General features: G+C 69.7%; 35 protein-coding genes and 6 pseudogenes. 22 read left to right on the top strand and 19 right to left on the bottom strand.

Translation table 11 applies throughout. The features are described from left to right. Nucleotides 1–186: 186 nt before the first annotated feature. Nucleotides 187–1,866, top strand: coding sequence for a glycosyl hydrolase family 28-related protein (locus StrepF001_RS41060; RefSeq protein WP_129803172.1), 1,680 nt, complete (start codon nt 187–189; stop codon nt 1,864–1,866). Continuing rightward, nucleotides 1,863–3,128, top strand: coding sequence for an alginate lyase family protein (locus StrepF001_RS41055; protein ID WP_129803171.1), 1,266 nt, complete (start codon nt 1,863–1,865; stop codon nt 3,126–3,128). The genes StrepF001_RS41060 and StrepF001_RS41055 overlap by 4 nt, the downstream gene beginning before the upstream one ends. A gap of 41 nt (nt 3,129–3,169) precedes the next feature. On the opposite strand, the gene StrepF001_RS41050 is transcribed toward StrepF001_RS41055, so the two are convergent. From StrepF001_RS41050 to StrepF001_RS41030, 4 genes and pseudogenes are all read right to left on the bottom strand, one after another. After that, nucleotides 3,170–4,396 carry a glycoside hydrolase family 88 protein gene (locus tag StrepF001_RS41050; protein ID WP_129803170.1) on the bottom strand — a complete coding sequence of 409 codons (1,227 nt, stop codon included), beginning with the start codon at nt 4,394–4,396 and terminating at the stop codon, nt 3,170–3,172. Between the two features lie 146 nt (nt 4,397–4,542). Further along, nucleotides 4,543–6,459: a glycoside hydrolase family 97 protein gene (locus StrepF001_RS41045; protein WP_206307116.1), complete on the bottom strand. Its 1,917-nt coding sequence runs from the start codon at nt 6,457–6,459 to the stop codon at nt 4,543–4,545. A gap of 146 nt (nt 6,460–6,605) precedes the next feature. Beyond that, nucleotides 6,606–8,942, bottom strand: a complete 2,337-nt coding sequence (locus tag StrepF001_RS41035) for a Tat pathway signal sequence domain protein (RefSeq protein ID WP_129803168.1) — start codon at nt 8,940–8,942, stop codon at nt 6,606–6,608. 472 nt (nt 8,943–9,414) lie between these two features. Further along, nucleotides 9,415–9,693 (bottom strand): annotated as a pseudogene (locus StrepF001_RS41030) (transposase); the annotation flags it as partial. A gap of 5 nt (nt 9,694–9,698) precedes the next feature. Here StrepF001_RS41030 and StrepF001_RS46035 point away from each other — a divergent pair. Then, nucleotides 9,699–9,923, top strand: coding sequence for a hypothetical protein (locus StrepF001_RS46035; protein ID WP_165396537.1), 225 nt, complete (start codon nt 9,699–9,701; stop codon nt 9,921–9,923). A gap of 13 nt (nt 9,924–9,936) precedes the next feature. On the opposite strand, the gene StrepF001_RS41025 is transcribed toward StrepF001_RS46035, so the two are convergent. Beyond that, nucleotides 9,937–10,944: an NADP-dependent oxidoreductase gene (locus StrepF001_RS41025; RefSeq protein ID WP_206307119.1), complete on the bottom strand. Its 1,008-nt coding sequence runs from the start codon at nt 10,942–10,944 to the stop codon at nt 9,937–9,939. 111 nt (nt 10,945–11,055) lie between these two features. Between StrepF001_RS41025 and StrepF001_RS41020 the strand changes: the two genes are divergently transcribed. Together StrepF001_RS41020 and StrepF001_RS41015 are read left to right on the top strand one after the other, a co-directional pair. After that, complete coding sequence (locus StrepF001_RS41020) at nt 11,056–11,649, top strand: TetR/AcrR family transcriptional regulator (protein WP_129803167.1); 594 nt, start codon at nt 11,056–11,058, stop codon at nt 11,647–11,649. A 211-nt stretch (nt 11,650–11,860) separates the two neighbouring features. Continuing rightward, nucleotides 11,861–12,049 carry a hypothetical protein gene (locus StrepF001_RS41015; RefSeq protein ID WP_129803166.1) on the top strand — a complete coding sequence of 63 codons (189 nt, stop codon included), beginning with the start codon at nt 11,861–11,863 and terminating at the stop codon, nt 12,047–12,049. Here the strand turns inward: StrepF001_RS41015 and StrepF001_RS41010 are convergent. Then, a pseudogene (locus StrepF001_RS41010) lies at nt 12,043–12,531 on the bottom strand (transposase). The gene StrepF001_RS41015 and the pseudogene StrepF001_RS41010 sit on opposite strands and share 7 nt — an antisense overlap. Before the next feature lie 229 nt (nt 12,532–12,760). On the opposite strand from StrepF001_RS41010, the gene StrepF001_RS41005 reads away from it, so the two are divergent. Next, nucleotides 12,761–15,292 carry an alkaline phosphatase D family protein gene (locus StrepF001_RS41005; RefSeq protein ID WP_165396541.1) on the top strand — a complete coding sequence of 844 codons (2,532 nt, stop codon included), beginning with the start codon at nt 12,761–12,763 and terminating at the stop codon, nt 15,290–15,292. 541 nt (nt 15,293–15,833) lie between these two features. Then, on the top strand, nt 15,834–17,486 hold the full coding sequence (locus StrepF001_RS41000) for a TlrC/CarA/OleB/SrmB family ABC-F type ribosomal protection protein (protein WP_129803164.1): 1,653 nt from the start codon (nt 15,834–15,836) through the stop codon (nt 17,484–17,486). A 176-nt stretch (nt 17,487–17,662) separates the two neighbouring features. On the opposite strand, the gene StrepF001_RS40995 is transcribed toward StrepF001_RS41000, so the two are convergent. Beyond that, on the bottom strand, nt 17,663–18,442 hold the full coding sequence (locus tag StrepF001_RS40995) for a beta-lactamase family protein (RefSeq protein ID WP_240797935.1): 780 nt from the start codon (nt 18,440–18,442) through the stop codon (nt 17,663–17,665). A 54-nt stretch (nt 18,443–18,496) separates the two neighbouring features. Here StrepF001_RS40995 and StrepF001_RS40990 point away from each other — a divergent pair. From StrepF001_RS40990 to StrepF001_RS40980, 3 genes and pseudogenes are all read left to right on the top strand, one after another. Further along, nucleotides 18,497–19,039: pseudogene (locus tag StrepF001_RS40990) on the top strand (TetR/AcrR family transcriptional regulator C-terminal domain-containing protein); the annotation flags it as partial. A gap of 98 nt (nt 19,040–19,137) precedes the next feature. Beyond that, nucleotides 19,138–19,674 carry a VOC family protein gene (locus StrepF001_RS40985; protein WP_129803163.1) on the top strand — a complete coding sequence of 179 codons (537 nt, stop codon included), beginning with the start codon at nt 19,138–19,140 and terminating at the stop codon, nt 19,672–19,674. Then, nucleotides 19,667–20,470: a MerR family transcriptional regulator gene (locus StrepF001_RS40980; protein WP_129803176.1), complete on the top strand. Its 804-nt coding sequence runs from the start codon at nt 19,667–19,669 to the stop codon at nt 20,468–20,470. Before StrepF001_RS40985 ends, StrepF001_RS40980 begins: the two co-directional genes overlap by 8 nt. A gap of 184 nt (nt 20,471–20,654) precedes the next feature. Here StrepF001_RS40980 and StrepF001_RS40975 read toward each other — a convergent pair whose 3' ends face one another. From StrepF001_RS40975 to StrepF001_RS40960, 3 genes are all read right to left on the bottom strand, one after another. After that, nucleotides 20,655–21,500: an alpha/beta fold hydrolase gene (locus StrepF001_RS40975; protein ID WP_165396540.1), complete on the bottom strand. Its 846-nt coding sequence runs from the start codon at nt 21,498–21,500 to the stop codon at nt 20,655–20,657. Nucleotides 21,501–22,402: 902 nt separating this feature from the next. Continuing rightward, nucleotides 22,403–22,879: a DUF4265 domain-containing protein gene (locus StrepF001_RS40965; RefSeq protein ID WP_346657013.1), complete on the bottom strand. Its 477-nt coding sequence runs from the start codon at nt 22,877–22,879 to the stop codon at nt 22,403–22,405. 296 nt (nt 22,880–23,175) lie between these two features. Continuing rightward, the gene (locus StrepF001_RS40960; protein WP_129803160.1) at nt 23,176–24,444 is read right to left on the bottom strand and encodes a protein kinase; all 1,269 of its coding nucleotides are present in this window, start codon (nt 24,442–24,444) and stop codon (nt 23,176–23,178) included. Between the two features lie 348 nt (nt 24,445–24,792). Here StrepF001_RS40960 and StrepF001_RS40955 point away from each other — a divergent pair, with 348 nt between their 5' ends. The 6 genes from StrepF001_RS40955 to StrepF001_RS40930 all read left to right on the top strand — a co-directional run bounded on the left by StrepF001_RS40955 (nt 24,793) and on the right by StrepF001_RS40930 (nt 31,194). After that, the gene (locus StrepF001_RS40955) at nt 24,793–25,179 is read left to right on the top strand and encodes a helicase associated domain-containing protein (RefSeq protein WP_240797934.1); all 387 of its coding nucleotides are present in this window, start codon (nt 24,793–24,795) and stop codon (nt 25,177–25,179) included. A gap of 11 nt (nt 25,180–25,190) precedes the next feature. Then, the gene (locus StrepF001_RS40950; protein WP_129803158.1) at nt 25,191–25,367 is read left to right on the top strand and encodes a sugar ABC transporter permease; all 177 of its coding nucleotides are present in this window, start codon (nt 25,191–25,193) and stop codon (nt 25,365–25,367) included. 14 nt (nt 25,368–25,381) lie between these two features. Then, nucleotides 25,382–26,182: a carbohydrate ABC transporter permease gene (locus tag StrepF001_RS40945; RefSeq protein WP_129803175.1), complete on the top strand. Its 801-nt coding sequence runs from the start codon at nt 25,382–25,384 to the stop codon at nt 26,180–26,182. Between the two features lie 5 nt (nt 26,183–26,187). Then, the gene (locus StrepF001_RS40940; RefSeq protein ID WP_240797933.1) at nt 26,188–27,507 is read left to right on the top strand and encodes a Gfo/Idh/MocA family oxidoreductase; all 1,320 of its coding nucleotides are present in this window, start codon (nt 26,188–26,190) and stop codon (nt 27,505–27,507) included. Nucleotides 27,508–27,588: 81 nt separating this feature from the next. Beyond that, complete coding sequence (locus StrepF001_RS40935; RefSeq protein ID WP_165396539.1) at nt 27,589–30,381, top strand: discoidin domain-containing protein; 2,793 nt, start codon at nt 27,589–27,591, stop codon at nt 30,379–30,381. A 48-nt stretch (nt 30,382–30,429) separates the two neighbouring features. Then, nucleotides 30,430–31,194, top strand: a complete 765-nt coding sequence (locus StrepF001_RS40930) for a heparin lyase I family protein (RefSeq protein WP_129803156.1) — start codon at nt 30,430–30,432, stop codon at nt 31,192–31,194. A gap of 97 nt (nt 31,195–31,291) precedes the next feature. Here StrepF001_RS40930 and StrepF001_RS49065 read toward each other — a convergent pair. From StrepF001_RS49065 to StrepF001_RS40915, 3 genes and pseudogenes are all read right to left on the bottom strand, one after another. Continuing rightward, a pseudogene (locus tag StrepF001_RS49065) lies at nt 31,292–31,396 on the bottom strand (SpoIIE family protein phosphatase); the annotation flags it as partial. A 258-nt stretch (nt 31,397–31,654) separates the two neighbouring features. Beyond that, on the bottom strand, nt 31,655–32,533 hold the full coding sequence (locus StrepF001_RS40920) for a YegS/Rv2252/BmrU family lipid kinase (RefSeq protein ID WP_129803155.1): 879 nt from the start codon (nt 32,531–32,533) through the stop codon (nt 31,655–31,657). Between the two features lie 57 nt (nt 32,534–32,590). Then, nucleotides 32,591–34,198 carry an FAD-binding oxidoreductase gene (locus StrepF001_RS40915; RefSeq protein WP_129803154.1) on the bottom strand — a complete coding sequence of 536 codons (1,608 nt, stop codon included), beginning with the start codon at nt 34,196–34,198 and terminating at the stop codon, nt 32,591–32,593. A 114-nt stretch (nt 34,199–34,312) separates the two neighbouring features. Between StrepF001_RS40915 and StrepF001_RS40910 the strand changes: the two genes are divergently transcribed. The 5 genes and pseudogenes from StrepF001_RS40910 to StrepF001_RS49060 form a co-directional block, all read left to right on the top strand. Continuing rightward, nucleotides 34,313–34,912, top strand: a complete 600-nt coding sequence (locus tag StrepF001_RS40910; protein WP_129803153.1) for a TetR/AcrR family transcriptional regulator — start codon at nt 34,313–34,315, stop codon at nt 34,910–34,912. Next, nucleotides 34,909–36,507 carry a glycerol-3-phosphate dehydrogenase/oxidase gene (locus tag StrepF001_RS40905; protein WP_129803152.1) on the top strand — a complete coding sequence of 533 codons (1,599 nt, stop codon included), beginning with the start codon at nt 34,909–34,911 and terminating at the stop codon, nt 36,505–36,507. The genes StrepF001_RS40910 and StrepF001_RS40905 overlap by 4 nt, the downstream gene beginning before the upstream one ends. Nucleotides 36,508–37,219: 712 nt before the next feature. Beyond that, nucleotides 37,220–38,353 (top strand): AI-2E family transporter, encoded by a 1,134-nt coding sequence (locus tag StrepF001_RS40900; RefSeq protein WP_129803151.1) that lies wholly within the window; start codon nt 37,220–37,222, stop codon nt 38,351–38,353. Between the two features lie 380 nt (nt 38,354–38,733). Beyond that, nucleotides 38,734–41,532 (top strand): sugar-binding domain-containing protein, encoded by a 2,799-nt coding sequence (locus tag StrepF001_RS40895; RefSeq protein ID WP_129803150.1) that lies wholly within the window; start codon nt 38,734–38,736, stop codon nt 41,530–41,532. A 104-nt stretch (nt 41,533–41,636) separates the two neighbouring features. Then, a pseudogene (locus tag StrepF001_RS49060) lies at nt 41,637–41,848 on the top strand (IS701 family transposase); the annotation flags it as partial. Nucleotides 41,849–41,947: 99 nt separating this feature from the next. Here the strand turns inward: StrepF001_RS49060 and StrepF001_RS40885 are convergent. The 5 genes from StrepF001_RS40885 to StrepF001_RS46030 all read right to left on the bottom strand — a co-directional run bounded on the left by StrepF001_RS40885 (nt 41,948) and on the right by StrepF001_RS46030 (nt 46,449). Beyond that, complete coding sequence (locus tag StrepF001_RS40885; protein ID WP_129803149.1) at nt 41,948–42,817, bottom strand: carbohydrate ABC transporter permease; 870 nt, start codon at nt 42,815–42,817, stop codon at nt 41,948–41,950. Continuing rightward, the gene (locus StrepF001_RS40880) at nt 42,814–43,776 is read right to left on the bottom strand and encodes a sugar ABC transporter permease (RefSeq protein WP_129803148.1); all 963 of its coding nucleotides are present in this window, start codon (nt 43,774–43,776) and stop codon (nt 42,814–42,816) included. The genes StrepF001_RS40885 and StrepF001_RS40880 overlap by 4 nt, the downstream gene beginning before the upstream one ends. Beyond that, complete coding sequence (locus StrepF001_RS40875) at nt 43,770–45,107, bottom strand: ABC transporter substrate-binding protein (RefSeq protein WP_206307115.1); 1,338 nt, start codon at nt 45,105–45,107, stop codon at nt 43,770–43,772. The genes StrepF001_RS40880 and StrepF001_RS40875 overlap by 7 nt, the downstream gene beginning before the upstream one ends. Further along, complete coding sequence (locus tag StrepF001_RS40870; protein ID WP_129803147.1) at nt 45,104–46,084, bottom strand: GNAT family N-acetyltransferase; 981 nt, start codon at nt 46,082–46,084, stop codon at nt 45,104–45,106. Before StrepF001_RS40870 ends, StrepF001_RS40875 begins: the two co-directional genes overlap by 4 nt. A gap of 206 nt (nt 46,085–46,290) precedes the next feature. Beyond that, nucleotides 46,291–46,449, bottom strand: a complete 159-nt coding sequence (locus tag StrepF001_RS46030) for a hypothetical protein (protein ID WP_165396538.1) — start codon at nt 46,447–46,449, stop codon at nt 46,291–46,293. A 226-nt stretch (nt 46,450–46,675) separates the two neighbouring features. Between StrepF001_RS46030 and StrepF001_RS40865 the strand changes: the two genes are divergently transcribed. After that, on the top strand, nt 46,676–47,254 hold the full coding sequence (locus tag StrepF001_RS40865; protein ID WP_129803146.1) for a hypothetical protein: 579 nt from the start codon (nt 46,676–46,678) through the stop codon (nt 47,252–47,254). A gap of 581 nt (nt 47,255–47,835) precedes the next feature. Here the strand turns inward: StrepF001_RS40865 and StrepF001_RS46025 are convergent. Further along, nucleotides 47,836–48,290 (bottom strand): annotated as a pseudogene (locus StrepF001_RS46025) (hypothetical protein); the annotation flags it as partial.

The raw sequence follows: 48,290 nt of genomic DNA, 5'->3' as shown, positions 1-48,290 counted from the left end.
GGCTCGCCAAATGAGATGACGTCTAAAACGCCGCGCAACCTCTTTCCCACTCAAGAGGGTCGTGGCATGCTCACCGCTCGACGCAGATCTGAACGTCGTTCATATCCATGAAAGCAAACATGGGAAGGGCGGACGGGTATGAGAAACGCTCGCACGGGCGCCGCGCAGAACCCGAATGTCAGGGGCATGACCAGACGTGCCCTGCTGGGAAGCGCCGTCGCCGTGGCCGCCGGTGCCGGTACCGCAGCGGCAGCTGACGGGAGTACCGCCTCGGCCGACGTCCCGGTCCTGTGGCGGGAGTTGAGCCGCACTCCCTTCACTCACCCGCAGATCCCGTACATCGGCCGGGCCGGTTGCCACGGCGGGGCGGTGCGCTTCCCCCGCCGTCCCGTCGTCGCCGACGTACGCGACTTCGGCGCCGTGGCGGACGGCACGACCGACTCCGCCCCCGCGATCAACCGTGCCATCGCAGCTGCCGGCACGGGCGGCGGTGGCACGGTCATCATTCCGCCGGGCACGTTCCGCATCGACGACGTGATCCGGATAGGCAGCTCGAACGTGATCCTCAGGGGGGCGGGCAGCGGCCGTACGACGCTGTACGCGACGAAGAACCTCACCGAACTGATCGGCGTGTACGGCTCCCGTTACGGTGGTGACAAGTCGTCCTGGTCGTGGGCGGGCGGTCTGATCTGGCTGGCCCCGGAGGCCCGTTGGGACTCTCTCGTCGCCGCGATCAGGGCGAAGGCGTGGCCCTTCGAGGGCTGGACGGGCAACGGGCGCGACGAGTGGCGGACGCTCACGGCGGTCGCCCCGGCGCGGCAGGGTTCCTGGACGGTGACGGTCACTGACGCGTCGTCGCTGCGCCCCGGCGCCCTGGTCCTGCTCCGGCTCGCCGACGACGCGGACCACACCCTCCTTGAGCACATGTGCGGTGGCGGACCGGGACCGGAGGCCTATTTCTGGGACGACAAGACGAAACTGACGTCGTACGTCCCGTACGAATGGCCCGTCCGCATCGCCCGGGTCCGTGGCCGGCGCGTCACCCTCGAACGCCCGCTCCCGCTCGACGTGCGCCCGGAGTGGAACCCGCAACTGACCACTCACGTACCGGCGTTGACAGACTCAGGGGTCGAGGGCCTGACCCTCGAGGCGGCGGAGGTGCCCCAGCAGCCGCACCTGCTCGACAAGGGCTACAACGGCGTCGTCCTGCAGTGTGCCTACGACTGCTGGGTGGACGACGTGACGGTCCGCCATGTCGACAACGGCTTCGGGCTCGTAGCCGCCTCCGCGTGCACCTTGCGCCGGACGCGGGTCGCCGGCCGCGGCTCCCATCATCCCTACTTCTGCCGCGAGGGCTCGCACGACAACCTCATCGAGGACTTCACGATCGAGGAGCGCACCAGCCCCGCACCGTCGAACACCCAACTGCACGGCATCAATGTCGAGGGACTGTCGTCGTACAACGTCTGGTCGCACGGTGACATGCGGATGGGCACCTTCGACAGCCACCGCGGCCTGCCCTTCGCCAATGTCCGCACCGGCATCACGGTGAACAACAACGGCCGCCACGGTGGTGACGCGAGCGCCGGTCCGTTGTTCGGCGCCCGCTTCACGCATTGGAACATCCGCGTCACCAACGGCCGAGCGGGCCTGGTGAAGATCGACGCGCTGGCGCCGTACTCCGCCACCGTCGGCGTCAACGAGGTCACGGAGTTCGACCAGATCGACGTTCCCGATTTCACGGGCGAGCTGCATACGCGTCTGGAGCTGTACGGCAGCGCGCATGCAGTCCGGCCGCCGAACCTGTACGAGGCCCAGCGGCGGCTCGTCCGCGGGACCACTGACATGAACGGAGTGGATGTATGAGCGCACGATCTCGCCTCTGCATCCTCTTGGCAGCCCTCGTCGCCTTCACCACGGGAGCCTCGGCGCCGGTGGCGGCACAGTCACCGCCCCGCGTCCCGCACACCGCCGTCATGGACGGCGCCCGTCTGCAGCAGACCAAGGTCCGCCTGGATCACGGCGACCCGCAACTCCGCCGAGCCGTCAGGGCGTTGACGGTCCGCGCCGACAGATGGCTGGACCAGGGCCCCTGGACGGTCGTCGACAAGCCCAGGCCCGCTCCCGGCGGCGACATCCACGACTACCTCAGCCAGGCCCCGTACTGGTGGCCCTCCCAGCCCCCGACCTCCGACAACCCGTGGGGCTGCCCGTACGTGCAGCGCGACGGCGAGCGCAACCCCGAGGTCGACACCGGCACCGACCGCCAGGACGTCGAGAGGACCTTCGACTCCGCCTACGACCTCTCCCTCGCCTGGTACTACACCGGCGACAAGCGGTACGCCGAGAAGGCCGGGCAGGTGCTGCGGACCTGGTTCCTCGATCCGGCCACGAGGATGAACCCGAACCTGAACCACGCGCAGTTCATCCCCTGCAAGTACGACGGCCGCGCCATCGGCATCATCGACTTCTCGCAGTCGTACACCAGCGTCCTCGACGCGCTCGCCCTTCTGGCCACCGGCGCTCCGGGGTGGACCGCGACCGACCGCGTCGGCATGACCAAGTGGAACGCCGAATTCCTCGACTGGCTCAAGAACAGCGACTTCGGCAAGCAGGAGGCCGCCGCCACCAACAACCACGGCACCTTCTACGACATGCAGCTCGCCGGCCTGGCCTACGCAACCGGCGACAAGGATCTGGCCCGCCGGACGGTCCTGGACGCCCGGAGCAAGCGCATCGCGCCGCAGATCGCGGCTGACGGCAGCCAGCCCCAGGAGCTGACCCGGACCCGGAGTTGGCACTACTCGACGTTCGACCTGGTGGCTTACACCCGCCTCGCGGCCATCGGCCGGCATGTCGGGGTGAATCTGTGGGCGTACCAAGGTCCGGACGGGCAGAGCCTGTTCAAGGCTGTGGACTACCTGTTGCCCGCCGCGACGGGAGCCGCCGCCTGGCCGCATCCGGAGCTCGAATTCCACCGGTACGCGGCAACCGACGTCGTGCACGCGGCCGCCGATGCGGGAGACAAGCGAGCGCAGAAGGCCGTTCCGTTGCTGCAGGAGCCGCCCGGCGGCGACCTGTGGGCCCTGCGTCCAGCGGCAGAGCAGCTGGACTCCATCGCGGGCTGACCGGCACCTGTCCTGCTCCGAGGGCATCCATGCGCCGGCGGTCAGACCGTCGACAGGTCGATCGCCCGGTCGACGTCCTGCGGCTGCAGCACGCGCAGGATGCCCTCCAGCAGGTAGTAGTCGGCGTACGGGAGGGAGATCTCGATGCCGTCCTCGGCCGGGCGGTTGCGGGTGCAGCGGGCCACGACCGCGTCCGCGCGGGCCGAGTTCTTCGTCAGACAGGTCTCCGACAGTGCGGTGAGCAGGCGTAGCGCCACCTCGCGATAGGTGTTCCTGCCGGTGGCCGCGGACAGATCGAGAAGACCGCACGCCATGATCGCGCCGGCCGACGCGTCCTTGATGTCGTGGGGCTGCTGCGGAGCACGGTAGTCCCACACCGGAACGTGGTCCGGGCGCAGCGCGCCCACCGCGAAGTCCGCGAGTCTGCGCGCGGTGGCCAGGAACTCCGCGTTCCCGGTCCGCCGGTACATCGTGGTGAATCCGTACAGTCCCCACGCCTGTCCACGCGACCAGCACGACGTGGGACTGTAACCCTGCACGGTGTTCGGGCCGATGGGTGCGCCGCTGTCCGGGTCGAAGTCGTACACGTGCGGGGTCGATCCGTCCGGGCGCGGGAACAGCCGCTGCGTGGTCTTGGCGTGCTCCACGGCGATGTCCAGATACTTGGCGTCGCCGGTCTGTCGGCTCGCGAACGCCAGCAGGTCGAGATTCATCATCGTGTCGATGATGACCCGGCCCGCGTTCTTCGGGTCGGTCAGTGCGCCCCACGCCCGGATGAAGTGCCCGCGTGGGTTGTACCGCTGGATCAGGGAGTCGGCCGCCCGTATGGCGCCCGTCCGCCATGCGCTGTCGCCCGTCAGCCGCCAGGCGGTGACCCACGACGGGTAGAAGAGGAATCCGAGGTCGTGCGTGCCGGTGTCGTACTGCCGAGGGGCCAGCTTCTCCGCCGACGCCAGGGCCCCCGTACGGAAGGCCTCGTCCTTGCTGTAGAGCCACGCCATCCACAGCGTTCCCGGCCAGAACCCGCCGACCCAGTCGCCGTTCTGCGAGTAGGTCCACTTCTCGAACTTCGTCCCGACGGGGAAGGCAGTCACGCCCGGCGCGACGGTGCGGACCTTCTCGACCGCGTAGTCGGCCGCCGCGCGGAGCGTGCGCAGTGTGGGTGCCGGTGTCCGGGCCTCGGCCGCGCCCGCGGCTGGTGTCGAGGAAACGCATACCGCTGCGGCGCCGGCCGCCGTAGCCAGGACAGTACGCCGGGAAACAGTCATGCCCGTCCCTCCAACTGGTCGGTCCGAGAAAGGAGTTGACCGAGCGTTGCACAACAGACCCGACGATGTACACCCATGTGAGCATTGTTCATCAACGTGAACAGCAGGCCGGGCGCCCCGGTGGGACGCCCGGCCGGAGATCTCGGTCAGCGGGAGCAGGTGGTGACGCCCGGACGCCAGGGACAGGCGATCCCGGCGAAGCCGCCGTTGTCGACGACGTCGACGCTGAGGGAGTCGCCGCCGCGCAGTACCTGCCGGTCCTGGACCAGCCCGTCGGCGCCGTCCCGGATCGTCTCGACCAGCCATCGCCCGGAGCCGATGGTCAGCGGCACCTCCGCCGTGCGGGCGGTGCCGGCGTACACGCCACCCAGGAACCAGCGGTCGCCGCCGCGCCGGGCGAGCACGGCTTCCTGGCCGGGTCGGCCGGCGAGCAGCCGGGTGTCGTCCCAGGCCGCGGGAACCTGGTCGAAGTAGTCCCGGGCGAGCAGCCGGGCGTCGTACGACTCGGGGGTGCCGGCGAACATCTGCAGGCCCGACTCGTAGGCGACGGTGAGCCCGACCTCGGCCGCGTCGGAGTTGGGACGCAGTCCGACGCGCTGGAAGGCGCCGGGGGTGAAGTCCATGGAGCCGATGACGTTGCGGGTGAAGGGCAGGGTGGTGAGGTGGGCGGCGGTGTTGGTCCGCTTCTCCTCCCCGGCGACGCCCTCCAGGGTCATGACCTGGGGCCAGGTGCGCTGGATGCCCTTGGGGACGGTCGAGCCGTGGAAGTTGACCATGAGGTGGTGGGCGGCCGTCTCCTGGAGGATGGTGTCGTACCACTGGAGCATGGACTGCGCCTCGGAGTCCATGAAGTCGATCTTGACTCCCTTGACGCCCCACCGCTCAAGGGTGGGCAGCCACTGGGCGCGTTCCTCGGGTGTGTCGAGGTCACGCTGGTGGATCCAGACGATGATTCCGACGCCCTTGGCGCGCGCGTACTCGACGAGTTCCGGCATCCAGCTGTTGGTCTGCCAGTTCGGGTCGGTGGTGTCCCACTCGTCGGTCTTGAAGTACCAGCCCGCGTCGACGGCCTCGTAGGGCCAGTGCCGTTCGGCCGCGTAGTCGACGTACGCCTTCTGCGCCGCGAGGCTCTGTCCGGCTTCCCTGCCGCCCGCGAGCCAGGTCCACAACACGGTGCCGGGCCGGATCCAGGAGGTGTCGGCGACCTTCGAGGCGGGGGCGAGGTCGTCGGTGAAGGTGGACCGGGTGACGGTGGCGAGGTCGCCGGTGACCATGGCCCGCCAGGGGGTGGCGAGGGGGCCGTCGGTGGGGACCGTGGTGTCGGCGAGCTTGATGCGGTAGGTGCCGGTGCCCTGATCGTGAGCGAGCCGGGCGCCGGAGTAGGTGCCGGTGAGGTCGGACTCGGCGAGCAGGGTGTACCCGCCGCCGGTGGCGAACAGTGCCTGGTCCGAGTACTCGCCGGTGGGTGCTGTCGCGGCCGTGTACTGGGCGAACCGGCCCTCGTTGTCGGCCCGGTAGGTGGACAGCCACGCGCTCGCGTCCGGCGGCAGGTTGAAGGCGGAGGTCTCACCGAGTACGTCGCCGTACTTGGCGGGCAGGACGTAGCGGTAGGCGATGCCGTCGGCGGAGGCGCGGACCACGAGGTCGAGCCTGGCTCCGGCGGCCGTCGCGAAGGACAGACGGGTTTCGTTCATGAGGACCCGTCGTTCCAGTCGTTTGCCGGACTTGCTCCTGTACCGCTCGTCGACCAGCCGGTCCTTGCGGTGCAGGAAGCGCAAGTCCTGGGAGAGATCGGCCTGTTGGGTGACGATGCCGACCGGCGACGGTTCGATGACCGTCCGGCCGCCGCGGGACACCGACAGGCTCAGCCTGCCGGTGGTGTCGTCCAGGGACACCCGTGCGCGCGGTTCGTGCGCCGCGGCGGCACGCTCGGGGCCGGACACGGCCCAGACCTGTACGCGGGAGCCGGCGTCCTGGTCGGCGCGCGCGGGCACGGTGATGAAGAGTGTGGCCGCCAACCCGGCGCAGAGCGCGGCGACCGCGGTCCTGATCGGAACCGCCATGAGAACCCTCCCGGGGGTGGGGTGTTGAGGTGGGGTGCGGGGGACGTAACAGGGTCTGTACGGGGGCTGTTCGGGCCGTACGGCCGTGCGGGCCCGCTGCCGTGGCGGCGGGCCGGAACCACGGGGTGTGCCACGTGCGACGGTCGTTACGGCAGGCCCCAGGCCGGGCCCGGTTCGCTGACGGCGACGGGGCCGATGACGAGGTCGGGCCGGGAACCGGAGTGGACGAGTACCTCGCGGCCCCGGGGCAGGTCGATGGCGAGGGCGCCGTCGCCCAGGTCCTGGGTGCGGGCCGGGGTGCCGTCGTCCAGCAGTACGGTGAGAGTTCCGCTGAGACCGTGGCGGAGCTTGAGCGGCTCGCCCGCCAGGCTCCTGATCCGGATGAACCGGGTGGCACCCGCCGTGCGGACGGCGCTGACCAGGAAGGCACCCTGGGTCCGGAAGTCGTGCAGGGTGACGTCCGCCCAGGCGGACGGGACGGCCGGGAAGACGCGGATCATGCCGCCCCAGCTCTGGCAGAACATGTCGTGCAGGGACTGCGAGGCGGACAGCGGCGTCTCGATGACCGGACCGGCCTCCGTGTAGTGCGTGTTGGCCTGGCACGGGTAGCGGGTGCTGGTGTCGAAAAACTTCCGCAGGTATGTGATCGCGGTGTCGCCGTCACCGGTCATCGCGTACATCGAGGCGGCTCCGGTGTAGCTGTAGCCCCGGTGGGCGCCGGTCAGCGCGTGCCAGTGAGCCACCGACTTCGCGATCAGGTCGCGGCTTTCGGGCTGGTCCCAGTTGACGAGGTACAGCGGGTACACCATCAGCAGGTGCGAGTAGTGCCGGTGGGACTGGGCGTACGCGGTGCCGGCGCCGATCATGAAGCCGTTGTCGTCGACCGGGTACGGCGTGAGCTTGGCCAGCACCTCCTGCCAGCGTGGGGTCAACTCGTCGTCGATGCCGAGCAGTTCGGCGGACTCGATGAGTGTCTGGCAGCCCCAGCGGATCAGGGCCAGGTCGTAGTTGGTGTCCTGCGGCGGCACGACCGGGTATTCGGGCGAGAGCGTGCTGGGCAGGTGGAGCTTGCCGTCGCTGCCCGGGGTGAGGAAGTGCAGGTAGTAGTTGATCGCCCGGCGCAGCACCGGGAAGATCGTGTCGCGCAGCAGAGCCTTGTCCATGGAGTGCCGGTAGGACAGCCACACGTTGTGCAGCGCCCAGGTGAGGTCGCCGGTCTCGGCGCCGGTGCCCGGCTCCCCCACTGCGCGGTTGGCGAACATGTCGGAGCTGCGGCCGACGCCGGAGCTGTCCACGCGGTAGGCGGCGGGGACGTTGGCGATGAGCTGTTCCTGGTTCTGCCGCAGCGTGGTGGCGAGCGCATCCAGTTCCAGGTGGTTGGAGCCGTGGATGAGCCAGTACTCCAGCTGGACGTTGAGGTTCCACCAGACCGCGGGCCAGGGTGTGGGCTCCAGCCACGGCCCGCAGGTGGCCATGACGGGGCCGCCCGCGCGGCTGGCGGAGGCGACCTTGTAGAGCTGGATCCAGTGGAAGCTCTGCAGCCGCTGGTCGGGGAACGAGACGAAGCTCTTTCGGTAAAACGTGTGCCACCAGCGGGTGTGGCGTCGTCTCAGGGCGCTGTACGACGTCGCGCGGCGCAGGTTGCGCAGTGAGTCCGCCTCGGCGGCGGTGTCGGAGGGGTGGCTGTGTCCGACGCTGAGCAGCAGTTCCGCACCAGTGCGGCGGTAGGCGGTGGCCGTCTGGCCGCCGCCGGTGAGAGGCTGCAGCACCTGCTCGGTGCCGTCGGCGGTGGTCCTGGTGGTCCAAGGCGGGTTGCCGGTGTAGCCGGAGGGCGGGGCCTCGCTGATCCGGCGGGGACTGATGGCCTCCGCGGGGTGGAACGTCCAGGTGGCCTGTTCACCGCCGTCGGCCGTCACACGGACGGCTAAGACCTCGTCGTGGATGAGGCCGGAGAGGGTGAGCGTGCCGGCTGTGGTGGTGACGGTGCCGGTGAGTTCGGCGTTCCACAGGCTCAGCCGCCAGTCGACGGCGGTGATGGTGCCGACGGGTTCGAGTGTGAGATGCCCGACCGGCAGGCGGCAGGTGCCCCAGCCACTTCCGAACTCGGGCCGGTGATCCTGGACGCGGCCGTGCTGGACGGTGAAGCGGATCTGGTTGGCGCCCGGCTCCTGGTAGACCATGCTCCCCAGCAGCCCGTCGCCGAGGAACGGACCCTCGTACCAGCGGGAGGGCAGCCTGGTCCACAGCAGGTCCTGACCACGCAGGAACGCGTCCCAGGCGCCGTCGGTGGACATCGTGTCACGCAGTCTCCAGGGGCGTCTGTCGCCCCCGGCCACGGAACCGGCGCCGCCGAACTGCGCCGGTTCTGCGCGCTGTCCGGCGTGGGCCGTCCCGGGCAGGGCCGCTGCTGCCGCGCCGCCCAGCGCGGTGCCGAGTACGGCTCTGCGGGGCACCGGCGAGCGGTTTCCCGGCTGTGAGGTCATCTTCGTCCTCCAGACGAATCCTCGAAACATCGGGTGTATCGGTGAACGTAGGCATGGTTCGTGTACCTGTCAATGAGCTCGGCAGCACCTAGAAGCTGGGCTCCTATACGCCACTAATGGGCCGATGGGAACTTCATGCCACGTCAGAGAGCCACACCCAAGTCTTGACTCCTCCGATGTATCGGTGTTGTCTGCACCTCGGTAGGACATGCGAGCAACGGCAGCCCGGGCGGTCGGGATTCGAGGATCACTGTTGCCGCCCCTGACTTGGGCCGTGGCCCGTAGCCGGACGACTGGGGCGGGCCGGCATGCACGGCGCGCGAGATGGCTGTTCGTGCGGGTGGCTCTCCGCCGAGCCAGGGGGGCGGGGGTGATGGACGGTCCTGCTCCACAGGTGGGTGGTGCCGTCGAGGGTGGTCGGCTCCCTGTCGTACCACCAGCATGTGCGGGCTCGTGGTCGGCTGGTGAGTCATGCGTCGATGCGGCCGAGGTTGATCGCGGCACCGGTGAGCTGGTGCTGAAGACTGGTCTTGGCCAAGCCTCGGTAGCGGGATGCACGTAGTCCATGGGCAAGTACTGCTTGTGAGATCGTGCCCTCGACCCCGGCGCGGATCTTGTAGCGCTGTTTCCACTCGTCGGTTTGCTGGAGAGGGCGGGCCTCGTGAAGGGCCTGGTGCTCCTCGCGGAGCCGCAGAGTGATCTCTCTGCGGCGGGCCTCGGGTGAGTTGATGCACTCGCCGCGGCCATGCGGTCGCCTTGGAAGGCGGACTCGAAGACCAGGTCGTCCATCCGCAGGTCGCCGGCGGCCAGATCGAGAAGGGTGAGGTTCTCCCCGAGGGGGGTCTCGAGCAGCGCGACGCGTGTGCCGCGGACCCGGCGGCGCCACAGCGGGACCAGCTGCCGATGGACCGTGTGAGCTTCGGTCCTGATCCGGCTGTAGGCGGCCTTGTCGAGGCGTTCGCCGGCGAACAGCGGCGATGAAGGAGACTCGCTTCTAAGCGACCGTGAGTACGATCTTGCCCTGGATGTGCCCTCCGGCGGCGCGTTCGTGCGCTGCTCGGGCATCCGCGAGCGCGAACGTGCTGTCGATCGCGACGCGGACCGTGCCCGCCTCGAGCAGGCGTCCCAGTTCAGCGAGCTGCGCGCCGTTCGAGCGGACCTGGGCGCTCGAGACCGTGACGCCCAGCTTCGCGGTCTCTTCTTCGTCGAAGTCCCCGGGAAACACGGGGAACTGGGAGCCGCCGCGCTTGAGCGTGCGCAGGAAGCGGCTGCTGTCGGGGCCGCCGACGGTGTCGAGAACGAGGTCGACGTCGTGCACGAGGTCCTCGGGACGGCTCTTGGTGTAGTCGATGAACCGGTCGGCGCCGAGTTCGCGCAGGAACGATTCATGCACGCCCGATGCCACCGCGATGACCTGTGCGCCCTTCCACTTCGCCAGCTGCAGCGCGAAGTGCCCCACGCCGCCCGCGGCGCCGTTGACGAGCACCGTCGTGTCGGCGTCGAGTGCCGTCGGGCGATGCCGTGCCTCCTGGAAGGGCGAGGGGTGATCGTGTCCGAGCTCGATCAGGAACTGCCACGCGGTGAGCCCGGCCATGGGCGCCCCGGCGGCGTGCACGTGGTCGATGCCGGCCGGCTTGCGTGCGAGGTCCGACGCGGGCGCGACCACGTACTCGGCGTATGCGCTGCCGTCGAAGCTGGGGAAACGCAGAAGCCCGAAGACTTCATCACCTACGGCGAGGCCGTCCACGTCCGCGGCCACAGCCTCGACAACGCCCGACACATCCGTCCCCGGGATCACCGGCAGGCTGACCGTCGAATCCGAGCCGGGCATCTGGGTCAGCCCACCGCGCAGGTACCAGTCCGGAGGATTGACGCCGACCGCGTGCACGCGAACGAGCACCTCGCCCGGCCCCGGCTCGGGAATCGGCACCTCGTCGTAACGCAGAACTTCAGGACCGCCGTGCTCATGGAGCCGGACCGCCCTCATCGTGTGTGTCGGCATCGTTTTCTCCTGCCCGCGCCGCGGGATACGCTTATCCGGATCAGCGATCCACATAAATGGACCACTGATCCGAATATATGGACCACTGATCCGGATAGTCAAGAGGGACAGATGCGGGCCGACGCCAGGAAGAACCGCGACCACCTGCTCGCAGTAGCGGGCACCGCCATCACCGAGCAAGGCGTCGACGTGTCACTGCGCGACATCGCGCGCAGGGCCGATGTCGGGCTCGCGACGCTGCTGCGGCACTTCCCGACGCGCGAGGCGCTGCTCGATGCCCTGCTCCGCACGAGCTTCGACGAACTGACGGCAAAGGCAGGCGAGCTCGAGACGTCGAACTCGCCCGAAGACGCTCTCGTTTCGTGGCTACGCGACTGCGTCGCGTGGACAACCGAGTACCGGGGCGTGACCGTGCTGATGGCAGCCGCCATCGAGGACACCGAATCCGCACTCCACGCTTCGTGCGTCACCCTGCGCACAGCCGGTGCGCGGCTCCTCACCCGCGCCCAGGCCGCGGGCATGGCGCGCAGCGACATCGACGGTGCCGATTTGTTCGCGCTGGTAGCCATGCTCGCTTGGCTCGGCGATCAACCCTCGCTCGCGCCACGCGCCGATCGCCTCTTCGAGGTTGTCGCCGGCGCGATTCTGACGAGCGCAGGGAGCAGCCACACCAAGGGGGAACGCCGCCTCCAGACCCGTAGCTGACATGGCCACACGCTGACCAGCGGACTCGACCGCGCGCTCGGCAAGGAGGGGTTCGACGCCGGGTTCGCCAAGCCGACCGAGGACCGCGGCAACGAGTCGCGCCGCTCCCGGGAGCACTCCGCGACCGCCGTGCAGCGGCCGACGAAGGCGGCGGCGCGCAACCAGCACCATCACGGCACCGGGCGGCCGCCGAGCCGTCTCGGCAGCGGTCATGATGTCGGTGGAGGACACGGCGGTCACCTGTGCCGACAACCTCATCGAGGACGCCTCCGCCTGGGCCGCCCTGCTCCCGGGCGACGCGGGAACGCAGTGGGGCCTCGACGAAGTGCAGGCCCTGCTGGAGGTCTTCAAGAACTGCTCGCTGCGCATCGACGGGCTGGAGGCTCGCCTCCGTTATTGATTCAGCGCTGTCCGAGTTCGCTGAAGTCGTCGCAGACGGATCATGCTGCAGGCCAGTTCGAGCAGGCCCTGGTGGAGATCGGCGCGTCGTTGGTAGCGGATGCGGAGTCGTTTGAACTGATGCACTCAGGCGAAGGCGCGTTCGACCGTCCAGCGCACTTTGCCCAGTCCGGAACCGTGGGCGACGCCGCGTCGGGCGATCATGGGCTTGATGCCCCGTTTCCACAGCAGGCGGCGGTACTTGTCGAAATCGTAGGCGCGGTCGGCGTACAGCCGCCGGAGCCTGCGGCAGGGGCGTCCTCGCAGGCCCCGTATCGGTGGAATCACACCGGCGAGAGCCGTCCGGTCGGGGACACGCAACCGTCCCGGATGGCAGCGGCGCCGCTCGGGAGCAGGTGGCAGCAGCGGAGTAACCCGCTCCCACAGATCGTCCGGAACAAGATCAGCACGCCCCCCTGACACCCTGTCGACCAAGATCGCCATGCATAAGACCCACAGCCCAACTCATTCTGAAGCGATCAGCAAAGTGCATACAGCCCGCCACTCCGGCTGCCGCGGCCCTGTCTGGGGGCGCGAGCGTGACGGAGCCCGCACGACTCTGCGTGAGCAGTATGCACAGTTCAGGTGAATGCCATCTGCTGATCGCTCTGGTCGCGAACGCTCCCTTCGTCGCCCCCCACGACACAGACGTCCCACAGAAAGACCTGCCACCATGGCCTTCCCCTCCCTCGACAGACGGAGATTCCTGGCACTGACCGGCGGCACCCTCGGCGCCGCGATGGCCAATCAGCTGATCGGGACCTCAACCGAAGCCCGCGCCGCGGAACTTGACCCGGCGCCCTTCACCCTCGGCGTCGCCTCGGGCGAACCGGACCACGAGAGCGTCGTGTTGTGGACCCGGCTGTGTACCGACCCCTTCGACGTGGAGACCGGCGGCATGCCGGCCCAGTCGGTATCCGTGCGTTGGGAGCTGGCCCGCGACGAGGACTTCCGGCACGTCCTGCGCTCCGGCGAGGTCACGGCCACGCCCGAGTCCGCGCACACCGTCCACGTGACCGCCGAAGGTCTCGACGCCGACCGCTGGTACTGGTACCGCTTCCAGGCCGACGGCGTGTACAGCCGTACCGGCCGCACCCGCACCCTGCCCGCGCCGGGCACGGCCGCCGACCGGATGCGCTTCGCCTTCGTCTCCTGCCAGGCCTGGGCGGGCGGTCCGTATCCCGCCTACCGCGACCTGGCCACGCAGGACGTCGACTTCGTCGTCCACCTCGGCGACTACATCTACGAGACCAGCAAGGGCTCCGTGGAGGAGTTCCGGCGGCTGTACGCCCTCTACAAGACCTCCCCGGACCTGCGGGAAGTCCATGCCCGGTTCCCGTTCTTCCTCACCTGGGACGACCACGAGGTCCAGAACAACTACGCCGCCGACGTCCCCGGCGGCGCGGGCGACGGCCGGCCGTTCCTGGAGCGGCGCGCCAACGCCTACCAGGCGTACTACGAGCACCTGCCCATGCGTCCCGCGCAGCGTGCCGTCGGCTCGGACGCCCTGATGTCCCGGGGGGTGAAGTTCGGAAGGCTCGCGCAGTTCAACGTGCGCGACACCCGCCAGTACCGCAGCGACCAGGCGCTCGGCGACGGCCGTAAGGAGCCGACCGGCGAGGTCTACGACGAGTCCCGCACCATGACCGGCCCCGAGCAGGAGCGCTGGCTGCTCGACCAGCTCGATGCGTCCACGGCCCGGTGGAACGTCATCGCCCAGCAGACGATCATGGCGGCCTTCGATTACGACCTCGGTCCGGGCCAGGTCGTCAACCTCGACCAGTGGGACGGCTACCCGGCCGCCCGCTCGCGCATCCTGGACCACATCGCCAAGCGCAAGCCGTCCAACCCCGTTGTCCTCAGCGGCGACTGGCACACCCACTGGGTCAACGACCTCAAGACCGATTTCACCGACCCCGACTCGCCGGTGGTCGCCACCGAGTTCGTCGGTACGTCGATCTCCTCCGGGGCGGGCTGGGACAACGATGTCCGCCAGGGGCTGGCGGCGAACCCGCACGTCAAGTTCTACAACGGCAGTTACCGCGGCTACGTCCTGTGCGAGGTCACCGAGGACCGGTGGCGCAGCGACCTGCGGATCGTGCTGAACTCCCGGGACGCCGCGTCCCCGGCGTACACCATCGCCTCCTTCGACGTGCACGACGGCGTCCCCGGCGCCAAGCGGCGCCCGGACGGGGCCGACGGGGTCATCGGCCGGGTGCTCGACCGCTCCACCGGCGCGCCGCTGGTCAATGTCGAGGTCACCGTCACGGGCCCGGACGGCACCCCGGTCGCTCGGACCACGACCGCCCCCTCGGGCGAGTACGTCGCCTTCGCCCCCGCGGGTACCTACCAGGTCAGCGCGAACGGCGCCGGTTACGAGCCGTCGAGCGGCACGGTGACGGTACGCAGGCAGGGCTCCTCCCGGGTCGACCTGCGCGTGAGCCGGGTGACGGCGTCGTTCGCCAGGACCGGCCGTACGGTCCCGGGCCCGCAGTCCGAGGCCACCACGTCCGACATCGTGCTCGGCAACGACATGGTCGCCCTGGCGATCTCGGCCGGCTCAAACGACGGCCAGCTGCCGAACGTGACCGTCGGCAAGCCCCGCGACCTGGCCGCCGTCGGCCACCTCGACCAACTGGACTGGCTCAACCTGCCGTACGCCTCGCTCGCCCAGCCGCGTGGCGGCAACGCCTGGCAGCAGCTGACCGTACGGACCACCACGGTGGACATCGTCACCGCCTCCGGCCGCACGGCCGCCGTGCGCGCGGTCGGCGCCGGTACGCAGGTGCCCGACCTGGAGGTCGTGACGACGTACACCGTCACCCACGGCGAGCGGTGGGTCGTCGCGGAGAGCGTCTTCACCAACCGCGGTACGGCAGAGCAGTCCTTCTGGGTCGGGGACGTGATCGACCACGACGGCCTGGGCCAGCGCTCCGGCGTCCCCGGTACCGGCATCGTCACCGCCGGATCCCCAGCCGACTTCACCCCGACCGCGCCGTGGATCGGCATGACCGGCCTCGACGGCCAGACCTACGGCCTCGTCTACGAGGACACGAAGTTCACCGCATACGCCTGCGGAATCTGGACCATGAGCCAGCGCAAGGTCACTCTGCCGCCCGGCAGGGCCTTCACCCTGCGCCGGCGCATCGTCGCGGCCGACAACGGAGGTGACGCAGACCCCTTCGCGGTGCTCGACCGGCTGTGAACCACGGGGCCGGCCGGACGACCGGTCGGCCCCCATGGCATCACAGGCCTTCGTGGCCTCGGCGGATCGTTCAGGGCAGCAGCCCGGCTCTGGGTGCGGCGGTGAGGGGGCCTCGATCCGGTTGCGTGCGCCGAGTTTTCGCACCATCCCGGAGATCACCCGAAAGTACGTGTGCCTGAGCGCCCTACTTGGCCACTGCGCACTTCAGTTGGCCATTGAGCGCTGCAGTGGTCCGGCCCAGCGCCGAGTGGCGGGGAAGTCGCGGCCTGAGCAACCCACCGACCGGCACCGACGGAACGGGTGACGGCAGTGTTGCCGTCACCATCCGATGCCAAGCCGCCTGCACCAATGCACTCAACAAGGCGAGACGTATCGTCTTGCCAATCCGGTCATCGTGTCGTACCGTCCTTCGCATGGGTTCCCTGTGAGATAGCCGGCGCCGACCGCGTAGAGCACCGCTCCGCCGTCGCCGCGCCCCGCCGTGCAGCCATCCACCCCGATCCGGCCCGGGCTGAAACCCGCGGCCAGGAGGGACCCGATCTTGCACACCTCACAACTCACCCTTCACCACGTCACCAAGCGCTATCCCGGCCGCACCGTCCTCGACCAGGTCTCCTTCACGCTGAAGCCGGGCGAGAAGGCCGGGCTCATCGGCGACAACGGCTCCGGCAAGTCCACCCTCCTCCGCCTCATCGCAGGTCAGGAGCGCCCGGACAGCGGCGAGTTGACCGTGACCGCCGCCGACGGCATCGGCTATCTGCCACAGACCATCCCCCTGCCCCCGACCGCCACCGTCCAGGACGCCGTCGACCTGGCCCTTGCGGACCTGCGCGCCCTGGAGGCGGAGCTGCGCCGGGCCGAGCAGGCGCTCGGCGACGGCGCGGACCCGGCGGCACTCGCCGCGTACGCCGTGCTCCTCGAGCGCTATGAGGCCCGGAGCGGCTACGACGCCGACCACCGGGTGGACATCGCCCTGCACCACCTCGGCCTGCCCGCCCTCCGCCGTGAGCGCCGACTCGGCACTCTCTCCGGCGGCGAGCGCTCCCGTCTTGCCCTGGCCGGCGTCCTCGCCGGCCGCCCGGAGCTGCTGCTTCTGGACGAGCCGACGAACGACCTGGACGATCAGGCCGTCCAGTGGCTGGAGGCGCAACTGCGGGCGCACCCCGGCACGGTGCTCGCGGTCACCCACGACCGCGTCTTCCTGGAGCGCCTGACCACCACGGTCCTGGAGGCCGAGGCGGGAAAGGTCATCCGCTACGGCGACGGCTACGCCGGCTACCGCACGGCGAAGGCGGCGGAGCGCCGCCGCCGGCTCCAGGAGTACGAGGAATGGCGGGACGAACTGGCCCGCAACGAGCGGCTGGCCGCCGGCCACACCGTCCGCCTCGACGCCATCCCGCGCAAGGCGCCGCTGGCCAACTTCGGCCACGGCGGCTTCCGCGCCCGCGGCCGGGCGCACGGCGCGATGGCCCGTATCCGCAACGCCCGCGAGCGGGTCGAGCGGCTGACGGCGAACCCGGTGGCACCGCCACCGGATCCGCTGGCCTTCAGGGCGCGGATCGGGACGGCAGGGGAATTCGCGGGGGAAGGCGCCGAGACCGCTTCCGCGGAGCTCCCCGCCGTACAGCTGTCGGACGTACGCGTAGGAGACCGCCTCCACCTGGGCTCCCTCACCCTCGGCCGCGGCGGCCGGCTCCTGGTCACCGGCCCCAACGGCGTCGGCAAGACCACGCTGATGCGGCTGCTCGCCGGCGAGCTGCGGCCGGACGCGGGCTCGGTGCACGTGCCGGGCCGGGTGGGCCATCTGCGCCAGGACGAGACGCCGTGGCCGCCGGGCCTGACGGTGGCCGAGGCGTTCGCGCTGGGCCGCGCGGGCTCCGCCGACGAACACGCAGATGCCCTGCTTGCCCTCGGCCTCTTCCGCCCGGCGGAGCTGCACTTGCGCATGGGCGAGCTGTCGTACGGCCAGCGCCGCCGCGTGGATCTGGCGCGACTGGTCTCGGAGCCCGCCGACCTCCTGCTGCTCGACGAGCCGACCAACCACCTGTCACCGGCGCTGGTCGAGGAACTGGAGAAGGCGCTGACCGGGTACTCGGGGGCGATCGTGCTGGTCACCCACGATCGCGCCCTACGGACGCGGTTCCAGGGCGGGCATCTGGAACTGCCGGAGACAGCGAGAATCCGGTTGGGGTGACAGTCGGCCATGCCCTACCGACTGCCGCCCCCGTCGGCTCCCCGACCATGGGGGCGGCAGTCGACTCAATCCGACCCGGCATCCAGTCGGCTTCATCGAAACCGACATCAGCTACCCGAATCGATCGCTGTCCTCCGGCCAGCTGTGACGCTCAGAATGGCTTCCCGATGGAGAAGTCAAGCCGTGTCGACCAACTCGCCCAAGCAGGCTGGATGTTCGCCATGGTCAACCGCGCCGGGGACAGCGAATCGCTGGACCACCCGGAGCGGTTCCCTGGCTCCAGGGGCTCTCGGTCGGCCTTCTGAGGAATCGGGCGCGGCGGGGAGGCCGGTGTCCCGGAGCCCGGCGCGCTCGATGACGTTCCGGGTGATGTTCCGCTCAGCCGTAGTGCCGGTCACCTGTTGCAGGAGTTCGCCGAGGAGCAGGTAGTTGGTGTTGGAGTACACCCCCGGAGTGCCGCCTGGGGCGCCGACGGCAGGTGCGGTGACCCCCATCTCGATCAGTTCGGTGGGGTGAAACCGCGTGAACCGGTTGTCGTCCAGGCTCTGGGGCCCGGTGTCCGCGAGGGCGGGGAACGCCTTGAGGGAGGGGTAGGTGTAAGGGAGGTACTCGGCGAGGCCGCTGGTGTGGTTGATCAACATCCGGACCGTGATCGCGTCACCGCGTTCTCCGGGAACCAGCCTCGGAAGATACCGGCCGATCGGCGTGTCGAGACCGATCCGACCGCTCTCGACCTGCTGCAGAACCGCGGCGGCGGTGAAGGTCTTGGTGATGCTGCCGACGCGGTGCCGCATACCGGCAGTGACGGGGCGACCGGTGGCGACATCGGCGACCCCGGCGGCGCCGCGCCAGACCTGGTCGCCGTCACGCACCTCGGCGAACAGGCCCGGCATCCCGGCGCGGTGGACGTTTTCAATGGCGGCGTTCAGCTCCGCGGGATCCAGCGGGTTCCTCACGACATGCGTCCTTTCGCATTCCCCGGGGTGAGCTCCACGCCGGCCGCCTGACCCGATTCCTCCAGCCTCTACCGGCACTTCCGCAGCAAGACCGAACTGCTGCGCGCGGTCGCCGACCGGATCCTCCTGGCCGCCATGGACGGCTACCGCCCCGAGGGCGACTGGAAGCAGCGCATCACGGCCCTGGCCTTGCGCGTGAGAGAGGCCTTCGGTCAGCAGCCCCAGCTCGCCGCGGTCTGGGGACGCTACGCGTCAAGCGGCACCGGTTCCCGGCTGGTCATGGAAGAGGTTCTGCAGGCTCTGCGCGCGTCGGGACTGCCCGACGAGGAGATCCCGGCGCGCTACCACCGGATCGCGGTCCTCATCGCCGCGTTGATCGCCTCCGAGGCCGGGGTCAGCACCGTCACCCCCGGAGAGTACGAACAGGGCATGGAGCTGTTTCGCGTCGCGGTACTCGGCGCCGACCCCGAACGCTTCCCGGCCCTGGCCCACTTCGCCCGCGACGTCCGCCCCCTCGGGGCGGACCGCCACGCTGCGTTCCAAGAGATCCTCGCCGCCCAACTCGCCCGCATCGAGGCCGCAATCCGCCCGAGCTAGCTGTACCCGGCCACAACGTTGGTCGCATCGTTGGGGTAGGGCGAGATTCACGGACTCGGCTTGACCCTCACGTTGCGGGAGGCTGCAGGGTGGTGTGCATGAGCGACTACTACAACGCGTTCGAGATGAGTCCCGTGCCCGCTCCCGGCCCGGATGCGGTTCCGCCGGAGCCGTTCCGCGGCATCTATGGAATGCCTGCGTTCGTGACCATCCCCACGAGCGATCTGGCGGCGTCGGTGGACTTCTGGAGTCGCGGGCTCGGGTTCTTCGAGCTGTTCAGCATCCCTGGCACGCTTGTGCATCTGCGCCGCTGGGCGTTTCAGGACGTACTCCTCGTCTCGGCGGAGAGCGTTCCGGAGCAGCCACCGGCGATGAGCTTCAGTTTCGCGTGCGTGCTGAGCCAGGTCGATTCCCTTGTCGAGGCCTGTCGTGCGATACGCCCGGACTGGGTCGACGGCCCACGGGATACGCCCTGGAACACCCGCGATGTAGAGGTGATCACCCCCGAGAACGCACGAATCGTCTTCACCGCGGCGAAGCCCTTTGACCCGGCCGGTCAGGAGGCGCGGAACCTTGAAGCCATCGGAATCACCGCACCGGGCGTCGGTCGCGGCGACAATGAGAAGCATGCCTGATGCCACTGACGCCGATGGCCTGACCGTCGGTCAGGTCTCGACAGGTCTGGGCGTGACAGTCCGCGCGCTGCACCACTGGGACGAGATCGGTCTGGCTCGACCGTCACTGCGCACGGCTGCCGGATACCGGCTCTACACCGCCGCTGATCTGGAACGCCTGCACCGCATCGTCGTCTACCGTGAGCTCGGTCTCGGCCTGGACAGGATCCGGGCCATCCTGGACGACTCGACCGCAGACGTGCCCGACGCATTGCGCACGCAGCGCAAACAGGTTGCCGAACGAATCGACCGCCTCCAGCAACTCAGCGCCGGACTGGACCGGATGATCGACGCCCACGAGCGCGGCCTGCTGCTGACCGTCGAACAGCAGGCCGCGATCTTCGGCCCCCAGTGGAACCCGGACGGGCCCGCCCAAGCCCGTCAGCACTACGGAGACACGACGCAATGGCGGCAGTACGCCGAACGATCGGCCTCTCGCGATCCGGAGGAATGGCAGGCCATCACCGACGCCATGGCCGACTTCGAACGCGCCCTCGGGGATGCGATGGACGCCGGCGTCACACCCGGTAGCCCGGAAGCGAATCAACTCGTCGAGCGGCACCGCGAACTTTTCGCTTCGTACTTTCCCCTCACCAGGCAGATGCAGGTCTGTCTCGGCCGCAAGTACGAGGCCGATCCGGGATTCGCTGCCCACTACGACGGCATCCGCGCCGGCCTTGCCACGTGGTTCCGTCGAATCATCGACGCCAGCGCGCGCGCCCACAACATCGACCCCGATACCGCGACCTGGCAGTAGAGCGCGGGCCCGGAAGCCTGCACCCGTGGGAGCGTCCGACGCCTTCACGAACCCGGAGGTTCTCCTGACTCACAAACGCCCGCCTGACCCCTCGCGGAAGGCGGCTGCGGTCGACCGGTTCCATGCGGCCCAGTTGCCCACCGGACGCGTCGTCGCCGTGATCTCCGGCGGCGACCTCGACCGGCTATGCGGCGAGTGTCGCCAGTGTCTGCTCGGGTGCGGTGAGGATCGAGAAGTGGCCTTGGCCGGGATGGATGTGAAGGCGTGCGCCCGGTATCGCCGCGGCGAAGCGGCGGGCGTGCTGGAGCGGGACGGTGGTGTCGGCGTCCCCGTGGTGGATCGACGTGGGCACCCTGATCGACTCGAGGTCGAAACCCCAGGGCCGGGTCAGCACGCGCAGATCCTGCCCGACTCCCCCGCTGCCGCGCTGGAACGCGCGCAGGTAGTTGGTCAGGAACGCCGCGCGCGCGTCCGACCGGGCCAGGGCACGCCGGTCGGACGCGGGCATCTCACTGGCCGCCAGGCGAAGGAACAGCCCTGGTGCCCGGCGCGCCAGCGTGGCCAGGCTGCCCAGAAACCAGCCACCGAAGGCCGGAGCATGCCGGGCGATCTGCAAGGCCGCGCGCTGCCCGGCTGCCATCCCGCCGGTGGGCCAGGCAGGCGGGCCAAGGGGCGCGATGAGCAGCAGGCTACGGACGCGGTCAGGCAACTCGGACGCGCAGGCAGCCGCGAACGCCCCGCCGCCCGAGACGCCGAGCAGCGCCACCGAGCCGACATCCAACGCATCCAGGACCAGGCCGACTTCCGCAGCCCAGTCCACGACCCGCGACAGGCGACAGGCGTCGGTGCCGCCGATGCCGGGGCGATCCGGGGCGATGAAGCGCAGTCCGAGCGCGTGGGCCGCGCCCGCGAAGCCGTACGCGGCCAGCCGGGAGTCGGCCAACCCGTGGCAGAACAGCACCGCAGACGCGTCCGGCTCCCCCACCACCTCGACCGCGATCACCCCGCCATCGGCTCGACGCAGCTCCACCCTCATATCGTCTCCCGTGACCTTGACCCGAGAGCTGCCTGAGCAGCCTTCCAAAGGTTCCGCCGACAGCCGGCTGGGAACCAGGGGACTGATCCCGAGGGCCGCGGCGGTCAGAAGCCTCAGAAGCCGACCCGATGATGCTCCTCGACAACGCCTGGACCAGCCCCTGGATCCCCGACAGTTACGCGCAGGACTTCTGGAAACACGCTTGACTTCCTCAGGTACTGACATCGGTCAGCGGTCAGCTCCACCCCCACCACAACCTCGCCCACCAGAGCGCCCGGCGCGAAGACCACACCACCGCGGCCCGCATCATCAACCACACCCATACCCGCGCCCAATACCCTGCCACCCGCAGTCTGCTCCAACCGCGCCTCGCCCGCACCCTCGCCGCACGAGGCGACCGAAGTGAACGACGCACTGTGCTGCGCGCCCTCGCCGCGGCCGAGAAACACCTCACCGACGCCGACACCGACCGGCCCGCCCGGTGCACTGGGTGTCCGAGACCGATCTCGCGGTGGACTCCGCCCAGACCCTCCTGGACCCCGACGACGGTGACGCGGTGGACACGCCCGACCTCGTGGACCTCACACCAGCTGAAATCCGTCGTCTGCCGGCAGTTGAGCCCCGCCGCCATCCTGCATCCGGCGACCACACAGTGAGCTGGTCCCGCTGGAGGCGCCGCCACCAAGCACGAGCCCGGCGCTGTCATTACATGCGGGGCGGGCACACGTTCGCGGGACGGCCCCGGCAAGACCGTCCCGCGACCGCCACACACCCGCTACACTCCCCGCTGCCAGGCCGTTGAACAGGGAAAATCCAGAAGTCCGGCTGGAGTATCAAGCGCGTGCCCATCGAAGGTTGGCTGCCCCGAAGAATGGCCTTCTCGGAGCGCGCGAAGATCAGGCATTCCACCACTCATCGGTGGCGCAGCCGACTTCGTAGTGCCACCACCCATCCTCTTGTCCTTGGGCCAGGAGCGCCTTGATCCCGTGGAAGTCGCCACCGGCCGGTGCGGTGAAGGCCACCATCGGGAAGTCTTCACTGAAGGCCTCGCCACCGAGCCCGAACCTCGAAAGATGCTGATGAACTGCCTGAGGGCTGTGCCCCAGCGGGCCGGAGCGAACAGGCACAACGCGAATCGTGCAGTTGCCGGAGGCGCTGACCCGCCCCACGGCCCAGTGGAGCCCTTCCGAGTCGGTCTGGAACCGCACAACGTCACCCTCAGCCACCCCGTCCTGAAGAAAGGGGACGTTCTGCACGCGAGCCGTGTCAGCGCTGAGCCTCGTAGCCCATAGACCCTCGGTGTCCTGCGGGAACCACCCCTCGCGAGGAACAAACCGGAACCAGATCTTGATCTTCTCGACCGTGCTCTCCATGACGGGCATCATGCGCCACCCGCCAAAGGCACGTCGCATCGGGGCCTGAGCTGGGCGATCAACCTTCACTGTCACAAGAGAACCAGTAGACCAGCCTCCGATGGCATGTGCTCAAGGTTCGCCGTCACCGGACACCCGTCAGCAAGACCATGATCTACAGCTTGAGTATCAGGGAGGGTGGCAAGGCCAGGGCTCCGACCGTGTGAAAGGCGAGAAGCGCGGCGCGCCAGATGTTCGGCATGCCGTGGAAGACATTCGAGCCGGTGTCGTTGATGGCGTGTTCGGTATGTGGAGATTCACCGGTGCTGACCGACGGGACGTGCCCTGGGGGCACCGACAACTGCGATCCTGGAGCCGATGCGAGCGGACGCGCCCGCGGGGAAGTTCACGGCCCGCAGGACGCCACTGGCAGGTGAGGTGATCACGGTGTTGCCCAGAGCCGAGGAGACCTCAAGTAGAGGCTCGCCCACGGTGACCTTCTCTCCCACCTGTTTGTGCCAGCAGATCACGGTCGCCTTCCTGACGTCGGCTGACTCACCCGGGAGTGCCGGCAGGGCCATGGGTGTGCCGTAATCCGGTTCAGCCCTCAGCGCGTGTGCCTGGACCGACCGGAGGGGTTGCGGTCGCCCGGTGTCCGGCGCACGCTCCTTGCCGGGCGTGGGTGGTCGGGGGGCGGCTTCGATGGTCAGGGCCTTGGTCTCCGCCACCTGCTGGACGATCATCGCGGTGACGTCCGTCGGAAGCCTCAGCGCGCTGGTGCCGATGCGCGCGGCACAGTGTTCCAGGATTTCGGAAACGCCGGGCCGGTCGTCCGGCTCCTTGGCCAGGCCCGCCTCGACCAGCGGGGTAAGGTCCGGGGGAAAGCCGGAGAGGTCGGGCTCGCCGTGGACAACACGATAGACGACGGCCTCGGCCGGGCCGTCACCGAAGGGGCCGCGCCCGGTAGCGGCGTATGCCAGCACGGCCGCGAGGCAGAACACATCGCTGGCCGCAGTGGCCTCTCGGCCCCGGAGCTGCTCGGGGGACATGAAGGCCGGGGTGCCGATCACGCCCGTGTGGGTGAGGTGGGAGGTGGCGTCCAGCGCGCGAGCGATACCGAAGTCGATGACGCGAGGTCCGTCATCGGCGAGGATCACGTTTCCGGGCTTGAGGTCGCGGTGCACCACATCGCATGCGTGGATCGCGGCAAGCCCCTCGGCGAGGCCCGCCCCGAGCCAAGCGACCATGTCAGCGGGCAGCGGGCCGCACCGGACGACTGCTTCCTGCAGAGTCGGGCCGGGGATGTAGGACGTGACCAGCCACGGCGGGTCAGCTTCGGTGTCCGCATCCACCACCTGCGCGGTGTAGAAGCCGCCGACGCGCCGGGCTGCCTCGACCTCCTGGGCGAACCGCCGGCGGAACAGCGCCTCTTGGGCGAGCTCCGGTCGCACCAGCTTCACCGCGACCGTCCGGCCGCCACGGGAGCATCCCAGGAACACCTGTCCCATCCCCCCGCCGCCCAGGCGAGCCAGCAGACGGTACGGCCCGGCCTCGCGTGGATCAGCGGGCAGCAGAGGTCTCACCATGTTGTTCCCCCGTTGATATGACGAGTTGTCCGGGATGCTTCCAGCAACAGTCCTGGCTGTGAAGCAGCGCGATCCAGCTGCCTCGTCCGGCACGATATTGACGACCTCGTCCAGACGGGGGCGCTTCGCGGAATCACGTAGCTCGGCCGCCAAACCGCCGCGCTGCAGTACCGCATGACAGAGGCTTACCGCGACGGCTGCCATCTGCCACTACAACCACTGAACGTCACCAATGCTCGTGATCGCCCGGATTTGCTCGGACAGTGCTCATGATCTGCCAACAGTGCTCACGGAATCGCGGATCCTACAGTCAGCCGGCAGCGTGCCTACCGGCTCGCACTCGCCCACGTGAAGGCCGGCGGCGTCCTGCCCGCCGGGACGGGCGAGGTGATCGTGCAGGGCGAGGACCTGGGCGGGTGGATTGCAGGGCAGCGGGTCAGGTGGGACAAGCTCGTTCCTGCGCGGCAGTACCTGCTGGAGACTCTCGGAGCAGAGCTCGCAGATGAGGACGCGCAGCCGGCTCGCCGCTCGCAGAGCGCGGCGTGGGAACGGAACGTGGCGGCAGCCCGCCAGTTCCACGACCGCGAAGGGCATCTGACCGTGCCGCGCAAACACGTGGAGACCGTGGAGGGGGAGCCGATCAGGCTCGGGTCGTTTCTGGACAACAGCCGCCGCGCGGCGAGACTCAGCCCGCAACGACGCGCCGATCTCGATGCCCTCCGCATGCGCTGGTAGCCGTCCAGCGCGTGACGTCGCACGAGGCGGCATCGTCGAGGCCGGGCTGCACCTGCGCGGTGCCGTCATCATTCACCGAGAACCGCACCGGCCTTTCGTCGGCGATGGCGGTGCTGATGCTGACGATCGTCGCCGTGGTGTCGTCGCTGGCACTGCGGATCCTCAAGCGCAGGGAGGTCGACCTGTGAGACGGAGCCTGCAGATGCTGGTGACGCTGACCGTCACCGCCGCCTTCTTCCTCCCGCTCTACCTGGTCCTGACCAACGTCTTCAAGCCGGGCCCGGACATCACCGCCTCGCCGGCCTCGCTCCCGCTGCCACCGACGCTGGACAACCTCACGGCCGCGCTCACCCGTCCCGACCGGCTCTTCTGGAACGGCCTGCTCAACAGCGTCACCGTGACGCTGCTGTCCATCGTCGTGCTCACCGTCGCCTCGGCGATGCTCGGGCACTACGTGGCCCGGTCGACGGGCCGCTTCGGCAGGATCGCGCTTCTCGTCCTGCTCGCGGGGCTGATGATCCCGCCGCAGGTGATCCTGGTTCCGGTGACCGAGGTGCTCGGCCTCGCCGGGCTCATGGGCACGATCGGCGGCCTGGTGCTCTTCAACGTCGGCTACTACGTGCCGTTCGGGGTCTTCGTCTTCTCCGCCTTCGTGCGCACCATCCCCGTCGAACTGGAGGAGGCCGCGGCGATGGACGGCTCGGGCCGGTTCGGCACCTTCTGGCGTGTGGTGTTCCCGCTGCTGCGGCCGGCCACCGCGAGCGTGCTGATCTTCCTCGGGGTGTGGATCTGGAACGACTTCCTCAACCCTCTGATCATTCTCGGCCCGGCCGGCGGCACCACGGTGACCGTGGGCGTCTACCGCTCGCTCGGGCAGTTCCAGCGGGACTTCGGCTCCATGTTCGGCCTGATGTTCATGGCCACACTGCCGGTCCTCGTCTTCTATCTCGCACTGCAGAAGCACTTCGTGAAGGGCCTCACCGGGGGAGCCGTCAAGGGATGACTCGGATGACCACCGCCATGGACAGCCGCGGCACAGCCTCGCCGCACGCCAATCTGCACAGCCACCCCGGCACCCCGCTGGACCGCCCGGTACGGATCGCCGTCGTCGGCGCCGGTGCCCGCGGCGCCGCGTACGCCGGACTCGCCGCGCAGTGGCCGGAGAAGGCCGAGATCGCCGCCGTCGCCGACGCCCGGCCCACGGTCCGCGCCCGCTTCGCGGCCCGGCACTCCATCCCCGCCGACCGTGTCTTCACGGACTGGCGGGAGCTGGCCGCCCACGGCCGGCTCGCGGACGCGGTGATCGTGGCCACGCTGGACGCGGATCATCTGGCGCCCGCGCGGACCTTCGCCGAGCAGGGCTACGACATCCTCCTGGAGAAGCCGATCGCGCCGACGGAGGCCGAGTCCACCGCCATCGGCGAGGTCGCCGCCCGCACCGGAGCGGTGATCGCGGTCTGCCACGTGATGCGGTACACCCGCTACACCGAGCAACTCCGCGCGCTCCTGCCTCAGATCGGCGACATCGTGAGCGTCGAGCATCTGGAACCGGTCGGTGCCTACCACTTCGCGCACTCCTTCGTCCGCGGCAACTGGCGCCGCACCGACGAAACCGCCTTCTCCCTGCTGACCAAGTCCTGCCACGACATCGACTGGCTCGGCCATGTCATCGGCCGCCGTGTGCTGCGCACCTCTTCCTTCGGCGGGCTCGCCCACTTCCGCCCAGAGAACCGGCCCGCCGAGGCCACCGACCGCTGTCTGGACTGCCCATTGCAGAACCTCTGCCCCTATTCGGCGACCACCCTGTACCGCGACGGACTCCGTGAGGGCGGCACCAAGCAGTACTTCACCCGCGTCATGACCGCAGGCGACCTCACGGAAGAGGCGGTGACCCGCGCGCTGGCCGAGGGACCGTACGGGCGGTGCGTCTACGCGTGCGACAACGACGTCGCCGACCACCAGGTGGTGAGCCTGGAGTACGAGGGCGGCGTCACTGCCTCGTTCACCATGACCGCATTCACCCCGCTGGAGAACCGGCACACGAAGTTCTTCGGCACCCGTGGCCAACTCACCGGTGACGGCCGTCACTTGCATCTGTACGACTTCCGCACCGAACGCACCACCACCGTCGACACCTCCCTCGACGGCTCCTCGGCCGCCGAGGGGCACGCGGGCGGCGACGAGAACCTGATCCGCTGCTTCGTCGACGCCCTGCACCAGGGGCGGCCGGAGCTGATCCGCTCCCGGGTCGAGGACAGCGTGGAGGGGCATCGGGTGGTGTTCGCCGCCGAACGGGCCCGGCTGACCGGGACCGTCGTCACGCTCTGAGGCGCCGGTGCGGCGGCGGCTCAGGCTGCCGCACGGCGCATGTCATGCCCATGATCACCCATGTCTGGAGGACGTACGCCCATGAAAGTCAACCGCCGGGCCCGCGCCGGGCTCGCGTTCACCCTGGTCACGGTGGCCCTCACGGCCACGCCCGCCTCGGCAGTCGACCGGCACGCACCGAGCCGGGGACAGAACTGGGCCGAGCTGAGTTCTTTGCTTGCCCAGGCCGACGACGCCTACACCGCTCCCCCGGCCCTCAACACCGTGGAGTCCACCGGCTACACCGCCGGCCTGCTGCTCGGCAACGGAGATCTCGCGGTCACCTCCGACGCCCGGGATCACGCCCAGACGTACTACGTTGCCAAGTCGGACTTCTGGCACGCCTCCAACGGGCAGGGCCAGTTCGGCCGGATCAGCATCAGCAGCCCCACCGACGCGAAGGCGAGTGCCACCGCCAAGGACACGCTTGAGTGCACCGCGTCCTGCGTCATCGACGGCAATCCGGAGACCCGCTGGGTGTCCAAGTCCAACGCAAGCGCCGACGACCCGCAGTGGGTCACCGTCGACCTCGGCACCGCCCGCACCGTGGACCGCTGGGTGGTCCGGCACAATGGCCACCAGGGCCGCGCCGACAACTACCAGAAACTCAACACCCGTGGCTTCACCCTCCAGAAGAGCGACAACGGCACCGACTGGTCGGACATCGACACGGTCACCGGGAACACCGCCGAACTGACCGACCGCACGGTCCCGGCCTTCACCGCCCGCTACGTCCGCCTGAGAATCGCCGGCGCGGTACGCGACCCGGCCGACCCGAACCAGAAGGCGTATCTCCGCGACCTCCAGCTCTTCCACGGCAGCACCGACGTACTGGCCGGCTCCGGGGACGACCCGGCGTACCGGCAGTTCCAGGACATCGCCAAGGCCGAGGTGCGCGGCACGCAGACGGTCGGCGGCAAGGTCCTGCACACCCGCAGCTGGCTCGCGGACGGCGAGAATCTGCTGGTCACCGAGGTGCGTACGGACGAGGACGCCGGAGTCGTCCCGATCCGGATCGACCTCAGCGCCCCGAACGGGACCGCCGGAACCTCAGGCGACGGCCAGGTCTGGGTGAACCGCGCCACCGGCACCGACACCGCAACCGGCTGGGTCTCCAAGGCCGCCGCCTCCACCAAGGTGCTCGGCGCCGAGGGACAGGTCACCGCCGGCACCCCGACAGCGAACACCGCTCGCCTCGCCTTCGACCTGACGCCCGGCCGCACGGTCCGCCTGGTCACCTCCGTGCACGGCAACGGCACGTACAGCAACACGACCGCGCTGCAAACCGTCACCGACCGGGCCGTGGAGCGCGCCGCCACCGTCGACCGGGCCGGCATCGAGCGTGCGCACCGCAACCACCTGGACCGGTGGAGGACGTTCTGGCTGAAGTCGTACCTGGACACCGGCGACAAGACCCTCAACAAGTTCTACTACGGCGGCCTGTACGCGGTAGCCGCCGCCAACCACGCCGGCTTCCTGCCCGGCGGCACCTACTCACCCTGGCGCACCGCGGAGAGCGCGAACCTCGGCAACCGCTACTTCCTCAACTACAACACCGAGTCGCAGTACTACGGCGTCTACTCTGCCAACCGGCCCGAACTGGCCCAGCCGTACTACCGCGTGATCGAGGCCGAGGTCCCCTGGCAGCGCAACCGCACCCGCGCCGCCGGTTACCGGGGGCTCTCCTTCCAGCGCTCCATCTCACCGTTCAACACCACCCGGCCCGCCCCCGCCGAGGACCCGATCGCCCCGGTCAAGAACTACCAGAAGCTGCCGAGCGACCAGCAGACCAACGCCACCTTCGCGGTGCTGCCCTTCCTCATGGACTACGAGTACACGGGTGACATCGAGTTCTTCCGTGAGACGACGTACCCGCTCCTGAAGGAACTCGGCGCGTTCTGGCTGGACTTCATCGAGAAGGACGCCGCGACCGGCAAGTACGTCATCCGGCACAGCGCGGTCAACGAGGGCGGTGACGACGTCAACTCCGTCTACGACCTGGGCTATCTGCGCCGGGTCCTGACCGCCCTGATCGACGGCAGCAAAACTCTCGGTGTGGACGCGGAGATGCGGCCCAGGTGGCAGGAGGTCCTGGACAATCTGACGCCGTATCCGACGGGGGTGCGCGACGGTCTGGACGTCATCCTGCTCGCCTCCGAGATCAACAACCCCATCAAGGGCAATGACCTGCTCAACAAGAACGACCAGCCGATCAACCTGGAGGGTGTCGTCCACCCCAGCGACAACCTCGCGATCGGCGGCGACCCGGAGCTGCTGCGGCTCGCCCGCAACACCCTGGAGTGGGTCGATCCGTTCCGGCCGGGCTCGCGCGGCTCGTCCGGGAACGGCTTCCCGAAGACCTTCACCATCGCGGCGCGGGTCGGCTGGGACCCCGAGGACCTGATCGCCAAGTTCCGGACGGTGATCGGGAACCTGTGGCGGCCCAACCACACGGTGCGTCAGTTCGGCGGCGCGCAGGAGACGTCCGGGGCGATCGAAACAATCAACTCGATGATGCTGCAGACGTATCAGGGCACGACCCGGGTCTTCCCCTCCTGGCCGGCCGAGCGCGACGCAAAGTTCGTGCGGCTGCGTGCGAAGGGCGCCTTCCTGCTCTCCGCCGAGCAGAAGTCCGGCATGGTCCGGCACATCGACGTCACCAGCGACAAGGGCGATCGGTTCACGCTGGTCAGCCCCTGGGGTGAGCAGCGCGTCAGAGTGGTCGACGAGCGCGGCAGGACCGTGCGGTACCAGGCCGACGGCGACAAGGTCTCGTTCCCGACCACGGCCGGGACGACGTACCGCATCACCGCCTCGAACCACGGAAGGAGGTGACACAGCGCTCCTGAGCACAGTCCCTCGTCCCCCGTCCTGGGAGTCCTTATGGCAGTGCGCAAAGACAGGTCCCGCTCGACGGCGCCCCGTCGGCGCCGCTGGTACGCCGGCACCGGCCTGGTCGCCACCGCGTTCACCCTGGTCACGGGAGTCGCTCCGACCAGTCACGCCACCGTGATCTGGCAGGGCGGCAACACCTTGCCCGGCATCGGTACCTGCCCCAATGGCGCGATCAACTGGCACAGCGACGCGACGTACGGCAACGTCCCGCGCTTCACGGTCAACGAGGTCACCGACGGCAACAGCGAACGCTGCGAGATGGCCGTCGCCCGTCGCAGCCTCACCGACGGCATGACCGTCTACATCGGCTGGAAGTCCAGGGTCACCGCCCCCACCACCAACACCTGGAACTACATCCTCCAGCTCAAGAGCCACGGCACCAACGTGGCCAACCATCCGCTCACCCTGGGCGTCGGCGGCGGCAACCTCACGCTCCGCAACGACGAGGACATCAACGGCACCCAGGTCGGCCGCACGGTCTGGTCCACCCCGCTCCGGCAGGGCCAGTGGTTCTCCATGATGCTCAAGATCCGCTACTCGGAGGACCGCACCGTCGGCTACGTCCAGGTCTGGTACAACGGCGCCTGGCAGACTCTCGCCAACGGCACCACCGTCCACTACGGCCAGACATGGGACGGCGAGGAGAACAACGTCCACTGGGGCATCTACCGCCGCTCCAGCGTCAACGGCACCCAGACCCACGACCTGTACCACCCGCGCATCGCCACGACGTGGCAGGAGGCGATCCCTTAGCCGGTGGCACGCTCGCCTGAGCAAGCAGGAGCCCCCGGAATCGCGAGGATTCCGGGGGCGGGGCCGGTGAGACGGACGGGTCCGGTGGAGCCACGCGAACCGCCGACCGCAGGCGGCCGATGCCGGCAGATGCATGCAGGCCGCGGCCGACGACATCGCCCACGACGAGGGCGACGCGGGCGCCGGACAGCGGGATCACGTCCGTTGTCGCCGGAGAAGACGACCAGGATGGTGCACTCCGGACCGCACCGCCGGAGCGCCGTCGGCACTTCGCCGACCGCACGGTCAAGGCGCACGCTCATCTCCCCGTCGACGGCGCGGGCGCGCCGCGCCCGGAGCAGCGTCGTCCCGGCGCGCGGCCAGACCGTCGGCCCCGTTCCCGGGCTCCTGACGGCACATCAGCCGAATACGTTCACAACCTGGGCCTCACCAGTGGGAACAGCGAACTTCGACCGGAGTGCTAGCAGAGCACGGCGAGGGCCCCGGGCAGCACCCGAGCCGTGACGGGAAGGACGGCGTCGACCTCGCCGTCGGCGCCCCACGGCACCTCGCGGTCGGCCTCGATGCGGATCTCTCTTCCCTGGACGATCTGCACTTCCGGCCGGTGAACGTGGGTCCCGGACCTGAGCTCCTGCATCAGGGTGAAGAAGAGCCGGCGCGGTGCCTCACGGATCATCACCACTTCAAGAAGTCCGTCGTCGATGCGGGCGCCGGGGGCGATGATCCGGCCGGAGCCGTAGTAGGCGGAGTTGGCGGCGACGACGGTGTAGCCACGGTGCGCGAGTTGCTCGCCGTCGACGGTGACCCGGTAGGCGGCCGGGCGCCAGGTGGCGACGGCCCGCAGCCCGCCTGCGTAGTAGGAGGCGGCACCCTTGAACAGTGCTGAGCGGTTGGCGTGGCGGTTGGCGAGGGCGTCGACACCCGCGTACACGCTGCCGAGGACGACGCTGCGGCCGTGGGCGGACTCCACTTCGATGGTGTCGACGAAGCGGGGATCGCCGTCGAGCAGCACCCGGGCGAGTGCCTCCGGATCAGTGGCCACGCCGAGCGCGCGGGCGAAGTCGTTGCCTCGGCCCGCCGGGATCAGGCCGAGGAGCGTGTCGGTGCCGCTGAGGGCGCCGCCGATGCCGCCGGCGATTCCGTCGCCGCCGACGGCCAGGACGACCCGGTGCCGCTGGCCGGCCTGACGGGCGAGATCCCGGGCGTGAGCCAGGCTGCGGCTGTACTCGGTCTCCAGCTCGGCCCCGGCCTGCCTCAGCAGGCGGGCCACGCGGAGCAGCACCGCGACCCCGGCGGAACCGCCCGCGGTGGGGTTGACGATGGCGGTGAACTGTCGCATCGATGTGCCTCCAGGCGCCTGTGGGATCGGGGACGGGGTCGGAGAAGGGCCGGGGGGTCAGTCGGCGGGCAGCAGGACGCCCGGATTGAGCAGACCGGTGGGGTCCAGCCGTCGTTTGACGGCCTGGAGAGCGCCGATGCCGAGCGGACCGGCCTCCCGGACGTACCAGTCGCGGTGGTCCGTGCCCACGCCGTGGTGGTGGCTGATGGTGCCGCCGGCCGTCAGAATCGCCTCGTTGACGGCGCGTTTTGCGGCTGCCCAGTGCGCCACCGGGGCGTCGCCCTGCGCGGACACAACGGTGAAGTACAGGGAAGCGCCGTTTTCGTAGACGTGGGAGATGTGGCACATGACCAGCGGCGGCGTGCCCAACTCGGTGAGAGTGCCGGTGAGCGTGTCGCGGACGGCGGCGTACAGCCCGGGGAGGCGGGACCAGAAGGCGGCGGTCTCGAGTGTCTCGGCGAACGCCCCGGCGTCGAGGAGTGCGTCGCGCAGGTAGGGGGCCGAGTAGCGGCCGCGGGCCCAGCGCTCGCCCGGTTCCCGGCCCAGGCAGGTACCGCCGGCGTCGCGCAGCACGGCCGCGGCCCGTTCCCTGCGGTGCGCGGTGTCCTCCTCGGTGCCCTCGTAGCCGGTGATCGCCAGGCAACCGGCGTTCTGCGGCAGGCCGGAGGTGCCGATGGCGTCGGGCTGGGCGAGGCCGATGAGCGTCTCGGTCTCGTCCGACAGGCGCAGTACGGTCGGCCGCGGCCCGTCCTGGGCGAGGCTCCGCAGGGCGGCGGCGCCCGCCTCGAAGGAGTCGAAGCGCCATCCTTCGTAGATGCGGGTGTGGGGGACGGGACGGATCCGGACCGTCACCGAGGTGATGACGCCGAACGCTCCCTCGGAGCCGAGGATCAGCTGGCGCAGGTCCGGTCCGGCTGCCGAGCGCGGGGCGCGACCCACCTCGATCGTGCCGGAGGGTGTGGCGAGGGTGAGGCCGAGGACCATGTCGTCGAAGCGGCCGTAACCGGCGGAGGCCTGACCGCTGGAGCGGGCGGCGGCGAATCCGCCTACTGTCGCCCACTCGTAGGACTGCGGGAAGTGGCCGAGCGTGAAGCCGTGCGCGGCCAGGAGGGTCTCGGCGTGCGGAGCGCGCAGACCGGGTTGCAGGGTGGCCGTGCGGGAGACCGGATCGAGGTCGAGCAGAGTGTCCATGCGGCGCAGGTCCAGTGCGACGAAGGGGCACCACCGCTCGGGGGTCAGCCCACCGACGACGGAGGTGCCACCGCCGAACGGGACCAGGGCCAGGCCATGTGCGGCGCATGCCCTCAGCACCGCCAGGACCTCGTCGTGGCTCGCCGGCAGAACCACGGCCGCGGGCAGGTCGCCCACGTCGCCCTCGCGGATGCGCAGCAGGTCCGGGGTGGACTTGCCGCGGGTGTGCCGGAGACGGGACTCGGCGTCGGTGCGCAGATGCTCTTCACCGCCTACGGCGGCGAGCAGGTCCTGGCGCGCAGCCGGGTCGAGGGGCGGCTCGGGCACCGTGATCGCTTGCAGGATTTCTTCCAGGACGATCGGCTCGGCGCTGCGCGGTTTGACCCCGAGCAGGTCACGCAGCAGTGCGATCACCGAGTCGGGCAGCGGCGTCGCCCTGGCCGGGTCACCCCAGCCGCTCCACAGCATGTCCATGGCCCTTGTCCTCACAGGTCGTCGCGACAGCGTCTTCGCGAGTCAGTCGTCGCAGCGGTGCGGTCGCGGAAGTGTGCCGTCCCTCGGGGCGTCCGAGGCGTTACACTGTGACACATGACGCCTATTCGTCACAACGCTTCCGACAGCGATCCGGTGCTCGACGCGGTCCGCGACTGCATCCTGGCCGTCGGCGTCCGGCGCACCACCCTGACCGACGTGGCCCGCCGGGCGGGCGTCTCCCGGATGACGCTGTACCGCCGCTGGCCCGATGTGCAGTCGCTGGTCGGCGACCTGATGACCCGTGAATGGATCCAGGCGGCCACCGGCGCGATGCCGGCCCGTGAGCCGGGGACGACCGCGCGCACACGGATCGTGGACGGGCTCGTCAACGGCGTGCACGCCTTCCGGAGCCATCCGCTCTTCCGCAAGATCGTCGACGTCGATCCCGAACTGCTCGTCCCCTACGTGCTGGACAGACGCGGGGCGAGCCAGGAAGCCCTCCTGGAACTACTCGTCGAGGCACTCCGCGAGGGCCACGCCGACGCGTCGGTACGCCCCGGCCACCCCGGACGGCAAGCCAGGTCCCTGCTCCTGGTCGCCCAGTCCTTCACCCTGTCGCTGCGCACCATGACCGAGGAGGACGACCCCGAACTGAGCACGGAGGCCTTCTCCGCAGAACTGCGGACCATTCTCGAGAGGACCCTCGCACCATGAACTCCAGCAGCAGTCCGCCCTCCTCGGGACGACCGGCTCCCGGCTCGTCCCTGACCGCCGGCCGCCGCCTGCGCGATCTGGCGCGGACCGTGGGCGGCGAGCCCGTGGACGTCCTGGTGGTCGGCCTCGGGGCGACCGGCGCCGGGGCCGCCCTGGACGCCGCCGCCCGCGGACTGACGGTTGCCGCCGTCGACGCCCACGACCTGGCCTTCGGCACCTCCCGCTGGAGCTCCAAGCTCATCCACGGCGGATTGCGCTACCTCGCCTCCGCCCAACTCGACGTCGCTCACGAGAGCGCCCGCGAACGCGGGATCCTGATGGAGCGCACCGCTCCGCACCTGGTGCGGGCCCAGCCGTTCGTCCTGCCCCTCACTCCGCTGGTCTCCCGCGGCCAGGCCGCAATGACCTGGGCCGGGTTCCGCGCCGGCGATACGCTGCGTCTGGCGGCACGCACGGCCCGGGCGACACTGCCTGCACCGCGCCGGCTCTCGGCCGCGGAAACCCGTCACCTGGCTCCCGCACTGCGCGGCTCCGGACTCCGCGGCGGACTGCTGTCCTGGGACGGCCGGGTGACCGACGACGCCCGCCTGGTCACCGCGATCGCGCGTACGGCGGCGGCGCGAGGCGCACGTATCCTCACGCGGGTGCGGGCGCTGGAACTCACCGCGTCCGGTGCCCGGATACGCGACGAACTCACCGGCGAGGAAGGCGAGATCCGCGCCCGGGCGGTGATCAACGCCTCCGGCGTGTGGTCGGGCGGCCTGGTGGACGGGGTCCGCATCCGGCCCTCGCGCGGCACCCACGTCGTCCTGCGCGCGGACCGCCTGGGCCTTCTGCCGGCCGGCCTGCACATCCCGGTCCCCGGCGAGATCAATCGCTTCATCCTCGTCCTGCCGCAGGGCGACGGGCGGGTGTACGTCGGACTCACCGACGAACCCGTGGACGGCGACCTCCCGGACGTGCCCAACGTGCCGGAGACCGACATCGGATTCCTGCTTGACGTCCTCGGATCCGCTCTGGACGTCCCCGTGCACCGCGACGACGTGGTGGGCGCGTTCGCGGGACTGCGGCCGCTGCTGGACGTTGCACCGGGCGAGGGCTCCGGCACGGCGCCGAGCACCGCCGACATCTCCCGCAGACACGCCGTGCTCACCTCGCGGGAGGGCGTGGTCACCGTGGTCGGCGGCAAACTCACCACCTATCGGCGCATGGCCGAGGACGCCGTCGACGCCGCCGTCGCCACCCACGGCCTGTCCGCGGGAGCCTCGCCCACTGCCACCCTCCCCCTGGTCGGCGCCGCACCGCCCCGGATACTCGGCGCCCTCCGCGCGCCGAGACGCCTGATCAACCGCTATGGCACCGAGGCACCGGCTGTGCACGCGCTGGCCACGGCCGAGCCCCGGCTCGCCCGGCCCGTCCTGGACGGGCACCCGGTGACCCGCGCGGAGCTGCTGTGGGCCGTGCGCCACGAAGGGGCTCTCGACGCGGCCGACCTCCTCGACCGCCGTACCCGCATCGGACTGGTTCCCGACGACCGGGCCCTCGCACTGGAGGCTGCACGGGAAGTACTGGGCAACTGCTCAGTCGGCGACTGACACGGCGTTCCGGGGCGAAGCGGGCGGACAGGAAGCAGCGGTCCGGCGCCCGGAGGACGCGGCGAACGGCGGCAGCGGGCCTGCATCAGAGCGACCACCGCCAGGCCCGGCGACACTTTGACGCGCAACCGTGCGACAGCCGCTGACAGTAGTGCGGCACCGAGGCGTTGGAGCGCCGGCTGGCGGCCGCCAGGTCGGTGAGCGACTTCGGCACGTCGGCGCGGACGGTCTCCTGACCGCCGGCATCGCTGCTCTACCGGAACGAGGTCCCGGACACCGGTGGCCGGCAACTCGTCGCTGCCTCATCATCACCGGAACAGCAGCCGCAGCTGCCGCGGCGGGATCTCTGCGGCGTGCTTCCGGCAGTGGTCCAGGCCGTCTGCCTGGTCTGTGTGGCCGTACAGACACGGGCCCTCTTACGCGCCCGTGTGAAGACCAGACCCCAGCCCCGTCATCGCGGTCGGTCACCTCGGCCGACAAGACCGCGTGCCTGAGCTTTCGGACCAGCTGAAGTTCACGGCGATGCGGACAGGGCGCGTCGGATCATCATGATGAGCCCAGTTCCCACGGGTGGGTTGCAGGCACGGCTGACGGGCGTTCATGCGACACCTGCCTGTCCGGCCCGAGGCCCGGCGGGCGTCCGGGGGTGCCTTCGGGGGAATCCGAGCCGGCCCGCGTGGCCTTGCGGGCCGGCGGGTGGTACGAGCATGAGATGTCCACGCCCCCAGATCCGCCCGCGCCGCCACTCGGACGCCTGAGCGGCGCGGAGACGCACGTGCCGCACTGGCTAAGGACCGCGGCCGCGTATTCATGGCGGATCCTTGCCGTCGGCATCGTTGTCCGGGCCACTTTCTCCGTGTTGGGGCAGTATCACCGCATCGCCGTCGCCGTCTTCCTCGGCCTTGTCCTCACCGCCGTGCTCCGGCCCGTGGCCACTCTCTTCGCCCGTGTCATGCCGCGAGCGCTCGCGGTCGCGGCTTCGCTCATCGGCGGCATCGTCCTCGTCCTCGGGGTGCTGACCCTGGTGGGTGAAACCGTGGCAGGGCAGCGGACCGGGCTGGAACGAGAGTTCGTGGCAGGGATCGACCGGATCGAGCGTCGGCTGGAGGACCCACCGTTCCGGCTTGCCCCGGCCGTGTTCGACGACCTGCAGTCCCGGATCGGCGAGATCCTTTCCAGCCACCGCTCCGCCATCATCAGTACGGCGCTCAGCGGTGTGAGCCGGCTGCTCGACGTGCTGACCGTCCTCGCCCTGGCGCTGTTCTGTGCAGTCTTTTTCATGCACTCCGGCGACCGGCAGTGGCGGTGGTTGTGCAACCAACTCCCCGCCGTGGCACGCGACCGCGTCACGGTCGCCGGCGGGGCCGCCTGGCGGACCTTCACCGGTTACACGCACGGCATCCTGCTGGTGGCCGTGACCAACGCGGTCCTCGTGGGCCTGGCCCTGTTCGCCCTGGGCGTGCCGCTCGCCCTGCCGTTGGCACTGCTGGAGTTCTTCGCCGCCTTCATCCCGCTGATCGGGTCACCGATCGCCCTTGCGGTCGCGGCCGTCGTGGCGCTGGCGTCGAAGGGACCGTTCATCGCCCTGGTGGTCGTGGCCCTGATCGTGGTCATCGGACAGATCGAGGGGCATCTTCTGCACCCGATCGTGATGAGCTGGGCCGTCCGGCTGCACCCGGTCGTGGTCGCACTGTCGGTCGTCGGGGGCGCGGTTGCGGCGGGGGTGATCGGCGCGGTGGTGGCCGTACCGATGGTTGCCGTGGTGTGGTCCGTGTATCAGGCGCTACTGGACCGCACGGGTGCCCCGGAGGGGCTCCGGGCGCGAGGGAAGCAATGCGGCCCCTAGCGAACCGTTCAAGGAGCCCGGATACCAGTGGCGGGACGGTTCTGGCTGCTCATCGAGTGCTCCCTGGCCGGTCTGGGGTCCAGGGATTCCGAGCTGAGTCGTCTGACCCTAGCGGGGCTTCCTCCTTCAACGCGCTGTGCCGGGACTTTCGTCCTGGTCTCAGTAGGACTTGGTCAGGGGGCCCACACTCCCGCCGCAGGGGGACGATCCAGGCCCCATGAGCGGCCCCAGCGCCCGTCGCACACTCCCGTCATCCGGGTTGCGCGCAACACCTGAGGACCTCGGAATTACTCCTCCCCGCGCTCCTCGGTTGCTGCGGTCGGGCGACGCGCGGCATGTGGAGCGTCGGCTGTCAAGGTTTCGGCACCATGCTGAATGGCATGCCTCAACTCCTGGGCAGGGTGTCGCCGTACCGCCCTGGTTACCCGTTCCCGTCCATTCCGGCCCGCGGTCCGTCACACCGCCGGGCTCGGGTACCCGGCCGGTCCGTCGTCTGCGCCCTCCTCGGCCTGCTTGTCTTCCTGGCCCCTGCCCTCACCCCGGTCGGTTTTACCGGCCGGGCGGCGATCGGCACTCCGGCTGCCACCGCGGTCACCGTCGGACATGGCTCCGGCACGGCTCTGGCCGGGTTCATGATCCAGTCGACCGCCCGGGTGAAGGACCCGGCGGCCGAGGTGTCCAGCCCCGGCTATCCGACGAAGGGCTGGTACCAGGCCGGCCCTCGCTCCACCGTCCTCGCCGCCCTGCTGGCGGCCGGTGTGTACCCCGACCCATTCCACTCCACCAACCAGAAGCTGATCCCTGCCGCCGACTTCAGGGTCCCGTGGTGGTACCGGTCCGACTTCTCGGTCGACGACAGCCGGGCAGGTCGTACGTATCTCGACTTCAGCGGGGTAACCTCGGCCGCCGACGTCTTCGTCAACGGCCGCCAAGTCTCGACGGCGAGGAAGGTCGCGGGCACCTACACCCGACACGAGCTGGACATCACTGCTCTGGTCAGGCCGGGCACCAACACGGTCGCCTTCCGGGTGCAGCCCAACGACCCGCGCAAGCATCTCACCGTGGGCTGGCTCGACTGGCTGCAGCCGCCACCGGACCGGAACATGGGCATCGTCCGCGACGTCGTCGTCCGCCGCAGCGGCCCGGTGGTCCTCCATGACGCCCGCGTCGTGACCGACCTGGCCGTGCCGTCGCTGGCCTCCGCGGATCTGACCGTCAAGGCCCGCCTGCGCAACGACTCACCCGACACCGTCACGGCGCTGCTCTCCGGCACGGCCGGGCCCGCAGCCCTCAGCCGACGGGTGACGCTGGCGCCCGGGGAGAGCCGGACCGTGGTCTTCTCCCCCGCCGACCACCCCGGACTTCATGTGGCTTCGCCACGCGTATGGTGGCCCGCCGGGATGGGCGGGCAGCCCCTGTACGACCTCGACCTGGCCGTGACGGTCGACGGGGTCACCTCCGACACCGCACACACCACCTTCGGTATCCGCGACGTTCGAGCACCGATCAATGCCGACGGCGCGCGCCAGTACCGGATCAACGGCCGCCCGCTGCTGATCAAGGGCGCGGGCTGGTCCCCCGACGAGTTCCTGCGCTGGGACCACGCCTACGCCGAGCACCGCATGCAGTACGTCCGCGACCTGGGCCTGAACACGCTGCGCCTGGAAGGCCACCTCGAGCCCGACGAGTTCTTCGACCTCGCCGACCGGTACGGGATCCTCACGATCGCCGGCTGGGAGTGCTGCAACAAGTGGGAAGGGGAGGTCAACCCGGCGGAGTCCGGGGAGAAGTGGGACGCGGCCGACCATGCAGTCGCCCAGGCGTCGATGGCCGCCGAGGCGGCCCGGCTGCGCAACCACCCCAGCGTGATCTCGTTCCTGATCGGCAGCGACGCAGCGCCCAACGCCGAGATCGAGTCGGGATACCTCAAAGCGCTGCGGGCGGCCGACTGGAACGTGCCCGTGATCCCTTCCGCCTCAGGGAAGCCGACACCCGTCACCGGCCGCTCCGGGATGCGGATGACCGGCCCCTACGACTGGGTGCCGCCCGGCTACTGGTACGACAAGCGCGAGGGAGGAGCCACCGGCTTCAACTCCGAGACCGGCGCCGGCCCGAGCATCCCCACCCTCGACACACTGCGGCGGATGCTGACCCCGGCCGAGCTGGAGACCCTCTGGAAGCAACCCTCCGCCCCCCAGTACCACCGCTCTCCCTCACCCACATTCTCGACACTCAAGCTGTACAACGCCGCGCTCGCCGGCCGCTACGGACGACCGACCGGTCTCGGCGACTACGTGCGCAAGGCCCAGCTCGCCCAGTACGAGAACGTCCGGGCGCAGTTCGAGGCGTACTCCCGCAACGCCAAGGACAACACCCGGCCCGCGACCGGCGTCATCTACTGGATGCTCAACAGTGGCTGGACCTCCCTCCACTGGCAGCTCATCGACCGCTATCTGGACCAGAACGGGGCCTACTTCGGCGCGAAGAAGGCCAACGAACCCCTCCACATCCAGTACGGCTACGACAACCGCACGGTGAGCATCGTCAACAACCGCCGAACCGCCGCCTCAGGGTTGAGCGCTCGGATCACGCTCTTCAATACCGACGGGACCAAGAAGTACGACCGCACGGTGACCGGTGTCGACGTCGAAGCCCGCGGCGTGACCACCACTTCGCTGACCCTCCCGGCCAAGGTCCCCGGCCTGGCAAGGACGTACCTGGCCCGGCTGCAGCTCGCCGACACCACCGGCCGGGAACTGAGCCGCAACGTCTACTGGCTCTCCACCCGCAACGACGTCCTCGACTACGCGAAGACCGACTGGTACTACACCCCCACCACCTCCTACGCCGACCTGACGGGACTGAACTCGATGCCGCAGGTCGCCTTGGACGTGACAGCCACAACGAAGGCAACCAGGGCCGGCACATCGAGGACGACCGTGACCCTCCGCCACCCGGGCACCACGAAAGCCCCCGTTCTGCTCGCCGACGTCGACCTGGTCTCCGCGGACGGGAGGACTCCCACGTTGCCCGTCCGCTGGAGCGACAATCAGATCAGCCTGTGGCCGGGTGAATCGGCAACATTGGTGGCCTCCCATCGGACAGTCGACCCGGACGGCACCCCACGCGTCCGTGTCTCTGGTTGGAACGCCCGGGCCGTCACCGTCCCGTCCGGCTGACGATGCCGCATCACACATCGGTTTCCCCCACTCGGTGGCGTTGCGGATTCGACCCGCCGGGCGCGAGATCCGCAAGACCGTCGACGGCCCGGCACCGGGACACCTCGCTGACCGCCCTCGTCAGGCTGGTGGAACTGCGCCGGCGGCTCGAGCACGACTACCGCGAGAGGAAGCAGGCCCCGGGACTTGCCCCCTTCGAAGGCCGCACCTGGAGAGGCGGGCACCACCACGTCACCTTTGTCTGTGCCGCCCCGCCTTCTGCACCCTGCAGCGGCTGGCCCGATCCCCAGGAGAAGCGGCGCCGGCCCGACCCTCTGCCAAGTCGTCCGAGAACTTCGGATCCTCCTGCCCACCCGGGTCGGCGCCTGCCCCACCTGTCACCGCGAAGTTCACGTCGGGCGCGTGCCGAAGCATCTCACTTGAGGCCGCTGAGCATCACGCCGCGGATGTAGTACTTCTGCAGCAGCAGGAAGAGGATCAGGACCGGCAGGATGCTCAGGACGAGACCGGCCATGACGATCGGCATCGTGCGGGTCGGGTCCACGTAGTCCTGCAGGAACTGGATGCCGACGGGCAGGGTCATCACGTCCGGGTTGGCGGTCGAGATGAGCAGCGCCCAGATGTACTCGTTCCACGCCTGGACGAAGGTCAGCAGACCGAGCGTCAGCAGGACCGGCCTGGTCTGCGGCACGACGATCCGCCACCACACGGCGAACTCGCCGGCACCGTCGATGCGCGCGGCCTCCAGGACCTCGTCCGGGATCGAGACCATGAACTGGCGCATCAGGAAGATTCCGAAGCCGTTGACGAGGAACGGCATGGCGAGCGCGGCGATGCTGACGGTCAGGCCCGCGCCCCCGCGCCCGAACAGGTCGTTGCCGCCCGCAAGTGGCCAGTGCACCAGGATCAGGAAGTGCGGGATGAAGAAGAGGAATGGGGGGAACATCATCGTCGACAGCACGAGTCGGAAGATCAAGTTCCGGCCGGGGAAGCGGAGTTTGGCCAGCGCGTAGCCGGCGAGTGATGACGTGAACAGCACCGATCCGGTGATCACGGCGGTTGCGACGACGCTGTTGCGGAAGAGCACCGGCAGATCGAGCTGGTCGATCGCCGCCCGGTAGTTCGACAGGTCGAACGCCTTGGGCAGGAAGTGGTACGGCAACGTGCCGGCCTCACCGGCCCCCTTGAACGACGTCATCACCATGTCGAGGAACGGCACCACCGTGAGCACGGCGCCGGTCACGACCACCAGATACGACAACCACGGGAAACGGCGGCGGATCACGCGTCCTCCTCCTTGCGCCGGAAGATCCACAACTGCGCCAGGGTGACCACGAGGACCACCACGAACAGTACGAAGGCGGCGGCGCTCGCAGGGCCCCATCGGCCGTACGAGAAGGCCTGCCGGTACATCTCCAGGGCAGCCACGTTGGTCGCGTCACCCGGCCCGCCCTTGGTCATCACGGTGATCAGCGCGAACGACTGCAGGCCGCTGATGAACTGGGTGATGCACACGAGCAGCAGGGACGGCCGCAGCAGCGGCAGTGTGATCTTCCAGAAGACGGTGAGCGGCCCGGCGCCGTCGAGCGCTGCGGCCTCGTAGTACGACTCGGGAATGGACTTCAGCCCGGCAGTCAGGATGAGGACCGCCGAGCCGACCGAGGCCCAGGCCTGGACGACCACGACCGAGGGCAGCGCAGTGTCCGGGTCCTGGAGGAAGGCCATCGAGCCGAGCCCGAGGGCGTTGAGTACGCCGTTGACGAGGCCGCCCGGCTCGTACATGTACTTCCATACGTTGCCGACGGCGACGACGGTCGTCACGATCGGCAGGAAGTACAGGGTGCGCCACAGACCCTGGAACCGCAGGTTGTCGATGCAGGTGGCGACAACCACGGAGCCGGCGAGCGCAAGGACCACGGTGCCCAGGGCGAACAGCAGCGTGTTGGTGAGGATCGGCGCCAGGAACGTCGATCCGTCCGCGAAGAGACCCGCGAAGTTGTCCGTTCCGACCGGTTGGATGCCGCCGAGGTCGAACCCGGCCCAGCGGGACATCGACAGCAGCAGCGCGAAACCGAGCGGCAGGATCAGGAAGACGGCGAAGAACAGCAACGTCGGTGCCAGGAAGAGATAGGCGACGACGGCCTGGCGGCGCCGGGACCGGGCGCGGCCGTCGACGGCGGGCGAGGAGGAGCGCGTGCTGGGCGCCGCCCGCTCGGTCGTCGTCGGCGTCAGCGCGTTCACCATGAGCGCGACACCTCTCGATCGACCTGACGCCGGGTGGTGCGCAGTGCCTGGTCGACCGACTGCTGACCGGTCCACAACGCCTCGATGTTCTTGCGCAGCAGCGATTTGGCCTGCTGTGCGCCGGGCACATTCGGTTCCGGCACCGAGTACGCCAGCGCGTCCAGGAAGGGGCGCAGGTTTGCGTCGCTGTACGCGCCCAGGAGCGTGCGCATGTCGTCGGCTCGGCCGGTCAGGGAGCCGGCCGACACCTGTAGGGAGCTCATCCGGGTCGCTTTCCCGCCCTCCTTGGCGCTTTTGACGTTCACTTTCTCGGTGTTGAGCCAGCGCAGGAACTCCCAGGCCGCGCGCGGGTGCTTGCCGGCCGCGTTGACCCCCAGCATGAAGCCGGTGGAGAGCGTGGCGCGCTTGCCGTCCGCCTCGGGGAGGGGCAGCGGCGCGACGCCGACATCGCGGTAGTCCTTGCCCATCAGGGTCTTCAGGCTTCCGGTCCACCAGCCGGCGCTGACCACCATGGCCACCTGCCCGGACCGGAACGCCTTGTAGACGTTGACACCCGGGGCGCTCGCACCTCTGACGACGAGGCGGTGCTCCAGATCGAACACGGCCCGTCCGGCCGGCGAGTCGATGGCGGTGCTCCTGCCGTCCTCGGAGACGAACCTGCCGCCGGCGGCGTTGAGCAGGGCGAGTGTCTGGCCGACGGTGGTGGAGTCGTCAACGGTCGACAGCCCGAAGCCCTGGACCAATGTGTTGCCGTACCGGTCACGCCTGGCGGTGCGGTAGGCGGTCTCCTCCAGCTCCCGCCAGGTGCGTGGCGGGCCGCCGATGCCGGCTTCCCGCAGCAGCCGCTTGTTGTAGTAGAGGGCGTACGTCTGCACCTCGGTCGGGTAGCCGTAGACCTGGCCGCCCACCGACGCGGCGTCGACCGCAGCTTCGCTGTAGCCGCGTGTGATCTCCTCGGCGTGCTCCCTCGGAGCGGGCCGCAGGACGCCGGCCTGGACCAGCTGGCCGTTCCACAAGCAGTACGGGTGGAGGATGTCGGCGCCCTGGCCCGCGGCCTGCCGGACCATGAACGTGGTCAGCAGGTCCGTGAACTCGACGGCCTTGGTCTGCACCTTGACCCGGTCGTGGCTGGCGTTCCACTCGTCGACCGGGCCCTGTAGGGCCTCTTTGAGCACCCCGCTCGCGTAGTGGGAGAGCAGGGTGAGGACGATCGGGTCGCCGGGCCGCCCGGTGCCCTGGTGCGATGCGCATCCGGAGGCGAGCAGCGCCGAGGGGAGCGCAAGCGCGAAGTGGCGGCGGCTCAGGCGGCTGGTGCGGCGTGCCGGCGTCATCGAGCGGCCGTCCGGCGCATCACGCGGAACACACGGGTCGTGGTGAAGCCGGTCTTGCGGTACATGTGGCCTGCCGGGGACTGCGCGCCGGTCCACAGGAACCACGCGGAGTGCGCGCGGCGCGCCCGCATCCTCTGAAGGACCAGGTGCAGGAGGATCTCGCCGAGTCCGATGCCGCGCACCTCCTCCAGCACGCCGATCGGGCCGAACCGCTCGTCCACGGCGTCGAACGCCCCGTGCATCGCCCAGCCGACCATGCGGCCCGAAGGGTCCCGGACGACGACGATCCGGTCGAGCGGCGTGCCCGCGGCCAGACATGCCCGGATCGTGCACGCCCAGTCCGGACCGAAGTGGCTCCCGGCGAGCGCGAACAGATCCACCAGGTCGTCGTCGGACGGGGTGGCGAACCGGTAGCCCTGCGCCGTCAGTTCCTCCACATGGCGCGCGACGTCCTCCGGGAAGCGATAGCCCACCAGGCCACGGTCCATCGCCTCCGCCTCGTACAGCGTGCGAAAGCCCAGGGACTCCAGGAGCAGGGCCGCTTCCGGGTACGTCTCGGCGTCCAGGCCGGGCAGAACGTAGTTCGGGGTGTACGAGGAGAAGTCCACCCGGGTGCGGCCGTGGCCGTGCAGCCAGTGGAGGGCGTCGGCCAGCAGCCGGCGGCCGAGGCCGCGCCTGCGGGCGACCGGGTCGACGAAGAAGAACGGGATCCAGCCCTGCTCCGGCTCCAGGTCGGTGCCGGTCATCGGCGTCAGACGGCGCACTGCGTAGGCCGCACCGACGACGCGGTTTCCCTCGACGGCGACCCGAAGACCCTCCGGATCGAAGTTGGTGTCGAGCAGCACCAGGGAGCGGAAGCGGTCCGCAGTGACGGAGTCGGCCGGCGCACTGCGCCGCCACACCTCCACCACCTGCGGTCCGTCGCCCGCGCGAAAGCCACGGATGCCGGCCCGGGATGTCGTTGTGCGATCGGTCATCGGCGGGGTTGTCCTTCCATACACCGGTCAGGGACGGCGTCGAGCGTCGGCTGCAGAGCTGCTGCGGTCTGGTGTGGGGTGCGCTGCGCCACGGCGATCAGGGTTTGGTTCGTGAGGGCGCGTGGGGCGATGAGGCGGTCCGCGCCCGGCGGCTCGGCCCAGGGTGTCCGTGGCGGCTGTCGGTTCCGCATCAGCATCCGCTTCCGTCAGGGGAACATTCCTGATCCGGTCGCTCCGTCGACAGCATGCCCGTCTCTCTTCGTCGGCGAGGTCATGCGGGCGTCACCGTTGACGTAGCCGTGAGAGGGGCGCAGGGGCGCGGCGTCTTCGAGGAGCGCCATGACAGCGTCGGTGGTCTTGGTCATCGCTGCTCGGTCCTGGGCAGGTCCGAACCGTCGGAAGTGATGCGGCCGAGCGGATCAGGGCGGTCAGGTGACGTGGGTCGGCGCATGCCTCTGAGGCGGCGAGTTCCGCCCAGTGGCCGTCAGCCCTGCGTACGAGGCACCATTCACTGTCTTCGCGACGGAAGTCCCACCGTGCGCCGTCACGGGCAGTGAGCCCGGTCCGGCATCCGCAGCGTTCACGGGCGCGGTGAGCGGGCGTATCGAGGTCATGGTCTGCCGTGAACGGCTCCGCGTCGTCGCCAAGCAGGCGACCGACCTCGGTGAGGGTCTCGTGTGCGCTGGTGGACAGTGGTGTCAGGTACTGCGCAGCGGTCAGAAGGCGCACGGCTTCCTCGGCGCCGGCCGGCACAGCAGTGGAGGCCGCATGTCCCGTGGATCCCAGAGCGCTCTGCGCCGGGCCGAGTCTGCCGGGCTCACCGGCCTCGCCACTTCCAGGCCGGTCCACGTCGGGCACCGCAATGTCGCCGCGTTCGGCCATCACATCGAAACGGGCATCAAGCTTCTCAAGTGCTCCGCCTGCTGCGGTGATCTGCGCACACAGGGCGGAGGCAGCACAGACGACCTGCTGCGGCGTGTAGAGGGCCCACACGTCGTCCAGGCCGGCGAGAACGCCTTCGGCGGCCCCGGCGATGGCCAAGGCGACGACGGCATGGGGATCCTCGACTCCGTCCCCTTCGGTGATCGAACGTACTCCGCCGCACACTTCAGCGAGCCTTATGTCGTCTTGCTCGTCCTCGAAGCGTCGCCACAGCACGTGCCGGGCTGAGAGCTCCACCGGGTCTCCTCTCCCCACATGTCCGGGTACGGCAGGCTTGCGCTGCTGCACGTGTCAACGAGTCAGACCTCGGCCTGGGGATCGGCCGATCGTGCGAGCACAGTGACGAACTGGCGGGCCGGCTCGCACCCGCCTGTCAGCGGGCCGGGCGCGGGCGTGGTAGTGCTCACGCAGACGAGACAGCATGACGCGGCAGTACTTGGCCGGCGGCCGGTGCTGGTCCTCGTCGATGACCAGGGCGACGGTGTGGATGCCATCGGCTCCCGGGATCGCGGCACAGGGTTGAGAGGCCCTCAGATCGGGCCAGTAGCGGCCCTGCGCAAACCCTGCCCGCCAGGCCGCGCACACCTTGACCGCCGTCAGGCCCGCGGAGGGCGCGGCGGCCGGCAGGACCTGGTGGGGCCTGGGTGTGGCGAGCGGTGCCAGGCCGAGGTGATCGGCGCTGGCGCGGATCTCTGCCCGGCGCTGTACACCGGTCTTGCCGCGGCTGGGGATGGCCGGTGTCCTGCTTGTGCCGGTGGCGGTTGCGCATGTCCTCGTTCCACAGGGCCAGTGCGCGGTGCCGGCGTTCGTCACGGCCGGAGCCCTTGGAGACACATGCAGTTGGCGGAGTTTTCCAGAGCGCCGCGCAGCAACGTCCAGGGGTTGGTGGGGTCGACCTCACCAGCCTCCGTCAGGCGGCGCAAGGCGTCGGCGTGGGCCAAGCCGGCGCTGTAGGAGTTGCGGATCAGGACCGCGACGACGTACGGGCTCAGCGGGGCGTCGTCGGCGGCCAGGCTGCCGGTCTGGGGGTGCGGGCACCTGTCGGTAGGCGCCAGCGGCGCGCGCCTGCTCGATCTTGTGGGAATGAGGCAGAAGGTAGGCGTCGTTGAAGGCTGCGCGCTTAGGCCCGGCCACGGTAGAACCAAGCACCACAAGGGGTAGCGGTCTCGGTGCTGCTCCGGGCGCGGCGCGCCGGCGAACCGTACGGCGCCGCCGGCGGCGTCGCGGTCGTTCAGGGCGAGCGCGGTCATGCCGCGTTCGGCGG

Source organism: Streptomyces sp. F001 (assembly GCF_004187715.1).
GTDB lineage: Bacteria > Actinomycetota > Actinomycetes > Streptomycetales > Streptomycetaceae > Streptomyces > Streptomyces flavusporus.
Note: the sequence above shows the minus strand (reverse complement) of the source record. Positions and strands in the feature narration are given on the sequence as shown.

Excerpts from the sequence above, each read along its gene's own strand:
- StrepF001_RS40935 (WP_165396539.1), top strand. The coding sequence starts at position 27,589 with ATGAAAGTCAACCGCCGGGCCCGCGCCGGGCTCGCGTTCACCCTGGTC.
- StrepF001_RS40980 (WP_129803176.1), top strand. The coding sequence starts at position 19,667 with ATGCCTGATGCCACTGACGCCGATGGCCTGACCGTCGGTCAGGTCTCG.
- StrepF001_RS40910 (WP_129803153.1), top strand. The coding sequence starts at position 34,313 with ATGACGCCTATTCGTCACAACGCTTCCGACAGCGATCCGGTGCTCGAC.
- StrepF001_RS40880 (WP_129803148.1), bottom strand. The coding sequence starts at position 43,776 with ATGGTGAACGCGCTGACGCCGACGACGACCGAGCGGGCGGCGCCCAGC.
- StrepF001_RS40965 (WP_346657013.1), bottom strand. The coding sequence starts at position 22,879 with ATGGAGAGCACGGTCGAGAAGATCAAGATCTGGTTCCGGTTTGTTCCT.
- StrepF001_RS41035 (WP_129803168.1), bottom strand. The coding sequence starts at position 8,942 with ATGACCTCACAGCCGGGAAACCGCTCGCCGGTGCCCCGCAGAGCCGTA.
- StrepF001_RS40930 (WP_129803156.1), top strand. The coding sequence starts at position 30,430 with ATGGCAGTGCGCAAAGACAGGTCCCGCTCGACGGCGCCCCGTCGGCGC.
- StrepF001_RS41055 (WP_129803171.1), top strand. The coding sequence starts at position 1,863 with ATGAGCGCACGATCTCGCCTCTGCATCCTCTTGGCAGCCCTCGTCGCC.
- StrepF001_RS41050 (WP_129803170.1), bottom strand. The coding sequence starts at position 4,396 with ATGACTGTTTCCCGGCGTACTGTCCTGGCTACGGCGGCCGGCGCCGCA.
- StrepF001_RS40945 (WP_129803175.1), top strand. The coding sequence starts at position 25,382 with ATGCTGGTGACGCTGACCGTCACCGCCGCCTTCTTCCTCCCGCTCTAC.
- StrepF001_RS40960 (WP_129803160.1), bottom strand. The coding sequence starts at position 24,444 with ATGGTGAGACCTCTGCTGCCCGCTGATCCACGCGAGGCCGGGCCGTAC.
- StrepF001_RS41005 (WP_165396541.1), top strand. The coding sequence starts at position 12,761 with ATGGCCTTCCCCTCCCTCGACAGACGGAGATTCCTGGCACTGACCGGC.
- StrepF001_RS41060 (WP_129803172.1), top strand. The coding sequence starts at position 187 with ATGACCAGACGTGCCCTGCTGGGAAGCGCCGTCGCCGTGGCCGCCGGT.
- StrepF001_RS40870 (WP_129803147.1), bottom strand. The coding sequence starts at position 46,084 with ATGACCGATCGCACAACGACATCCCGGGCCGGCATCCGTGGCTTTCGC.
- StrepF001_RS41020 (WP_129803167.1), top strand. The coding sequence starts at position 11,056 with ATGCGGGCCGACGCCAGGAAGAACCGCGACCACCTGCTCGCAGTAGCG.
- StrepF001_RS41015 (WP_129803166.1), top strand. The coding sequence starts at position 11,861 with ATGATGTCGGTGGAGGACACGGCGGTCACCTGTGCCGACAACCTCATC.
- StrepF001_RS40940 (WP_240797933.1), top strand. The coding sequence starts at position 26,188 with ATGACCACCGCCATGGACAGCCGCGGCACAGCCTCGCCGCACGCCAAT.
- StrepF001_RS40905 (WP_129803152.1), top strand. The coding sequence starts at position 34,909 with ATGAACTCCAGCAGCAGTCCGCCCTCCTCGGGACGACCGGCTCCCGGC.
- StrepF001_RS40985 (WP_129803163.1), top strand. The coding sequence starts at position 19,138 with ATGAGCGACTACTACAACGCGTTCGAGATGAGTCCCGTGCCCGCTCCC.
- StrepF001_RS46030 (WP_165396538.1), bottom strand. The coding sequence starts at position 46,449 with ATGACCAAGACCACCGACGCTGTCATGGCGCTCCTCGAAGACGCCGCG.
- StrepF001_RS40920 (WP_129803155.1), bottom strand. The coding sequence starts at position 32,533 with ATGCGACAGTTCACCGCCATCGTCAACCCCACCGCGGGCGGTTCCGCC.
- StrepF001_RS40900 (WP_129803151.1), top strand. The coding sequence starts at position 37,220 with ATGTCCACGCCCCCAGATCCGCCCGCGCCGCCACTCGGACGCCTGAGC.
- StrepF001_RS41045 (WP_206307116.1), bottom strand. The coding sequence starts at position 6,459 with ATGGCGGTTCCGATCAGGACCGCGGTCGCCGCGCTCTGCGCCGGGTTG.
- StrepF001_RS40875 (WP_206307115.1), bottom strand. The coding sequence starts at position 45,107 with ATGACGCCGGCACGCCGCACCAGCCGCCTGAGCCGCCGCCACTTCGCG.
- StrepF001_RS41025 (WP_206307119.1), bottom strand. The coding sequence starts at position 10,944 with ATGCCGACACACACGATGAGGGCGGTCCGGCTCCATGAGCACGGCGGT.
- StrepF001_RS40895 (WP_129803150.1), top strand. The coding sequence starts at position 38,734 with ATGCCTCAACTCCTGGGCAGGGTGTCGCCGTACCGCCCTGGTTACCCG.
- StrepF001_RS40915 (WP_129803154.1), bottom strand. The coding sequence starts at position 34,198 with ATGGACATGCTGTGGAGCGGCTGGGGTGACCCGGCCAGGGCGACGCCG.